The sequence below is a fragment of the Bacillus paramycoides genome (assembly GCF_001884235.1).
Lineage (GTDB): Bacteria > Bacillota > Bacilli > Bacillales > Bacillaceae_G > Bacillus_A > Bacillus_A paramycoides.
Window position 1 is genome coordinate 1 of sequence record NZ_MAOI01000071.1, and the last position, 57,671, is coordinate 57,671.

General features: G+C 35.2%; 47 protein-coding genes, 2 pseudogenes and 1 riboswitch (1 of these 50 running past the window's edge). Of the genes and pseudogenes, 43 read left to right on the forward strand and 6 right to left on the reverse strand.

Features of this window, described 5'->3' with window-relative positions:
• Together BAU28_RS14410 and BAU28_RS14415 are read right to left on the reverse strand one after the other, a co-directional pair.
• A partial coding sequence (locus tag BAU28_RS14410; protein ID WP_131801205.1) for a WXG100 family type VII secretion target occupies window positions 1-824 on the reverse strand: 824 nt, incomplete at its 3' end.
• Between the two features lie 144 nt (window positions 825-968).
• On the reverse strand, window positions 969-1,469 hold the full coding sequence (locus tag BAU28_RS14415) for a YxiF family protein (protein WP_071718958.1): 501 nt from the start codon (window positions 1,467-1,469) through the stop codon (window positions 969-971).
• Window positions 1,470-1,788: 319 nt separating this feature from the next.
• On the opposite strand from BAU28_RS14415, the gene BAU28_RS14425 reads away from it, so the two are divergent.
• The 35 genes and pseudogenes from BAU28_RS14425 (at window position 1,789) to mutL (ending at window position 42,174) form a co-directional block, all read left to right on the forward strand.
• Window positions 1,789-2,127 (forward strand): hypothetical protein, encoded by a 339-nt coding sequence (locus BAU28_RS14425; RefSeq protein ID WP_244158116.1) that lies wholly within the window; start codon window positions 1,789-1,791, stop codon window positions 2,125-2,127.
• Between the two features lie 162 nt (window positions 2,128-2,289).
• Window positions 2,290-2,607 carry a hypothetical protein gene (locus BAU28_RS14430; protein ID WP_071718912.1) on the forward strand — a complete coding sequence of 106 codons (318 nt, stop codon included), beginning with the start codon at window positions 2,290-2,292 and terminating at the stop codon, window positions 2,605-2,607.
• Between the two features lie 63 nt (window positions 2,608-2,670).
• A pseudogene (gene spoVFB, locus BAU28_RS14435) lies at window positions 2,671-2,865 on the forward strand (dipicolinate synthase subunit B); the annotation flags it as partial.
• A 149-nt stretch (window positions 2,866-3,014) separates the two neighbouring features.
• Window positions 3,015-4,061 (forward strand): aspartate-semialdehyde dehydrogenase, encoded by a 1,047-nt coding sequence (gene asd, locus BAU28_RS14440; RefSeq protein ID WP_002173075.1) that lies wholly within the window; start codon window positions 3,015-3,017, stop codon window positions 4,059-4,061.
• 23 nt (window positions 4,062-4,084) lie between these two features.
• Window positions 4,085-5,317, forward strand: coding sequence for an aspartate kinase (gene dapG, locus BAU28_RS14445; protein ID WP_071718913.1), 1,233 nt, complete (start codon window positions 4,085-4,087; stop codon window positions 5,315-5,317).
• Window positions 5,318-5,328: 11 nt separating this feature from the next.
• The gene (gene dapA / locus BAU28_RS14450) at window positions 5,329-6,207 is read left to right on the forward strand and encodes a 4-hydroxy-tetrahydrodipicolinate synthase (RefSeq protein WP_071718914.1); all 879 of its coding nucleotides are present in this window, start codon (window positions 5,329-5,331) and stop codon (window positions 6,205-6,207) included.
• Window positions 6,208-6,786: 579 nt separating this feature from the next.
• The gene (locus BAU28_RS14455; protein WP_071718915.1) at window positions 6,787-8,457 is read left to right on the forward strand and encodes a ribonuclease J; all 1,671 of its coding nucleotides are present in this window, start codon (window positions 6,787-6,789) and stop codon (window positions 8,455-8,457) included.
• 102 nt (window positions 8,458-8,559) lie between these two features.
• Complete coding sequence (gene tepA / locus BAU28_RS14460; protein ID WP_025148358.1) at window positions 8,560-9,297, forward strand: translocation-enhancing protein TepA; 738 nt, start codon at window positions 8,560-8,562, stop codon at window positions 9,295-9,297.
• On the forward strand, window positions 9,294-9,497 hold the full coding sequence (locus tag BAU28_RS14465; RefSeq protein WP_002173070.1) for a YlzJ-like family protein: 204 nt from the start codon (window positions 9,294-9,296) through the stop codon (window positions 9,495-9,497). Before tepA ends, BAU28_RS14465 begins: the two co-directional genes overlap by 4 nt.
• 213 nt (window positions 9,498-9,710) lie before the next feature.
• On the forward strand, window positions 9,711-12,104 hold the full coding sequence (locus tag BAU28_RS14470; protein WP_071718916.1) for a DNA translocase FtsK: 2,394 nt from the start codon (window positions 9,711-9,713) through the stop codon (window positions 12,102-12,104).
• A 203-nt stretch (window positions 12,105-12,307) separates the two neighbouring features.
• Window positions 12,308-12,409, forward strand: a riboswitch (purine riboswitch).
• 233 nt (window positions 12,410-12,642) lie between these two features.
• Window positions 12,643-13,368 (forward strand): GntR family transcriptional regulator, encoded by a 726-nt coding sequence (locus tag BAU28_RS14480; protein ID WP_002173068.1) that lies wholly within the window; start codon window positions 12,643-12,645, stop codon window positions 13,366-13,368.
• Window positions 13,369-13,457: 89 nt separating this feature from the next.
• The gene (locus BAU28_RS14485; RefSeq protein ID WP_071718918.1) at window positions 13,458-14,543 is read left to right on the forward strand and encodes a BMP family lipoprotein; all 1,086 of its coding nucleotides are present in this window, start codon (window positions 13,458-13,460) and stop codon (window positions 14,541-14,543) included.
• Window positions 14,544-14,651: 108 nt separating this feature from the next.
• Entirely contained in the window at window positions 14,652-16,184 is a 1,533-nt protein-coding gene (locus BAU28_RS14490; protein WP_002173066.1) for an ABC transporter ATP-binding protein, read from the forward strand.
• On the forward strand, window positions 16,177-17,235 hold the full coding sequence (locus BAU28_RS14495) for an ABC transporter permease (protein ID WP_002173065.1): 1,059 nt from the start codon (window positions 16,177-16,179) through the stop codon (window positions 17,233-17,235). Before BAU28_RS14490 ends, BAU28_RS14495 begins: the two co-directional genes overlap by 8 nt.
• On the forward strand, window positions 17,236-18,195 hold the full coding sequence (locus BAU28_RS14500; RefSeq protein ID WP_000008059.1) for an ABC transporter permease: 960 nt from the start codon (window positions 17,236-17,238) through the stop codon (window positions 18,193-18,195). It abuts the gene before it with no gap.
• 210 nt (window positions 18,196-18,405) lie between these two features.
• Window positions 18,406-19,680, forward strand: a complete 1,275-nt coding sequence (yfmF, locus tag BAU28_RS14505; RefSeq protein ID WP_071718919.1) for an EF-P 5-aminopentanol modification-associated protein YfmF — start codon at window positions 18,406-18,408, stop codon at window positions 19,678-19,680.
• The gene (yfmH, locus tag BAU28_RS14510; RefSeq protein WP_002173063.1) at window positions 19,681-20,967 is read left to right on the forward strand and encodes an EF-P 5-aminopentanol modification-associated protein YfmH; all 1,287 of its coding nucleotides are present in this window, start codon (window positions 19,681-19,683) and stop codon (window positions 20,965-20,967) included.
• Between the two features lie 116 nt (window positions 20,968-21,083).
• On the forward strand, window positions 21,084-21,797 hold the full coding sequence (ymfI, locus tag BAU28_RS14515; protein WP_002173062.1) for an elongation factor P 5-aminopentanone reductase: 714 nt from the start codon (window positions 21,084-21,086) through the stop codon (window positions 21,795-21,797).
• A 75-nt stretch (window positions 21,798-21,872) separates the two neighbouring features.
• Window positions 21,873-22,121: a DUF3243 domain-containing protein gene (locus BAU28_RS14520; protein ID WP_025148368.1), complete on the forward strand. Its 249-nt coding sequence runs from the start codon at window positions 21,873-21,875 to the stop codon at window positions 22,119-22,121.
• Between the two features lie 139 nt (window positions 22,122-22,260).
• Window positions 22,261-23,046: a DUF3388 domain-containing protein gene (locus BAU28_RS14525; protein WP_000574107.1), complete on the forward strand. Its 786-nt coding sequence runs from the start codon at window positions 22,261-22,263 to the stop codon at window positions 23,044-23,046.
• A gap of 21 nt (window positions 23,047-23,067) precedes the next feature.
• The gene (locus BAU28_RS14530) at window positions 23,068-23,979 is read left to right on the forward strand and encodes a helix-turn-helix domain-containing protein (protein WP_048371602.1); all 912 of its coding nucleotides are present in this window, start codon (window positions 23,068-23,070) and stop codon (window positions 23,977-23,979) included.
• A 63-nt stretch (window positions 23,980-24,042) separates the two neighbouring features.
• Window positions 24,043-24,621, forward strand: coding sequence for a CDP-diacylglycerol--glycerol-3-phosphate 3-phosphatidyltransferase (gene pgsA / locus BAU28_RS14535; protein WP_002173059.1), 579 nt, complete (start codon window positions 24,043-24,045; stop codon window positions 24,619-24,621).
• A gap of 20 nt (window positions 24,622-24,641) precedes the next feature.
• Window positions 24,642-25,880 (forward strand): competence/damage-inducible protein A, encoded by a 1,239-nt coding sequence (locus tag BAU28_RS14540; protein WP_071718920.1) that lies wholly within the window; start codon window positions 24,642-24,644, stop codon window positions 25,878-25,880.
• A 143-nt stretch (window positions 25,881-26,023) separates the two neighbouring features.
• A complete protein-coding gene (gene recA / locus BAU28_RS14545) occupies window positions 26,024-27,055 on the forward strand; it encodes a recombinase RecA (protein ID WP_001283855.1) in 1,032 nt (343 codons plus the stop codon).
• A 481-nt stretch (window positions 27,056-27,536) separates the two neighbouring features.
• Window positions 27,537-29,102 carry a ribonuclease Y gene (gene rny / locus BAU28_RS14550; RefSeq protein ID WP_025148373.1) on the forward strand — a complete coding sequence of 522 codons (1,566 nt, stop codon included), beginning with the start codon at window positions 27,537-27,539 and terminating at the stop codon, window positions 29,100-29,102.
• 179 nt (window positions 29,103-29,281) lie between these two features.
• The gene (locus BAU28_RS14555) at window positions 29,282-30,076 is read left to right on the forward strand and encodes a TIGR00282 family metallophosphoesterase (protein WP_002173056.1); all 795 of its coding nucleotides are present in this window, start codon (window positions 29,282-29,284) and stop codon (window positions 30,074-30,076) included.
• Window positions 30,077-30,225: 149 nt separating this feature from the next.
• Window positions 30,226-30,486, forward strand: a complete 261-nt coding sequence (spoVS, locus tag BAU28_RS14560; RefSeq protein ID WP_000404341.1) for a stage V sporulation protein SpoVS — start codon at window positions 30,226-30,228, stop codon at window positions 30,484-30,486.
• Between the two features lie 59 nt (window positions 30,487-30,545).
• Window positions 30,546-31,469: a dipeptidase gene (locus BAU28_RS14565; RefSeq protein WP_071718921.1), complete on the forward strand. Its 924-nt coding sequence runs from the start codon at window positions 30,546-30,548 to the stop codon at window positions 31,467-31,469.
• A gap of 227 nt (window positions 31,470-31,696) precedes the next feature.
• Window positions 31,697-33,454, forward strand: a complete 1,758-nt coding sequence (locus BAU28_RS14570; protein ID WP_071718922.1) for a 2-oxoacid:acceptor oxidoreductase subunit alpha — start codon at window positions 31,697-31,699, stop codon at window positions 33,452-33,454.
• The gene (locus BAU28_RS14575) at window positions 33,441-34,307 is read left to right on the forward strand and encodes a 2-oxoacid:ferredoxin oxidoreductase subunit beta (protein ID WP_002173053.1); all 867 of its coding nucleotides are present in this window, start codon (window positions 33,441-33,443) and stop codon (window positions 34,305-34,307) included. The genes BAU28_RS14570 and BAU28_RS14575 overlap by 14 nt, the downstream gene beginning before the upstream one ends.
• A 429-nt stretch (window positions 34,308-34,736) precedes the next feature.
• Window positions 34,737-36,266 (forward strand): tRNA (N6-isopentenyl adenosine(37)-C2)-methylthiotransferase MiaB, encoded by a 1,530-nt coding sequence (gene miaB / locus BAU28_RS14580; protein WP_071718923.1) that lies wholly within the window; start codon window positions 34,737-34,739, stop codon window positions 36,264-36,266.
• Window positions 36,267-36,269: 3 nt separating this feature from the next.
• Window positions 36,270-36,701: a YlbF/YmcA family competence regulator gene (locus BAU28_RS14585; protein WP_002033698.1), complete on the forward strand. Its 432-nt coding sequence runs from the start codon at window positions 36,270-36,272 to the stop codon at window positions 36,699-36,701.
• Between the two features lie 125 nt (window positions 36,702-36,826).
• Window positions 36,827-37,369, forward strand: a complete 543-nt coding sequence (gene cotE / locus BAU28_RS14590; RefSeq protein ID WP_002173051.1) for an outer spore coat protein CotE — start codon at window positions 36,827-36,829, stop codon at window positions 37,367-37,369.
• Window positions 37,370-37,549: 180 nt separating this feature from the next.
• Window positions 37,550-40,222, forward strand: coding sequence for a DNA mismatch repair protein MutS (mutS, locus tag BAU28_RS14595; protein ID WP_048371592.1), 2,673 nt, complete (start codon window positions 37,550-37,552; stop codon window positions 40,220-40,222).
• Between the two features lie 8 nt (window positions 40,223-40,230).
• On the forward strand, window positions 40,231-42,174 hold the full coding sequence (gene mutL / locus BAU28_RS14600) for a DNA mismatch repair endonuclease MutL (protein ID WP_071718924.1): 1,944 nt from the start codon (window positions 40,231-40,233) through the stop codon (window positions 42,172-42,174).
• Between the two features lie 325 nt (window positions 42,175-42,499).
• On the opposite strand, the gene BAU28_RS14605 is transcribed toward mutL, so the two are convergent.
• A complete protein-coding gene (locus BAU28_RS14605) occupies window positions 42,500-42,682 on the reverse strand; it encodes a hypothetical protein (protein ID WP_002173048.1) in 183 nt (60 codons plus the stop codon).
• A gap of 157 nt (window positions 42,683-42,839) precedes the next feature.
• On the opposite strand from BAU28_RS14605, the pseudogene BAU28_RS29840 reads away from it, so the two are divergent.
• Both BAU28_RS29840 and BAU28_RS14610 read left to right on the forward strand, forming a co-directional pair.
• Window positions 42,840-42,931 (forward strand): annotated as a pseudogene (locus BAU28_RS29840) (IS6 family transposase); the annotation flags it as partial.
• Window positions 42,932-43,264: 333 nt separating this feature from the next.
• Window positions 43,265-46,048 (forward strand): dynamin family protein, encoded by a 2,784-nt coding sequence (locus BAU28_RS14610; RefSeq protein WP_071718925.1) that lies wholly within the window; start codon window positions 43,265-43,267, stop codon window positions 46,046-46,048.
• A 164-nt stretch (window positions 46,049-46,212) separates the two neighbouring features.
• Here the strand turns inward: BAU28_RS14610 and BAU28_RS14615 are convergent, their stop codons facing one another.
• The 3 genes from BAU28_RS14615 to BAU28_RS14625 form a co-directional block, all read right to left on the reverse strand.
• Window positions 46,213-48,132 (reverse strand): LTA synthase family protein, encoded by a 1,920-nt coding sequence (locus BAU28_RS14615; protein ID WP_071718926.1) that lies wholly within the window; start codon window positions 48,130-48,132, stop codon window positions 46,213-46,215.
• A 549-nt stretch (window positions 48,133-48,681) separates the two neighbouring features.
• Complete coding sequence (locus tag BAU28_RS14620) at window positions 48,682-50,019, reverse strand: NAD(P)-binding protein (RefSeq protein WP_071718927.1); 1,338 nt, start codon at window positions 50,017-50,019, stop codon at window positions 48,682-48,684.
• Between the two features lie 297 nt (window positions 50,020-50,316).
• On the reverse strand, window positions 50,317-51,114 hold the full coding sequence (locus BAU28_RS14625; protein ID WP_071718928.1) for a cell wall hydrolase: 798 nt from the start codon (window positions 51,112-51,114) through the stop codon (window positions 50,317-50,319).
• 304 nt (window positions 51,115-51,418) lie between these two features.
• On the opposite strand from BAU28_RS14625, the gene BAU28_RS14630 reads away from it, so the two are divergent.
• The 6 genes from BAU28_RS14630 to pdxR form a co-directional block, all read left to right on the forward strand.
• Window positions 51,419-53,260 (forward strand): S8 family peptidase, encoded by a 1,842-nt coding sequence (locus tag BAU28_RS14630; RefSeq protein ID WP_071718929.1) that lies wholly within the window; start codon window positions 51,419-51,421, stop codon window positions 53,258-53,260.
• A gap of 183 nt (window positions 53,261-53,443) precedes the next feature.
• Window positions 53,444-54,433 (forward strand): phosphatidylinositol-specific phospholipase C, encoded by a 990-nt coding sequence (locus tag BAU28_RS14635; RefSeq protein ID WP_071718930.1) that lies wholly within the window; start codon window positions 53,444-53,446, stop codon window positions 54,431-54,433.
• Between the two features lie 204 nt (window positions 54,434-54,637).
• Window positions 54,638-56,047 (forward strand): glycoside hydrolase family 1 protein, encoded by a 1,410-nt coding sequence (locus BAU28_RS14640; RefSeq protein ID WP_071718931.1) that lies wholly within the window; start codon window positions 54,638-54,640, stop codon window positions 56,045-56,047.
• A gap of 30 nt (window positions 56,048-56,077) precedes the next feature.
• A complete protein-coding gene (locus BAU28_RS14645) occupies window positions 56,078-56,785 on the forward strand; it encodes a GntR family transcriptional regulator (protein WP_071718932.1) in 708 nt (235 codons plus the stop codon).
• 225 nt (window positions 56,786-57,010) lie between these two features.
• Window positions 57,011-57,205, forward strand: coding sequence for a hypothetical protein (locus tag BAU28_RS14650; protein ID WP_071718933.1), 195 nt, complete (start codon window positions 57,011-57,013; stop codon window positions 57,203-57,205).
• A 93-nt stretch (window positions 57,206-57,298) separates the two neighbouring features.
• On the forward strand, window positions 57,299-57,671 hold the 5' end (the start) of the coding sequence (gene pdxR / locus BAU28_RS14655) for a MocR-like pyridoxine biosynthesis transcription factor PdxR (protein ID WP_071718934.1). 1,058 nt of this gene lie beyond the right edge of the window; 373 of the gene's 1,431 nt are visible here — the first part of the coding sequence; its start codon is at window positions 57,299-57,301; its stop codon lies off the right edge, out of view.

Sequence of the window (57,671 nt, forward strand, 5' to 3'; positions counted from 1 at the left end):
CTTCTTCCACCAGTTTTGGAAAACATAAATGTATCACGGGCTTCTTGTAAAGCTTCAAAAGTTTTTATCTGAGTGCTTCCAAAGCCACTCGCACCTGCGAATGCAAATCGGTCTTTCAATGGTAAATTATTTGTAAAATGCGAAATACCTTCTGAGAATTTTGCTACACTCGCACCCTTTTCGAGTGTAGTGACTTTGCTTATTCCTTTACCCCCAACTCCGCCTAACCCAAGTTCCATAAAAATATTTGTTCCCCATCTTGTACGACTCTCTGCATCACCATGCCAAACATCATTCATAAATGAATCCGAAAAAGTATTCCACGCAGTAGAGGCTGTCTCTAGGGGATGGCCTATAGCATACTTAATGTTTTCTTTTGTTACTGTATCGTCTAGTGATTTGAATCCTTCTACTACACCTCCAACGAATTGCCCAGAACCAACGTATATACCGTCCCAAATTTTTTCTAGTATAGATTTTTCAGATACCCCACCATCTATTGACTCTTCTTCGACATTATCATCAGATAAGTTTCCATTAACAATACTTCCGTCATATGAAGCATCTGCGGTACGGAATTTCTCAGCAATTCGTTTTAATTCTTCTTCTACATTTGCAATTGCATTGATAGAGGTAAATGCTTTTGGTCTTGCATCATTGAACATTTGTACGAAATTTTGATTAGAAGCACCTATCCATTGATAACATAAATAATCAATTTGATTACATAAATCTTTATGTATCGATTCTAGCACATATTTCGTATCACTTGCCCGTTTTGCAACTTCTTCTAGCATTTCGGGTGTTACCTTAATTTGAACCATTTTCTTCCTCCTTTCCCAATTAAAATTATGAGGTGAAAAGAAAAAAATGTAAATATCTAATATGGGGATAAATGTAGCCTATGTATATGTGAAATAGTAGACAAAACCACCTATCAAAAAGGTGGTTTTGATTATTTTCATAATTTAGATTTTCGTTATTCCCCACATACTGAATTCATAATGATATTCAGTTCTCTCTATACATACGCCGAATTCTAAATCATCACCAACTAATACAAAATCCGCATACCCAGTTAGAAACCTTGATATGGTTGATAACTCTTCTAAATTATCAAATACTTCAGCAATATTCAGCTTAACTGCTTCAAATTTACCACCCTTAGAGAAAAAGAGTCTCCCTTGATTAACTGGAAATTTAATAGTTTTAGTTGTTTCTTTTAACAATGCTATTGATAGTCTTCCATTTTCTTTATAATCAGTGCTACCAAAATTTTTTATGTTTGAATTTTGTTCTAGCGTATTAAATAATTCTTTACAAAATAAATCATTAGATTCTGCATCCATAAATGAGTCCATAGAAATCGTAACAATATTAGAAAGTTCGTCTAAAAGTTCTTTTCTACTAGCGTTTCTTTTTACTTTCATTTTTAGAATTTCGATTCGGCTTTTATTCATATTACTCAAAATTTTTCCCACCCTTAAGGTTCTATCAGTTTGTCCTCCTACATATCCTGATCCTTTTTTGAGGACGGTCTAATATTATTCATTATTGTTTAATATATTCTGAAGAGATTGTTCTAACTTATACATTTCACCTAATATAGGATTATTATAATCACTGCAAGAGTCGAGATATGCTCTAACTCCACCAAAAATCTTGAAATCTAATCTAAACAGTGAAGAAATTTCTTTAGTTTCCAAAACGGTTACGGCTGCTTTGTAACGTTCAATAATTTTATTTATTTGTTAATATAAGTATAATAACAAAGGAAGAGGGAACTCAATGAAAAAATCACTGAAAATTATAATGATTATCGGAATTATTCTTATTGGTATGGTCTCTTGTACAGTTATAAAATTCATAGATGCACTGGATCCCGTATGGACGATGTCGTCTCAAGAACAACAAGAAACTAAAGATAAAGCTAAAAAGGCTACAATTGAATATTTTAAGAAAGAAAAAAATGTTGATGTTACTATAACAAATGCTGAATTTTCAGGTGAAATGGGAGGTTTAAAGGTTTTTGTTGATGGATACATCTCTAATGATAAAAATAAGGGTTTTTCTGTTAAGGTATCTTCTACCAATGATTACGAAGTAAGAGAACTTTCCTCACCATAAAAAAAGATACCTAGATTTAATACACTCCCCTTATAGCAGACAGTAAAAAGAAATCACCTTGATCTGTTTCTATGAAAAAAAGAAACCTATGTGATTTCAGATAGCCACCTAAACAAGGATGTCCAAGCTTCAAAACCGAATGAAAAATAGAGGTGGTAAGAAATGAAAAAAATCCTTTTAATAACATTATTAGTGGTTTTAGGTTTAGGTTCGTGCACTATTTATCAAATTTATAAAGCTACACACCCCTATAGTGAAAAAGAAGAGAAAGAGATAAAAGAAAAAGCATCGAAAGCAGCTATTGAATACTTTAAGGAAAGGAAGAATTTAGATATCGTAGTGACAAGAGTGGAATTTTCTAACGATATCTCTGGAAGCTGGATTGATGTTGACGGTTATGTATCTGAAGATAAAAAGAAAGAGGTGTCTGCAAGCGTAGACTATAAAAATGATTATAAAGTTACAAGTCTTAGTTATTAAACGTTCTAACGTTGTACGTATATAATAGAAGTAAATAAAAAATATTTCTTTTTTTGTCGTCATCTTGTTGGTGTCAACCTCATGCGCCTAATGGCCACAAAAAACATATACTTCGTCCCGTTCGGCCAAGATGCACCAGAGAAAAAACCGAACTCAATGGTAGCTCGTATGGAGTTACTTGAAGATACAGTATTAGAGGCGTTACAAGGAAAGCAATTGCAACCTGTTGTTGTAGAAAAATTCAGATATATGAATTAAAAAACGAAAAAAAACGGACAATTTTTGATGAAACCATCATTCTTACTGTAGAATATGATAAAATTAACGTTATTAAGATTAGAAGGGGCATCGTAGCTCCTTCTAATTCTAAGTTATAGAAGGATTGGTATCTAGAAAGGGGCATAGTGATGGAAAAGCAAAAAACTTTTCATGTCGCTGTAGTTGGAGCAACCGGCGCAGTTGGTGAACAAATGTTAAATACTTTAGAGAAACGAGAATTTCCAATTGGGAAGTTAACGTTACTTTCATCTAAACGATCTGCAGGTAAGAAACTTGTATTTAAAGGCGAAGAATTTACAGTTCAAGAGGCAACTCCTGAAAGTTTTGAAGGAGTAGATATTGCACTATTTAGTGCTGGAGGATCTGTATCGAAACAATTAGCGCCTGAAGCAGCAAAGCGCGGTGCAATTGTTGTTGATAATACAAGTGCATTCCGTATGACAGAAAACGTGCCACTTGTTGTACCTGAAGTAAATGAAAATGATTTAAAAGAACATAATGGTATTATTGCAAATCCAAACTGTTCTACAATTCAAATGGTAGTAGCTCTTGAGCCAGTTCGTCAGCAATATGGTTTAACACGAGTAATCGTTTCCACATACCAAGCTGTATCGGGTGCTGGTGCGGCAGCTATTGAAGAACTTCATGAACAATCACAAGCAATCTTAAATGGAGAAGAAGTAAAGGCGAATGTTTTACCTGTATCAGGTGACGAAAAGCATTTCCAAATCGCTTTTAACGCTATTCCACAGATTGATAAATTCCAAGATAATGGATTTACATTTGAAGAAATGAAAATGATTAATGAAACGAAAAAAATTATGCATATGCCTGAATTAGAAGTAGCTGCGACATGTGTACGTTTACCAGTTGTATCAGGTCATTCTGAGTCTGTGTACATTGAAGTGGATAAAGAAGGCGTAACAGTAGAAGAAATGAAAAACTTACTTGCAAATGCAGAAGGTATTGTACTGCAAGATAATCCAGCAGAGCAGTTATATCCAATGCCTGCTACTGCAGTAGGTAAAAACGAAGTATTCGTTGGAAGAATCCGTAAAGATTTAAATAATGATAAAGGGTTCCATCTTTGGGTCGTATCTGATAACTTATTAAAAGGCGCTGCATGGAATTCTGTTCAAATCGCAGAGCGCTTAGTAAAATTACAATTAGTGTAAACGGCTAAGAGAAGGTGCAAAATATGAAAATTATTGTTCAAAAATTTGGTGGTACATCAGTACGTGATGACAATGGGCGTAAGCATGCGCTTCACCATATAAAAAAATCGTTAGCTGCTGGTTATAAAGTAGTTACTGTCGTATCAGCAATGGGCCGTAAAGGTGAACCGTATGCAACTGATACGTTATTAAGTCTTGTAAATCAAGAGGAATCTAATATTTCTAAACGTGAGCAAGATTTATTATTATCATGTGGAGAATTAATCTCAGCAATTGTTTTCTCTAATATGTTAAATGAGAATGGCATAAAAGCAGCAGCGCTAAATGGTGCACAAGCTGGTTTTGTAACGAATGCGGATTTTACTAATGCGAAAATAGTTGAAATGAATTGCGATCGTATACATGAAGAGTTACAAAATGTAGATGTTATTGTCGTTACTGGATTCCAAGGTCAAACGAAAAATGGAGATACGACAACACTTGGACGCGGAGGTAGTGATACTTCAGCTTCAGCATTAGGTGTTGCGCTTCATGCTGAATATATTGATATCTTCACAGATGTAGAAGGTGTTATGACTGCGGATCCTCGTATCGTTAAAGATGCACGTCATCTTCAAACTGTAACGTATAACGAGATTTGTAACATGGCTTACCAAGGTGCGAAAGTTGTTCATCCGCGTGCGGTTGAAATTGCGATGCATGCAAAAGTACCACTTCGTGTACGCTCTACGTATTCTGATAGTGAAGGTACTCTTATTGCGGCATACGATGGTGCTACAAAAGGGCAGGATGTAGAAGAACGTCCTGTTACAGGTATTGCTCACGTATCAAGCGTAACGCAAATTAAAGTACTTGCAAAAGAAACTGCATATGATTTGCAACAACAAGTGTTTAAAGAGATGGCAAACGAAGGCATTAGTGTTGACTTAATTAACATTTCTCCTACTGGCGTAGCTTATACAGTAAATGATAGTGTATCAGCTCGTGCTGTTGAAGTCTTAAAACAACTTGGATATGAGCCAATTGTGACAGAACATTGTGCGAAAGTATCTATTGTTGGAGCTGGAATGGCAGGATACCCAGGGGTTACTGCGAAAATTGTTACAGCTTTAGCGGAAAAAGGTATTCAAATTTTGCAATCGGCAGATAGTCATACAACGATTTGGGTTCTTGTAAAAGAAATCGATTTAGTGGAGGCTGTAAATGCATTACATAGTGCGTTTGAGCTTTCAAAAGAAAAGCAACTGGAACAATAAGGAGTGAGACCATGATAGATTTTGGGACAATTGCAACCGCGATGGTAACACCGTTTGATATAAACGGTAATATCGATTTTGCAAAGACAACGAAATTGGTAAATTATTTAATTGATAACGGTACAACAGCAATCGTGGTAGGAGGAACGACAGGTGAATCTCCTACATTAACTTCAGAAGAAAAAGTAGCGTTATATCGCCATGTCGTATCTGTTGTCGATAAAAGGGTGCCCGTAATCGCTGGAACAGGTAGCAATAATACACATGCTTCGGTTGATTTAACTAAAAAGGCAACAGAAGTTGGTGTCGATGCAGTTATGCTAGTGGCGCCGTATTATAACAAACCGAGTCAAGAAGGGATGTATCAGCATTTTAAAATAATCGCTGAAAGCACTCCGCTTCCGGTTATGCTATATAATGTTCCGGGACGATCTATTGTACAAATCTCCGTTGATACAGTTGTTCGTTTATCAGAAATAGAAAACATTGTTGCGATTAAAGATGCAGGCGGCGATGTGTTAACAATGACAGAAATCATTGAAAAAACAGCGGACGACTTTGCGGTATACAGCGGTGATGATGGTTTAACGTTACCAGCTATGGCAATTGGAGCAAAAGGTATTGTTTCTGTAGCATCTCATGTTATCGGGAATGAAATGCAAGAAATGATTGCTGCATTCCAAGCTGGAGAGTTCAAAAAAGCGCAGAAATTACATCAATTACTAGTAAAAGTAACGGATGCACTATTTATGGCGCCAAGCCCAACACCAGTAAAAACAGCATTACAAATGGTTGGATTAGATGTAGGTTCGGTACGTTTGCCGCTTCTTCCATTAACAGAAGAAGAAAGAGTAACGTTACAATCTGTAATGCAATCTATTCCTCGTTAATAAAAATGGCCTAGTGAAAAACTAGGTCATTTTTATTTTGATTAAATATATGTGAGTGGTAAAAATCAGCAGGGGATGGCATAATATTGGTTAGAAACTGCTTACAGAGATAAGATGTTTTAGTAAAAATCGCTTCATGTTTATGTAAAGAACTTACATGTATATTTTTCCATTAAACTCCTATCTAAGTAGGAAAAATAGTGGGTACGATATGAAAAATTTCCTCGTAAATTACAACCTCACTTTAGCTTCTTCTCTAGTCTTTCGCATAATTTAACTTGTGTTCTATTTCTTGTATCAGGTATAATATGGCTAAGTAGCTTAGTACGGGTATGCTTAGCAAAATTGGGAAAAATTATGATTTAATGAAATTTTCATATCATATCGAATAAGATATTTGATTTATATAATGAAAGAGAGGTGAAACCTGGTTTAAAAAATAAACAAGGACATGATATCGCATAACGGTAAGGACATTCGTCTTGGACGGTGAATATATGGTGGTTGTAGAGTTTCCCCTGGTGTCTCTGCAATTTTAGTGAAATCAGTGTTTGCAAGATTTTTAAACCAGGCAACAACATGAAGAGAAAAGAGAATGAGTCTGTTAAAGTATTTGCTCTTGGCGGAGTAGGTGAAATCGGAAAAAACATGTACTGTGTTGAAATTGATTCTGAAATCTTTATTGTAGATGCAGGATTGATGTTCCCGGGAGATGAAATGTTTGGGATTGATATTGTTATTCCTGATATTACATATTTAGTAGAAAATCAAGAGCGAGTAAAAGGACTATTTATAACTCACGGTCATGAAGATCATATCGGTGGAATTGTTTATGTACTTCGTAAATTATCTATTCCAGTATATGCGACGAAATTAACGGTAGGACTTATACAAGAAAAGCTTGGCGAAGCAGGAATGTTAGGCCGTGTAGATTTAAAAACAATTGACTCGAATTCAACTGTTGAGTTTAATTCAACAAATGTGTCATTCTTTGGAACGACACATAGTATTCCGGATTCTGTTGGTGTTTGTTTCCATACATCAAAAGGTGCTGTAGTGTATACAGGAGATTTTAAATTTGATCAAACTCCAATCGGAAATAGTGGAGCGGATCTTGGGAAAATGGCTCAAATCGGAAATGAAGGCGTACTGTGCTTATTATCTGATAGTACAAATGCTGAACGTCCTGGCTATACTGGTTCGGAAAAAGAAGTTGGTATAGAGATTTCAAAAGTGTTCTATAGTGCAGAAGGTCGCCTTATTGTTGCTTCATTTGCATCGAATGTACATCGCATCCAACAAGTATTTGATGCAGCTGCCGAAACAGGACGAAAAGTAGCGGTAGTAGGACGTAGCATGGTAAAAGTGGTAGACATTGCAAGACGTCTTGGTTATTTAGATGTTCCTGAAGGTATGATTATTTCATTACAAGAAGTAGACAATTTCCCGGAGAAAAAGGTAGCTATTTTAACGACAGGTAGTCAAGGTGAGCCGATGGCAGCCCTTTCTAGAATGGCAAAGCAAGCTCATAAACAAATTTCAATTCGTAAAGGTGATACGGTTATTATTGCAGCTTCTCCAATTCCAGGAAATGAAATATCTGTATCGAAAATCATTGATTTGTTATTTAGAGCTGGAGCTGAAGTTGTTTACTACGGTGAAAGAAAAGTTCACGTTTCAGGTCACGGTAGCCAAGAAGAATTAAAACTGATGTTAAACTTAATGAAGCCGAAGTATTTTGTACCCGTACATGGTGAGTTCCGTATGCAAAAAGCACATGCATATTTAGCGGAAGATGTAGGTATTGCGAGAGAGAATATCTTTATCGTAGAAAAAGGTGATGTAATTGCTTTTGGCGACGACGAAGCAAACTTAGTCGGTAAAGTGCAAGCTGGCAATGTTTTAATTGATGGATTAGGTGTGGGTGACGTTGGTAACATTGTTCTTCGAGATAGAAAGATGTTATCTCAAGATGGAATTTTAGTTGTCGTTGTGACACTTGGTAAAGATGAAAAGAAAATCATCTCTGGTCCAGAAATTATTTCACGTGGTTTCGTATACGTTCGTGAATCAGAAGCATTAATCGAACGATCTACAGATATTGTACGTATGATTGTTGAACAATCAATTAAAGAGTATACAATTGAATGGTCTATGTTGAAACAAAATATTCGTGAATTATTAGGGCAGTTCTTGTACGAAGAAACGAAGAGAAAGCCAATGATTTTACCGATTATTATGGAAGTATAAAGAAGGTCACCTTTACAGGTGATCTTTTTCTTTTTTAACCCTATCGAATGAAATTTATAACTTAAGAAATAATAGTTATATACGAGTGAAAGGGGATGCGATATGACAGAACGTGATCGTTATACAAATGAAGAAAAGGAAGCTGAGCCGAAAGAAGCTTCTATAGTGGAGAAAATTCAACAGCTTGGACAAACGAATGTACCGCAAATGAATGAAGCACGTATTCATTGTTTAACAATCGTTGGACAGGTGGAAGGTCATGTTCAGTTGCCGCCGCAAAATAAAACAACAAAATATGAGCACATCATTCCGCAAATTGTCGCGATTGAACAAAATCCGAAAATTGAAGGCTTGCTCTTAATATTAAATACAGTTGGAGGTGACGTTGAAGCTGGGCTAGCAATTTCTGAAATGGTGGCTTCACTTTCGAAACCAACTGTATCTCTTGTTTTAGGAGGAGGGCATTCAATTGGTGTACCGATTGCTGTCTCGACTGACTATTCATTTATTGCCGAAACAGCTACGATGACAATTCATCCAATTCGTTTAACAGGTCTTGTTATAGGTGTGCCGCAAACATTTGAGTATTTGGATAAAATGCAAGAAAGAGTCATTCGATTTGTGACAAAGCATTCGAAAGTAACAGAAGATCGCTTTAAAGAACTTATGTTTGCGAAAGGGAATTTGACACGAGATATTGGGACAAATGTAATTGGTGGAGATGCAGTGAAGTATGGTCTTATAGATGATGTCGGTGGTATTGGGAGTGCACTTCGAAAATTAAACGAATTAATTGATGCGCGCATGGACGATCATACAGAAGGGACAATGCTACAATGATCTTATATACAATTATGCCAGAACAACTTGTATATCCGGCCGATTATTCACAGTGCGAAAGCCAAAAAGTTGTAAATATAAACGGTGTAGAATTAATGGTCTCTGAAGAGGATCATCAATGTTATTCTATTGTACGGGTGTTAAGTACGAATCCATCTCACTACTTAGAATTTGAGCCTGGGCAGAAAATAACCTTTTAGTAAAAAGAAGGATTTTGTTTAGAAGCTATGGTATAATATAAAAAACAAGACGGTTGAGCAGCCATGAGTAGGCTGCTTTCTTCTGTTTATTTAACATTTTACAAGAAGTGTAAAAATAGAAGATATAAAGACCTGAAAAATAGAGAGAAAGACATATAAGTAGAGCTTTTTTATAAGGAAGTTGTACTTAATTTTAGAACATGAGGTGAAGAAATGGCAAAACAAAAGCAAAGAGGGACGAAGGCAAAGGCAAGACGTACGATAAAGCCAACTTTGTATTATGAAATCGTCGGTTTGACTCTTTTTGCACTTTCGATTATTACGATTTTACAGCTAGGTGTTGTAGGGAAATCGTTTGTGTTGTTTTTTCGCTTCTTCTTTGGTGAGTGGTACATAATTGGTGTGTTAGGTGTAATAGCTTTATCAGTTGCGTTCGTCATAAAGCGTGGGTGGCCGAACCTTTTAAATAAACGGCTAATTGGTGTTTATTTAATTGTATTAGCGATATTAATGTTTAGTCATATTACATTATTTAATCTTCTTACAAAAGATGGAGCGGTGCAAAATACATCTGTTATTGTTAGTACAAAAGATAACTTCTTTCTTGAAATGAAAAAGGGTCCAGATAGCGTTCATTTAGGCGGTGGTATGTTTGGTGCGCTTATGTTTGCAACATGCTACTTCTTATTTGATGAAGTAGGAGCATATATCATTGGAATTATTTTAGTTATCCTCGGAATACTTTGTATAACAAATAAGCATATTGGAGAAGTGCTTGCTCCAGTAGGAAGAATACTTAGAAGTCAATTTCAAGTGATGCAAGGGGATTATAAAGATTGGAGATCTAAAAGGGTCGCCGAGCAAACTGAAAAGAAAAAAACAACAAGAAGCACGCGCCGTGAACGTGTTGCCGAACAAGAAGAAGCTATTGAGCCGGTAGAAGAAATAGAAATTGGACCACCAATTATTTCGAACTTTACTGAGAATTATCCAATAAGTGAAGAGACGGAAAAGCGTATTGAAGAAGAGAACGAAAATGATTCAATTACATCTCCGTTTATTGAAGAAGCAGTTCCGCCTACGCCAGTAGAGCAATCGCAAAAGAAACGAGGAGAAAAAATCGTTGAATCGCTAGAAAGTGAAACGAAAGCGCCACCTATGCAATTTTCTAATGTGGAAAATAAAGATTATAAGCTTCCTGCTCTTGATATATTGAAATTTCCAAAGAATAAACAACTTACAAATGAAAATGCGGAAATTTATGAGAATGCTCGTAAATTGGAACGTACATTCCAAAGTTTTGGTGTGAAAGCGAAAGTAACAAAAGTACATAGAGGTCCTGCAGTTACGAAGTATGAAGTGTACCCTGATATGGGAGTAAAGGTAAGTAAAATTGTTAGTTTAAGTGATGATTTAGCACTTGCTTTAGCTGCGAAAGATATTCGTATTGAAGCACCTATTCCCGGGAAATCGGCTGTAGGGATTGAGGTTCCGAATTCAGAAGTTTCTATGGTAACGCTTAGAGAAGTTCTAGATTCAAAGGCGAATAACCATCCAGAAGAGAAGTTATTAATCGGTCTTGGACGTGATATTACCGGTGAAGCTGTGTTGGCACGTTTGAATAAAATGCCTCATTTACTAGTGGCTGGTGCAACTGGTAGCGGAAAGAGTGTATGTATTAATGGAATTATCGTTAGTATTTTAATGCGTGCGAAACCGCATGAAGTAAAATTAATGATGATTGACCCGAAAATGGTAGAGTTAAATGTATATAACGGGGTTCCGCACTTATTAACACCAGTTGTAACTGATCCGAAAAAAGCGTCACAGGCGTTGAAAAAAGTTGTGAGTGAAATGGAGCGTCGCTATGAATTGTTCGCGCATAGTGGAACGCGTAATATTGAAGGATATAACGATCATATTAAAGAACATAATAGCCAATCAGAAGCGAAACAACCTGAATTGCCATATATTGTAGTAATTGTGGACGAGTTAGCTGATTTAATGATGGTTGCTTCTTCTGATGTAGAAGATGCAATTATGCGTTTAGCACAAATGGCACGTGCTGCTGGTATTCATTTAATTATTGCGACACAACGTCCGTCAGTTGACGTTATTACGGGTGTTATTAAGGCGAATATTCCATCACGTATTGCATTTGCTGTATCTTCCCAAACAGATTCTCGAACGATTCTTGATGGTGGTGGTGCTGAGAAATTGCTAGGTCGTGGAGATATGTTGTTCATACCAATTGGTGCATCGAAACCTGTTCGTGTACAAGGGGCATTTTTATCTGATGATGAAGTTGAGAGAGTCGTAGAATATGTTGTTGCACAACAAAAAGCGCAATATCAAGAGGATATGATTCCACAAGATGTTCCTGAAACAAGACAGGAAGTAGAAGATGAATTATACGATGAAGCGGTTCAGCTTGTAGTAGAAATGCAAACAGCATCTGTTTCTATGTTGCAACGTAGATTTAGAGTAGGATATACACGAGCAGCTCGCTTAATTGATGCAATGGAAATGAATGGTGTAGTAGGTCCTTACGAAGGTAGTAAACCGAGAGAAGTACTCATTAAAGATGTACAAGAAAAAAGTTCTTAAAAAAAGCCTAATTGTTTTTACAATTAGGCTTTTTCATATACTGTTTTTGTTATATACTATAGTCAACAATGAAGAAAGGGCTTACATTACGAGGTGCTCTTTAGAATACGAATGCTTTTCGTTTTGTTTTTTAAAACGTTCGATATTTAATGTAGAAAAGTGTTGAATTATGTTGACACATATGGGAGCAAGTGGTAAGATTACTTCGAAAAGAATCACTGCCTCATATAATCTTGGAGATAAGGTCCATAAGTTTCTACCTGGCAACCATGAATTGCTAGACTATGAGGGGAAAAGTGTGTAACAAAGGATGTAAGGGATCTTTGTGCCGAACTTTTTCTCGATATGAGGAATGTTTATGGTGCAAAGTTTTTTTTATGGAATAAAGAGTGAAAATTTCATCTTGAAAAATTATTAATATTTGTTCGACAATTATGCTTATTTTTAGTATGTAGTAATTTATACTATGTTGTAAGTTGAAAAAAGAGAAAAGAAGTCTTACATCAGAGGTCGAATAATTGAAATGCGGGGGAGTCTTATGTCAGTAAAATCCGATAGTCGTCACCTATATTTGCGGGTGATTGATCACATTAAAGAAAAAATTAAAGATGGGGCTTACAAAGAAAAACAAAAGTTACCTTCAGAGTTTGATCTAGCGAAAGAACTAGGTGTAAGTAGGGCAACTTTAAGGGAAGCACTGCGTATTTTAGAAGAAGAAAATGTTGTTATTCGTAGACATGGTGTAGGGACATTTGTAAATGCAAAGCCGCTATTTTCTTCTGGAATAGAGCAACTTTCTAGTATTACAGATATGATTTCTAGTGTGGGGAAAACACCAGGAACAATCTTTTTATCATCATCTACAACAACTTTAACAGAAGAAGAAAAAGAGAAATTCAATTGTGAAGATGGTTTTAGCGCAGTAATGATTGAGCGTGTTCGTACAGCGGATGGGGAACCAGTTGTATATTGCATTGATAAACTGGCAAAAGAGATATTACCAGATTTATCGGGATACAATGAGGAATCGCTGCTTACAGTCATACATAATAACACGCACAAGCGAATCACATACGCAGTTGCTCACATTGAGCCAATAGGTTATCATCCGAAAATTTCACCGATTTTAGAATGTGAACCTGAGACAGCATTGCTAGTTTTAAAACAAATGCACTATGATCAAAATGATGAGCCAATCTTATATTCTATTAATTACTTTAGAGCTGACAAGTTTAGCTTCCACGTATTAAGAAAACGTATGTAGGTAAGTTCCTTTTTAGGGAGGTGACAGCAAGAAGTAAGGGACAGCAGCGTATAAAAAATAGACATATCATTTCAGGAGGGGTTTCTAGTATGAAGAAAAAAGCAGGTCTTTTATTATCGTTAACGTTAGCAGCAAGTACAGTGTTAGGTGCATGTGGTAATTCGGATAAAGCAGATAAAGCAGGTAGCGACAAAAAAGGTGATAAAGAGTTCAAAGTTGGTATGGTTACAGATGTTGGGGGCGTTGATGATAAATCATTCAACCAATCAGCTTGGGAAGGTTTAACGAAATTTGGTAAAGACAATAATTTAAAGAAAAATGAAGGATACCGTTATCTTCAATCAAGTAAAGATGCAGACTATATCCCGAATTTAACGAAATTTGCGAAAGACAATTATAACACAACATTTGGTATCGGATACCTAATGGAAAAATCTGTAATAAAGGTAGCTGAACAGTATCCGAAAGAACAATTTGCAATTGTAGATACAGTTGTGGATAAGCCAAATGTAACAAGTATTACATTTAAAGATCATGAAGGTTCATTCCTAGTTGGGGTTGTAGCAGCAATGACAACGAAATCAAATAAAGTTGGTTTTGTTGGTGGTGTAAAGAGCCCGTTAATCACAAAGTTCGAATCGGGTTTTAAAGCTGGAGCGAAAGCAGTAAATCCAAACATCGAGATTGTAGCGCAATATGCAGATGCATTTGATAAACCAGAAAAAGGATCTGTATTAGCATCAGCAATGTACGGTCAAGGGGTTGACGTAATTTACCATGCTTCAGGTGCAACTGGTAACGGTGTATTCACAGAAGCAAAAAATCGTAAGAAAAAAGGTGAAAACGTTTGGGTAATCGGTGTTGACCGTGACCAAAACCAAGAAGGTATGCCTGAAAACGTAACTTTAACTTCAATGGTAAAACGTGTTGATATTGCGGTTGCAAAAGTGGCGCAAGAAGCGAAAGATGGTAAGTTAAAAGGCGGTAAAATAGAAGAGTTTGGCTTAAAAGATGAGGGTGTCGGTATTGCGAAAACAACTGACAATGTGAAAAAAGTAAACCCAGAAATTTTAACAAAAGTAGAAGAGTTTGAGAAGAAAATCACTGCTGGCGAAATTAAAGTACCTGCGACTGATGATGAATATAAAACATACGAAGCTTCTCTAAAGAAATAATAATAGAGAAATAGCAAAGGTTAGTTCTTAGAACTAACCTTTGTATATATAAAATTACTTTTAATAGAGTGTAATTGGGGAGTGTTCCCTGCTAGAAGGAGGAACAAAATGGAATACGTAATTGAGATGAACAATATTACGAAAGTATTCCCAGGCATTGTAGCGAATGATGATATTACGCTGCAAGTAAAACAGGGAGAAATACATGCTTTACTTGGAGAAAATGGTGCAGGGAAATCAACGCTGATGAATGTACTATTCGGTTTGTATCAACCAGAACAGGGTGAGATTAAAATTAAAGGAAAACCTGTAAAAATTACAAATCCGAATATAGCAAATGACCTTGGCATTGGGATGGTCCATCAGCATTTTATGCTTGTTCATAATTTTACAGTTACAGAGAATATCATTCTTGGAAATGAGCCGAAGAAAAAAGGGAAAATCGCTGTTGAAGAGGCTGCAAAAGAAATTAAACAATTATCTGAACAATATGGTTTAGCTGTTGATCCATATGCAAAGATAGAAGATATTTCGGTTGGGATGCAGCAAAGGGTTGAAATATTAAAGACACTTTATCGTGGCGCGGAAATCTTAATATTTGATGAACCTACTGCGGTGTTAACTCCTCAAGAAATTAATGAATTGATTCAAATTATGAAAAAACTTGTGCAAGAAGGGAAATCTATCGTTCTTATTACACATAAGTTGAAAGAAATTATGGAAGTTTGCGATCGTTGTACAATTATTCGTAAAGGTAAAGGGATTGGTACAGTTGACGTTGCGAAAATGGATGAACATAAACTTGCAGAATTAATGGTCGGACGTCAAGTGAATTTTAAAACAGAAAAAATAGAGGCCAAACCGAAAGAAGAGGTTCTGTCTGTTGCGAATCTTGTCGTTCATGATGCACGTCAATTACCTGCTGTAAAAGGCCTTGACTTAACTGTTCGTGCAGGAGAAATTGTTGGTATTGCAGGGATTGATGGAAATGGACAAAGTGAATTAATAGAGGCGATTACTGGTTTACGAAAAGTTGAGTCAGGTTCTATTGCAATTAAAGGAAAAGAAATAACGAATTGGCCTGTTCGAAGAATTACAGAAGAAGGAATTGGTCATATTCCAGAAGACCGTCATAAACACGGGCTTGTGCTTGATTTTTCTGTTAGAGATAATATAGTTTTGCAAACATACTATAAAAATCCATTCTCAAAGAAAGGGATTTTAAACTTTAGCAAAATCACAGAAAAAGCAAAGGCGCTTATTGAACAGTTTGATGTACGTACACCTAGCGAACAAACATTAGCGCGTGCTCTATCAGGTGGAAATCAGCAGAAAGCTATCATTGCACGTGAAGTAGATCGTGATCCAGATTTATTAATTGCAGCACAACCAACACGTGGTTTAGATGTAGGTGCGATTGAATTTATTCATAAGAAGTTAATCGAGCAGAGAGATAAGGGGAAAGCGGTATTACTTTTATCGTTAGAACTGGATGAAATTTTAAATGTTAGCGATCGAGTTGCTGTTATATATGAAGGGAAAATTGTAGCGATTGTCGATGCAAAAGAAACAAATGAACAACAGCTTGGTTTGTTGATGGCTGGCGGAACGGAGAAAGAGAAGGTGAATACAAATGGCTAAAAAATTTTTAACGGAGCGAACAATTAATATTTTAGTTCCCGTATTATCCGTTATTTTTGGTTTACTTGTTGGTGCCATTGTAATGTTAGTTAGTGGATATGATCCAATTGTTGGGTATGCAGCGCTTTGGGAAGGAATGGTTGGGAATCCGCAAGCAATTGGTGAAACATTACGTACGATGATTCCGCTTGTGTTAGCAGGACTTTCCGTGGCTTTTGCATTCCGTACCGGCCTTTTTAACATTGGGGTAGAGGGGCAATTATTAGTTGGATGGCTTGCCGCTGTATGGTTTGGATACGCAGTATCTTTACCAGCATTTTTGCATATACCGTTATCTATTTTAGTAGCAGCAATTGTTGGGGGTTTATGGGGATTTATACCTGGGTATCTGAAAGGAAAGTTTAAAGTAAATGAAGTAATTGTCACAATTATGATGAACTACATTGCGCTTTATGTTACGTATGATCTTATTAAACGTTTTATACATGAAGGTAACGAGAAATCTTATGATGTACAAGCGAGTGCTTCATTAGCTTCTGATTGGCTATCTTCATTGACAGATGGATCTCGTCTGCACTGGGGAATTGTTGTAGCTATTATAATTGCTATTGTAATGTGGTTCTTGTTAGATAGAACTACGTTAGGATATGAATTGAAATCGGTTGGTTTTAACCAAAATGCATCGCAATATGCAGGGATGAAAGTCTCTCGTAATGTTGTATTATCAATGACAATTGCTGGCGCTTTTGCCGGGATTGGTGGGGCTATGGAAGGTCTAGGAACATTCCAAAGTATGACGGCAATGACGTCGTTTACTGGTATTGGATTTGATGGGATTGCGGTAGCTCTTCTTGGAGGGAATAATCCGTTTGGTATACTACTATCTGCGTTACTGTTCGGTGGTTTGAAAAGTGCAGCCCCACAAATGAATTTTGAAGCAGATGTACCTTCTGAGTTAATTAATGTTATTATTGCATGTATTATTTTCTTTGTTGCTTGCAGTTATGTTTTACGCTGGGCACTTACACGCATGAGCAAGGAGGGGAAATAAATGAGCTTTATAGATATTTTAGCCATTCTTGTGACTGGTACGTTATATACGGCGGCGCCACTTATTTTTACGGCGTTAGGTGGGGTGTTCAGTGAACGTTCTGGAGTTGTAAATATAGCGTTAGAAGGTTTAATGTTATTTGGTGCATTTACTGGTATCGTTACAACTTTATTAATGGGTGATACGTGGGGAGCGATGACTCCTTGGATTGCACTTTTATTTGCAGCAATTGGTAGTGGGTTATTTGCACTTCTTCACGCGGTAGCATCTATTACATTCCGCGCGGATCAAGTAGTAAGTGGAGTAGCAATTAACTTTTTGGCTCTCGGTTTAACAGTATTTGCGATTAAGAAAATCTTTGGTAAAGGACAAACTGATTTTATTCAATACCGTATTGAAAAAATCGATGTTCCAGGACTTTCGGATATTCCGGTAATCGGGAAAATCTTTTTCTCAAATGTACCGTTAACATCGTATATTGCTATTATTTTAGCGTTTGTTGTTTGGTATATTATTTATAAAACACCGTTTGGTCTTCGTCTTCGTGCTGTTGGTGAACATCCAATGGCAGCAGATACGATGGGGATTAATGTATATAAAATGCGTTATATTGCCGTTTGTATATCGGGAATGTTTGCAGGGGTTGGTGGCGCGGTCTTCGCAATGTCGATTTCTGGTAACTTCTCAGGTGCTACAATTACAGGACAAGGTTTCTTAGCGCTAGCGGCTATGATCTTCGGTAAATGGAATCCACTAGGTGCCCTTGGAGCAGCTCTGTTCTTCGGATTTGCTCAATCACTTGGGATAACAGGTGGTACAATTCCTGTATTAAAAGAAATTCCAAGTGTATTCTTAACGATATTACCGTATGTATTTACAATATTAGCACTTGTTGGTTTTGTAGGTCGATCTGAAGCCCCGAAAGCATTAGGAACGCCTTATGAAAAAGGAAAACGATGAGTCTTTAGAAAGTATAAGAAAAGCTCGCACATTAGTGCGGGCTTTTTTACATAGAATATATTTAATACGGGATTTTAATATGTTCCTTACATATTAAAGTTTTTAGAATGAGTCATATGTAAAGATAATAAGGAAGAAAAGTTGATTTTTCATTTCTAAAAACTGTATATTGAAGAGGAATATTCCTACATACGTAAAGGAGGGCTATAAATGAAACTAATGGAACAGCAAATGCATGAATTAGGTGGCTTGCGAGTACATATTATTCCGACTGACAAATATAAAACAAATACCTTTGTATTTCGTTTCAAAGCACCTTTAAATGAGGAGACGGTGACAGAGCGCGCCCTATTGCCATACGTGTTACAAAGTGCGACGGAAAAGCTGCCTTCTGTAATTCGCCTTCGTCAATATTTAGAAGAATTGTACGGATCTTCTTTAGCAGTAGATGTAAGTAAAAAAGGGGAAGATCATATCATTTCTATTTATGTAGACATCGCAAATGAAACATACTTACGCGATGCACCGCCGCTATTTGAAAAAGCGCTTTCTATGTTATCTGATATTGTTTTACATCCAGCAACAGAAGGGAACGGTTTTTTACCTTCTATAGTAGAAAGTGAGAAACGAGCACTTTTGCAACGTATTGAAGCAACTTATGATGATAAAATGCGTTATGCAAATGAACGATTAGTAGAAGAAATGTGCAAAGTAGAGCCGTATCGTTTAAGTGCAAATGGGAAAAAAGAGAGTGTTGCTCCCATTACAAGTGAAAGTTTGTATCAATTTTATCAAAGAGTGTTAGCTGAAGATGAACTGGATCTATATATCATTGGTGACATTTCAGAAGATGCTGTTGAACTTGTAAGTAAATATTTCTCTATTTCCCCTCGTACTGTGAAAGAGCGGAATGTACTTCTTCATAAACGAAATAATGAAGAAAAGGAAATTGTTGAAAAACAAGAATTAAAGCAAAGTAAATTAAATATCGGCTATCGCACATTCGTTACGTATAAAGATGAAGATTATTTTGCATTACAATTGTTTAACGGATTATTTGGAGGGTTTTCTCATTCGAAGTTATTCGTAAATGTCCGTGAAAAAAATAGTTTAGCGTACTATGCAGCATCGAGATTTGAAAGTCATAAAGGTTTGCTCTTTGTTATGTCTGGAATTGAAGCGAAGAACTTTGAAAAAGCAGTTGAAATTATTAAAGAACAGATGAAAGCAATGCAAAACGGTGATTTTTCAGAAGAAGAGATTCAACAAACGAAAAGTGTAATTCAAAATCAAATATTAGAGGCAATTGATACACCACGTGGTTTTGTGGAAATGCTTTATCACGGCGTTATTTCAGAGCGTACGCGTCCAGTTGAAGAATGGCTAACGGGCATAGAAAACGTGACGAAAGAAGAAATTGTGAAAGTTGCTAATAATATTGAACTAGATACAATTTACTTTTTACATGGAACGGAGGGAGAATAAATGGAGAAGATTGAGTATGAGCAATTAAAAGAGACGCTATATTATGAAAAACTTCCGAATGGATTAGATGTATACATTTTACCGAAACAAGGCTTCAACAAAACATTTGCAACATTTACGACGAAGTACGGTTCCGTTGATAATACATTTGTTCCGCTTGGAAAAGAAGAAATGACCCGTGTACCAGATGGAATTGCTCATTTCCTTGAACATAAATTGTTTGAAAAAGAGGACCATGACGCGTTCCAATTATTTAGTAAACAAGGAGCATCGGCAAATGCTTTTACATCCTTTACGAGAACTGCTTACCTCTTTTCCTGTACATCAAATGTAGAGCAAAATTTAAATACGTTGTTAAATTTTGTCCAAGAACCGTATTTCTCTGAAAAAACGGTTGAAAAAGAAAAAGGTATTATCGGCCAAGAAATTCAAATGTACCAAGACAATCCAGACTGGCGTTTATATTTTGGATTAATCGATAGTTTGTTTGTTAAACATCCAATTAAAATTGATATTGCAGGGACAATTGAGTCGATTAGTAAAATTACAAAAGACCTTTTGTATGAATGTTATGAAACATTTTATCATCCGAGCAATATGTTAATGTTTGTTGTTGGAGCAATTGACCCTGAAAAAACAATGGATTTAGTACGAGAAAACCAAGCGAAAAAAGATTATGAAAACCAACCGGAAATTGTGCGTTCTTTTGAAGAGGAACCAGAAGAAGTAAATGAAAAGAAAAAGATTATTTCAATGCCTGTTCAAACTCCGAAATGTCTAGTTGGTATTAAGGCGACAAATTTAAAAGAAAAAGGGAAAGCCCTTTTAAAACAAGAAATTGCGCTTACATTACTTTTAGATTATTTATTTGGGAAAGGGTCAGTTCATTACGAAGCTCTATATAACGAAGGTCTTATTGATGATTCGTTCTCGTATGACTATACAGAAGAAAATAACTTCGGTTTTGCAATGGTGGGCGGCGATACGAAGCAGCCTGATGAATTGGCAGATCGATTAAAAGGGATTTTACTACAAACAAATTATGATCAGCTAGATGAGGCGGCATTGGAACGAGTGAAGAAAAAGAAAATTGGTGGCTTCTTACGCTCATTGAATTCACCTGAGTACATTGCAAATCAGTTTACACGTTATGCGTTTAATGAATCTAGTTTATTTGATGCTCTTACAGTGTTGGAAGGATTAACTGTTCAAGACTTACAACAGGCAGCGAAAACATTATTAATTGAAGAGAAAATGAGTGTTTGCCAAGTGTTGCCAAAAAAATAAAGTGATATTTGAATAAAAAACGCAGTATCTAAATCCCTCATCTAACGTTTGGTTATTGCCAAATGGTAAGATGAGGGTATTATTTATTTATACGTAAAAGATAAGAGAGGGAATTTATGAAAAAGTATGCATTAGTAACTGGAGGGAGCGGAGGGATTGGCTCTGCTATTTCGAAGCAGTTAATCGAAGATGGTTATACAGTTTATATTCATTACAATAAAAGCGAAGAGAAGGTAAGGGAGTTACAGAAGAAATTTGGTGAAGTAATTCCTGTTCAAGCGAATTTAGCTTCTAAAGATGGCGCTGAGGAATTATGGGGACAAATCGAACATCCGATTGATGTTATCGTATACGCAGCTGGAAAGAGTATCTTTGGATTAGTAACAGATGTTACGAATGAAGAATTAGATTATATGGTGGAGCTTCAAGTGAAGAGTGTATATAGACTTCTATCGATGGCACTTCCACCGATGATCGGGCGGAGAAGTGGTAATGTTGTCATTATTTCATCTATTTGGGGGCAAATAGGAGCATCTTGTGAGGTACTGTACTCAATGGTAAAAGGGGCACAAAATTCATATGTGAAAGCTTTAGCAAAAGAAGTTTCTTTAAGTGGATTGCGTGTTAATGCGGTAGCGCCAGGGGCAATCGAGACAGAGATGTTAAGTGTATTTTCAGAAGAGGATAAAACTGAAATTGCTGAAGATATTCCATTAGGTAGATTAGGGTTGCCAGAAGAGGTAGCTAAAACAGTCTCCTTCCTCGTTTCACCAGGAGCTTCTTATATTACGGGGCAAATTATCGGAGTGAATGGCGGTTGGCATTGCTAAAAAATTCTTACATAAAAAACAAGAAATTGTACAAATTAAGCATGATTCTATTACTCAATAGTGAGGTGCTTAAACATGACAGTGTTAGAAAACTTTGATCAGTGGAAGAGCTTTTTAGGAGAACGTTTAGAACAAGCGGAAGGAAAAGGGCTTGATGGTGGTGCAGTATCAGATATGGCATTTCGCGTTGGAGATTATCTAGCTAATGAAGTGGAAGCGCGCAATGACCAAGAAAAATTGTTAGCTGAACTTTGGAAAGTTGCTGATGAACAAGAGCAACATACAATTGCAAATTTAATGGTGAAATTTGTACAACATAAGTAAAAGTAGAGAGGAGAAGCTCCTCTCTACTTTTTTTGTATAATAATTACACGGAATAGATTATACATTTAGCTTCCCTATTAAGGTGAAATCATATAATATAGTACGTAGGTGTAAAGTAAGCGTGGGGGAGTGATCTTGGATGATTGAATGGTATTTTGAATATGAAATACATAAGAACCGACCTGGCTTGCTTGGTGACGTTTCTTCGTTAATCGGTATGCTTGGCATCAATATTGTCACAATTAATGGTGTAGATAATGCACGACGTGGGCTTTTGCTTATGTGTGATAATCAAGAGCAAATCTCTAGACTTGAATCAATTTTAAATACTATGGATAATATAACGGTAACGAAATATCGTCCGCCAAAGCTTAGAGATAAGCTAGCGGTTAGACATGGTAGGTACATACAACGAGATGCAGATGATAAGAAGACATTTCGATTTGTGCGTGATGAATTAGGATTACTTGTAGACTTTATGGCGGAGATAATGAAAAAAGAAGGTCATAAACTAATTGGAATACGAGGAATGCCTCGTGTTGGAAAAACAGAATCCATTGTTGCCGCAAGTGTTTGTGCAAATAAGAGGTGGTTATTTGTATCATCTACTCTTATTAAGCAAACTGTTCGTAGTCAATTGATTGAAGATGAGTATAGCGACGATAATATTTTCATACTAGATGGAATCGTGTCAACAAAGCGTGCAAATGAAAGGCATTGGCAGCTCGTTCGTGAAATAATGAGATTGCCTGCAACGAAAGTTGTGGAACATCCGGATGTATTTGTGAGTCAGTCAGAATACACGTTGGATGATTTTGATTATATTATCGAATTGCGTAACGATTATGATGAAGAAATTCAATATAATTTAGTAGATGAAATTGAGCAAGGTACGCAAAATAATTTCTCTATGTTCGACTTTTAAAGAAATATTGAGGTGTTAGTAGTGACGGAATTAGGACAAAAGCTGAAAGAAGCAAGAGAAGCAAAAGGCTTGTCTATGGATCAGCTGCATGAGATTACAAAAATTCAAAAACGCCATTTAGTAGCGATTGAAGAAGGCAATTACGATGTGTTGCCAGGAGCTTTTTATGCGCGTGCATTCATTAAACAATATGCAGATGCTGTTGGATTAAATGGAGAGGAACTGCTTGTAGAATATCAGAGCACAATACCACAATCTGAAAATCGTGAAGTTCCACAAGTATCAACTGGACAAAAAACACAAGAAACAATGCAGAAATCTTCATCATGGCCAATTGCAGATCATATGCCAAAGATTTTAATTGCGTTATTAGTAATCGTATTTGGAGTAGTAGTTTGGTTTGTGATTCAAATGTTAACTGGAAAAGATGACGGACAAGTTCCAAATGCTCAAAGTGAGAAAATTGAAGTTCAAAAAGCAAAAGATTCTCCGCTAGATACGAAGAAAGATGAAGTAAAAGCGGAAGAGCCAAAAAAAGAAGAACCAAAAAAAGAAGAACCAAAGAAAGAGGAGCAACCAGCGCAACCAACTGGACAACAAGAAGTGAAAGTAGTTGGAACAACTGGTAAGGTATCTACTTTGGAAATTCATAATAATAAAACATTAGAACTGGAAATCTCAGCAAAGGGTGCAAGTTATGTAGATGTTAAAGATGATGCGGGTAACGAAATTCTAAACACTACAGTACAAAGTGGTCAAACAGAAAAACGTGATTTATCAACAGCAAAAGAAGTGCGACTTAATATTGGAAGTGCACCGAATGTTGAAATTAAACTGAATGGCCAAGTGGTTACCTTCCCATTAGATCCAGAAAAAGAATATCACCAAAGATTGGTGATAAAAAACCAAGGGATAGGGCAACCTGCACAATAACAGTCATCGCTTCGATGACTTTTTTCAATGAACAAATGTTTTTGACATGATGGAGGAATAGCTGTGAATTTACCAAATAAAATTACAATATCTAGAATCTGCTTAATTCCAATTTTTATGGTAATTATGCTAGCGCCGTTTGATTGGGGCTCATTTACAATTGGTGATGTTGATTTACCAATTCAACATTTAGCAGGGGCACTTATCTTTATTATTGCTTCAGCTACAGATTGGATTGATGGATATTATGCAAGAAAGTATAATCTTGTAACGAATTTAGGGAAATTCCTTGATCCGTTAGCAGATAAATTACTTGTTTCGGCAGCACTTATCACATTAGTAGAAATGCAATATGTACCTGCTTGGATCGTTATTGTAATTATAAGCCGTGAGTTTGCAGTAACAGGTTTGCGCCTTGTACTTGCTGGAACAGGGGAAGTAGTTGCAGCAAATCAGTTGGGGAAAATTAAGACGTGGACTCAAATTATTGCGATTGCAGCATATTTATTACACGATGTACCGTTAAATTTAATCCATATCCCAGTTGCAGATATTTTCATATGGATTGCATTAATCTTTACCGTTATTTCAGGATGGGATTATTTCTGGAAAAATAGAACTGCTTTTGTAAACTCAAAATAGAAGTTTATGGGGGAATTGGGATGAATGCTGAAGTTATTGCGGTTGGAACTGAATTATTACTTGGACAAATTGCAAATACAAATGCCCAGTTTTTATCTGAAAAGTTAGCTTCAATCGGAATTAATGTGTACTACCATACTGTGGTTGGGGATAATAACAAGCGATTACAGAAGGCAATTGAAGTTGCTGAAGAACGCGCTGATATGCTCATTTTTACAGGTGGATTAGGACCGACAAAAGATGATTTAACGAAAGAAACAATAGCGTCTAGTTTAAATGAAGAGCTTGTGTATGATGAAAAGGCATTAATATCGATAAGCGATTATTTTAAGCGTACAGGCCGTGAATTTACGGAGAATAATAAAAAGCAGGCGCTCGTTTTAAATGGATCGACAGTATTTGCGAATGATCACGGTATGGCGCCAGGTATGGGGTTAAATAAGAACGGGAAAGTTTATATTTTATTACCGGGACCACCGAAAGAAATGAAGCCGATGTATGTAAGTTACGTAGAGCCTTTTTTACGTAATTTTACAACGGGTGAAAATATTTATTCTCGTGTTCTTCGCTTTTTTGGTATTGGGGAATCTCAATTAGAGGTGAAAGTCCAAGATTTAATTGATGAACAAACGAATCCGACAATTGCACCACTTGCAAATGATGGAGAAGTGACATTACGTTTGACTGCCAAACATCATGATGCTGATGAGGTGGAGAAACTAATTCAACATGTGGAAGATTTGATTTTAGAAAGAGTAGGAGAATTTTTCTACGGATATGACCAAGATTTCCTTCATTACAAGGTAGTAGAGTTATTGAAGGAAAAAGGGTTAACTTTAGCATGTGCAGAAAGTTTAACAGGTGGTCTCTTTGGAAATCAAGTAACAGAAAATGCTGGTGTTTCGTCTGTATTTAAAGGCGGTGTCATTTGTTATCAAAATGATGTGAAGCAACAAATTTTACATGTACCTGAAGAAGTGTTGCGTACTGATGGTGCGGTTAGTAAACAGTGTGCTCGTTATCTTGCTGAAAATGTAAAGAAACTGTTAAAAGCGGATATCGGAATTAGTTTTACTGGGGTGGCAGGACCGGATGCTTCAGAACATAAAGAACCAGGCACAGTATTTGTTGGATTGGCGATTAAAGATGAACCAGCTGTAGTCTTCCCACTTAATTTGAGTGGAAGTCGTCAACAAATTAGAGAACGCTCTGCAAAATATGGATTTTATCATTTATATAAAAAGCTAGAAGAGATATAAATTTCTTCTAGTTTTTTTTGTGGGTAAATCGAGTTTTATTTGATGGAAAATAAAAAAATCGAATAAATGTTCGATTTTTGTTGGCAAATTGAATTGAAAATAGGTATAATAAGATTAGCAATTCAGCTAAGGAGGAATTTTGAATGAGTGATCGTCAAGCGGCATTAGATATGGCGTTAAAACAAATAGAGAAGCAATTCGGTAAAGGTTCAATTATGAAATTGGGAGAACAAGCGGAACGTAGAATTTCTACAATTTCAAGTGGTTCTTTAGCACTTGATGTGGCACTAGGGGTAGGCGGATACCCACGTGGCCGTATTATTGAAATTTATGGACCTGAAAGTTCAGGTAAAACAACAGTTTCATTACACGCAATCGCGGAAGTACAGCGTCAAGGTGGACAAGCAGCGTTCATTGATGCGGAGCATGCGATGGATCCTGTATATGCACAAAAATTAGGTGTTAACATCGATGAATTACTATTATCGCAGCCTGATACAGGGGAGCAAGGACTAGAAATCGCAGAAGCACTTGTACGAAGTGGCGCGGTTGACATTATCGTAATTGACTCTGTAGCAGCTCTTGTACCGAAAGCTGAGATCGAAGGGGATATGGGTGACTCACACGTTGGTTTACAGGCACGTTTAATGTCACAAGCACTTCGTAAACTTTCAGGTGCAATTAATAAATCAAAAACAATCGCAATCTTTATCAACCAAATTCGTGAAAAAGTTGGGGTTATGTTCGGAAACCCAGAAACAACTCCAGGTGGTCGTGCGTTGAAATTCTATTCAACTGTTCGTCTTGAAGTACGTCGTGCTGAGCAATTAAAGCAAGGTAACGACATCGTTGGTAATAAAACGAAAGTAAAAGTAGTTAAAAATAAAGTAGCACCACCATTCCGTGTTGCTGAAGTTGATATTATGTACGGAGAAGGTATTTCAAGAGAAGGTGAAATCTTAGATATGGCTTCTGAACTTGATATCGTTCAAAAGAGTGGTGCTTGGTACTCTTATAATGAAGAACGCTTAGGACAAGGTCGTGAAAATTCGAAGCAATTCTTAAAAGAGAATACGGATTTAAGAGAGGAAATTGCCTTCTTTGTTCGTGAACATCACGGAATTGGTGAAGACTCTGGTGTTGAAGACACGGAAGATTCAACTCTTCAAGATTAAAAATAAAAGACACGGGACCGTGTCTTTTATTTTTAATTCGCTATGAAAGCGCTGTATGTAGCTGGAGATAAAATATTTATTCTAACCAAAAAGCTATGTGTAAAGGGGAATATTTATATATTTTAAGTAAATGAATTGGGATTCACTAAGGTTTTCCAGGATAATATGCTATTTACTTTTCGAATTCAGATAAGATTCAGGGCTGAAGGTAAAGAAAGTAAAAGTAGACAACGCTTGACAATGAAAATTGCGATAGATACAATGAGAATGTATATTTTTTCTTATATACGATACACTCTTCTCAAGAAGAGAAGTAATATTCGGAGTAAGACTTAAATCTTGCCGAAATAATAATATGACATTTTAATTGTGAAATGAAGAAAGTCCCTTAAAAAAGCGGGACGACGGTCTTTGCTGTACGTTGTAATTCAATGTACATGTCGACAGTCTTTTTTCATTCATAGCAAGGGGAGGTGAAATCATGACGAGTAGTACAGTTTGGATACTCATCTCCATTTTGCTTGCAACAGTCGGTGCAGTTGTTGGCTTTTTTGTTCGAAAGTCTATTGCTGAAGCGAAGATCAACGGTGCAGCTAATGAAGCGAAACGTATTCTAGACGAAGCGAATCGCGATGCTGAAGCACTTAAGAAAGAAGCGCTTTTAGAAGCAAAGGATGAAATTCATACACTTCGTACAGAAGCTGAATTAGAAATTCGTGACCGTAGAAGCGAATTACAAAAACAAGAAAATCGTTTAATGCAAAAAGAAGAGAACCTTGATCGTAAAGACGAAACGCTCGATAAGCGCGAGCAACAGTTAGAAAAGAAAGAGGAATCTCTTGTAGCGAAACAACAACAGATTGAAGAGTTGGAAAGCAAAGTGGGAGAGTTAGTTCAAAAGCAACAAACGGAATTAGAGCGCATTTCCAATCTGACACGCGAACAAGCGAAAGCAATTATTCTTGGTAAAGTGGAAAGTGAAGTTTCTCATGAAATTGCCGTTATGGTAAAAGAAAGTGAAGTTCGCGCGAAAGAAGAAGCGGATAAGAAGGCAAAAGAGATTTTATCTCTTGCAATGCAAAGATGTGCAGCTGATCATGTTGCTGAAACAACCGTTTCGGTTGTAAATCTTCCAAACGACGAAATGAAGGGGCGTATTATCGGACGTGAGGGTCGTAATATTCGTACGCTAGAAACGTTGACAGGTATTGACCTTATTATCGATGATACACCAGAAGCGGTAATCCTATCAGGATTCGATCCAATTCGTCGTGAAACAGCTCGTATCGCTCTTGATAAACTAGTACAGGACGGACGTATTCATCCAGCGCGTATTGAAGAGATGGTTGAAAAATCAAGACGTGAAGTGGACGAGTATATTCGCGAAGTCGGAGAGCAAACAACGTTTGAAGTGGGTGTTCATGGTTTACACCCAGATTTAATTAAGATTTTAGGTCGTTTGAAATACCGTACAAGCTATGGGCAAAACGTCTTAAAACATTCTATGGAAGTAGCGTATTTAACTGGACTTATGGCAGCGGAACTTGGCGAGGATGAAAAACTAGCAAGACGTGCGGGTCTATTACATGATATCGGAAAAGCGATTGATCATGAAGTAGAAGGTAGCCACGTTGAAATTGGTGTTGAACTTGCAACGAAATATAAAGAGCATCCTGTTGTTATAAACAGTATCGCATCTCACCATGGTGACACGGAACCAACTTCTATCATTGCAGTTCTAGTTGCAGCAGCAGATGCATTATCAGCTGCAAGACCAGGAGCTCGTAGTGAAACGCTTGAAAACTACATTCGTCGTCTTGAAAAGTTAGAAGAGATTTCAGAGTCTTATGAAGGCGTAGAAAAATCTTTCGCAATTCAAGCAGGACGTGAAGTTCGTATTCTGGTAAAACCAGATACAATTGATGATTTAGAAGCTCATCGTTTAGCTCGTGATATTCGAAAACGTATTGAAAATGAACTGGATTATCCAGGACATATTAAAGTAACTGTTATTCGTGAAACGCGTGCAGTGGAATACGCAAAATAAAGTGGTGAAACACCACTTTATTTTTTTGTGTTGGAATTGGGTAAAATAAAGAAAATTAATTATGAGTTGCATGCAAGTGAAAGAAACTTATAATAGATAAATTGTTACTATTGTAAGGGGAATCGCTTCAAGTTATAGCATGGTAGTAAAAAATGTAGTACATAGAAAGGGTAAGACATATGAGAATATTATTCGTTGGGGATGTAGTAGGATCTCCTGGTAGAGACATGATTCAACAGTACGTACCGGCATTAAAGAAAAAATATACACCTACAGTAACAATCATTAATGGAGAAAATGCTGCGGGTGGACGTGGAATTACGGAAAAAATATATCGAAACTTTTTAGAGTGCGGGGCACAAGCGGTTACACTTGGAAACCATGCTTGGGATAACCGTGAAGTATTTGAATTTATTGATGATGCAAAATATCTTGCAAGACCAGCTAACTTCCCAGAGGGGACGCCAGGAAAAGGGCTGATCTTTGTAAATTGTAACGGAACAGAAGTTGCAGTTATTAACTTACAAGGACGTACTTTCCTTCCTCCAATTGATTGTCCATTCCGTAAAGTGGATGAGCTAATCAACATTGCAAAAAAACGTACAAACATTATCTTTATTGATTTTCATGCTGAAACGACAAGCGAGAAGCAGGCGTTAGGTTGGTACGTAGATGGTCGCGCTACAGCGGTAGTAGGTACACATACACACGTTCCTACAGCTGATAATCGTATTTTACCAAGCGGAACAGCTTATATTACAGATGTTGGTATGACAGGCCCGTATGATGGGATTTTAGGTATGGATCGCGAAGCGGTATTGAAGAAGTTTTTAACGAACTTACCAGTACGTTTTGAAGTAACGAATGGTAGAACACAATTAAGTGCAGTGTTAATTGATGTGGATCCTAATACAGGGAAAGCGAAGAAAATTGAGCGCATTTTAATTAATGATGACCAGCCGTTTTTTGAGTGATTTTTAACGAAAAGTTAGAGAAGTCATTATATTTTAATTTTTTAGAAAAATTACGGAAATTTAGCAGGAATACGTGCCATTCCTCGTGAATATAAGTTAAAGTGAAATAATTGCTATTACTTTTTATAGAAACGAGGAGGAAACGCGGAATGGAAATATTAAAAGTTAAAGCAACGTCGGTCCCTAATTCTGTAGCTGGTGCACTTGCAGGTGTTATTCGCGAACGCGGAACAGCAGAAATTCAAGCTATTGGTGCAGGTGCATTGAACCAAGCGGTAAAGGCAGTAGCAATTGCAAGAGGATTTGTAGCGCCTAGCGGTTTGGACTTGATTTGTATCCCAGCGTTTACAGATATTATGATTGATGGTGAAGAGCGTACAGCGATAAAATTAATTGTAGAACCTCGTTAAGTTTAAACAACCTGTTTGCATGTATGCAAACAGGTTGTTTTTATAATGGAGGAATGAAAATGAAAATTTTTGATGCTCATTGTGATGTGCTCTTTCAGTTATGGAGTGCAAAGGGAAAGAAAGATTTTCAGAATGATTCACAATTACATATTACATTTGAACAATTAAAACAAAGAAAAGGAAGTATACAATGTTTTGCTATATATGTACCAGAAACAGTAGCGTATGAAAATCGCTTTGAAGTTGCGCTACAAATGATAGATATTTTTCATAGTGAAATTCTATCGCTACCAGGAATGAAGTTTATTCAGGCAAAAGATGATATTAACATGCTAAAACAGGACGAGATTGGAGCGCTATTAACATTAGAAGGATGCGAAGCTATTGGAAAAGATGCGATGAAATTACGTCTGTTTTATCGCTTAGGTGTACGTTCTTTTGGATTAACATGGAACTATGCCAATTTATTAGCTGATGGGGCATTAGAGACACGTGGTGCAGGCTTAACTAGCTTTGGTAGACAAGTTGTACAAGAGCTTAATACGTTACATGTATGGACCGATCTGTCGCATCTGAATGAAAGAAGCTTTTGGGATGTTATAGAAATTGCTGAAAATCCAATTGTATCTCACTCAAACTGTCATCAACTTTGTCAACATCCACGCAATTTAAACGATGAACAAATAAGAGCTCTCATAAAGAAAAATAGCATTATTGGTGTCACTTTCGTACCACAATTTTTAACGAATGAAAGACAAGCGAATATAACAGATATATTAAGGCATGTGGAATATATTTGTTCATTGGGTGGAGAAAAAAATACAGGGTTTGGTTCTGATTTTGATGGGATTATAGAAACTATTGTAGGTGTAGAAGCGTATAGAGATTATGAAAATATAATTAATCAATTGTGTAAAAAGTATAGTGAATCAATTGTAGAACGATTTTTGTATAAAAATTTTATTGACCGTGTTACTTTCTAAGTATTGATTTTTAAAAATTCAGAAAAATTAAAATAAATTCACTTGAATTTATTGATTTTTTTAAGACCTAATACTAGAATGGTAAACGAAATAGCATTATACTAAAGATTCAGGGAAATCAGAAGAGGCATAATTTGCGTCCATTGTAGTTTATTTGTATAAAAAATGCTAAACTATTACTGTAAAAAAATACACTACAATGAATGCAGCCAAAAGGGGTGTAGGAGATGATTAGTCAACTTTCATGGAAAGTTGGAGGCCAACAAGGTGAAGGAATTGAAAGTACAGGAGAAATCTTCTGTATTGCATTAAACCGATTAGGATATTACCTATACGGTTACCGCCACTTCTCATCACGTATTAAAGGCGGCCATACAAATAATAAAATTCGTGTAAGTACAACAGAAGTACGCGCGATCTCAGATGATTTAGATATTTTAATTGCTTTTGATCAAGAAACAATTGATTTTAACTTCCACGAACTACGTCCAGGTGGAATTGTAGTTGCGGATGCGAAATTTAATCCGACAATACCTGATAATACAGATGTAAATCTATATGTGATACCGTTTACAGATATCGCTTCAGAATTAGGTACATCTTTAATGAAAAACATGGTTGCTGTTGGGGCATCTAGTGCGGTATTAGGGTTAGACGAGACAGCTTATTTAGAGGTTGTTGAAGAAATCTTTGGCCGTAAAGGAGAGCAAGTCGTTAAAAAGAATATGGAAGCAATTAAACGCGGCTCTCAATATATGAAAGAATTGCTTGGTGAGAAAGTAAACATGATGCAGCTTGAAAAAGCTGACGGTCAGAAACGCATGTTTATGATTGGAAACGACGCAATCGCATTTGGTGCGGTAGCTGGTGGTGCACGTTTTATGTCTGCATATCCAATCACACCTGCATCTGAAATCATGGAATATTTAATTAAAAAATTACCGAAAGTTGGCGGAACAGTAATCCAAACTGAGGATGAAATCGCAGCTTGTACAATGGCGATCGGTGCAAACTATGCTGGTGTTCGTACATTAACTGCATCTGCTGGTCCTGGGCTTTCTTTAATGATGGAAGCAATTGGCTTAGCAGGTATTACTGAAACACCGCTAGTTATTGTTGATACACAACGTGGTGGTCCAAGTACGGGCTTACCAACAAAACAAGAGCAGTCAGACTTAATGGCGATGATTTACGGAACGCATGGTGAAATTCCAAAGATCGTAATGGCGCCAAGTACAGTTGAAGAAGCTTTCTATGATATTGTAGAAGCATTCAACTTAGCGGAAGAATATCAAGTGCCTGTTATCTTCTTAACAGATCTACAGCTTTCTTTAGGAAAGCAAACAGTAGAACCACTTAAGTTAGATAAAGTTGAAATTCGTCGCGGTAAGCTTGACTTAGAAGTGGAATTACCAGAACGTGAAAATAAAGCATACTTCAAGCGTTATGAAGTAACAGAAGATGGAGTTTCACCACGTGTTTTACCTGGTATGAAAAATGGTATTCACCATGTTACAGGTGTAGAACACGATGAAACGGGTAAACCATCTGAATCAGCGTTAAATCGTAAAGATCAAATGGACAAACGTTTCCGTAAAATGGCGAACTTGCAGTTCAATACCCCTGTTTATAAAAATGCTAAGCATGATGACGCAGACGTATTGCTTGTTGGATTTAACTCAACTCGTGGTGCGATCGAAGAGGCGATGGCGCGTTTAGAGCAAGAAGGAATGAAAGTAAACCACGCACAAATACGTTTAATTCATCCATTCCCAACGGCTGAAATCGATCCACTTGTGAAAAAGGCGAAGCGTGTTGTAGTCGTAGAAAACAATGCAACCGGTCAGCTTGCTAACATTATGAAAATGAATCTTGGTAATGGTGAGAAAATTTCTAGTCTTTTAAAATATGATGGAAACCCATTCTTGCCAAAAGAGATTTACAACGAATGCAAAAAAGGGGTTGTATTAAATGGCAACATTTAAGGACTTTCGTAACAGTGTAAAACCAAACTGGTGCCCAGGTTGCGGAGACTTCTCAGTGCAAGCTGCAATTCAACGTGCGGCAGCTAACGTTGGTTTAAATCCAGATGAGCTAGCTGTTATTTCTGGTATCGGCTGTTCAGGTCGTATTTCAGGTTATATTAATTCATATGGTTTGCATAGTATTCACGGACGTGCTCTTCCAATCGCACAAGGTGTGAAAATGGCAAATCGTGATTTAACAGTTATCGCATCAGGCGGTGACGGTGATGGTTTTGCGATTGGTATGGGACATACAATCCATTCTATTCGTCGTAACATTGACATTACGTACATCGTAATGGATAACCAAATTTATGGATTAACAAAAGGTCAAACTTCACCACGTAGTGAAGCTGGATTTAAAACGAAAAGTACACCACAAGGTTCAATTGAACCATCGCTAAATGTTATGGAAATGGCCTTAACAGCTGGTGCGACATTTGTGGCGCAAAGCTTTTCAAGTGATTTAAAAGAATTAACACAAATTATTGAAGCTGGTATTAATCATAAAGGATTTTCATTAATTAATGTATTTAGTCCATGTGTTACTTACAATAAAGTAAATACTTATGATTGGTTTAAAGAGAATTTAACGAAGCTAAGTACAGTAGAAGGATATGATCCATCTAATCGCATGATGGCTATGCAAACATTAATGGAGAATAACGGGTTAGTAACAGGTTTAATTTATCAAAATACAGAGCAGCCTTCGTACCAAGAACTTGTAAAAGACTATAGTGAAAAGCCTTTAGTGCAAGCTGATTTAAATATGGATCAGAAAATGTTTGATGAGCTTGTTGCTGAATTTATGTAATGATAGAAGAGAAGGTTGCCGCTTGGCAACCTTTTTTTGAGTGAATAAAAATAATTAATAGACTTGTTTACTTGGAAAATTCAGAATGATAAAATAATATATAAATCGTTGTATAAAAATAGCATGTTCATTAAGTGTGAAATGTAATATAGGATAAACCTTCTTCTTTGTTAAAGTTGGCTAAAGGCTCTATACTATGATAATGTGTATAGGGATAAAGCAATATGCTTTTCAATAGGACAAGATGAAATAATAAAAGGGAATGTCTATTGGTGTGGGGAAGACTTCATTCTTACGGATGATTAGATCGATTAATCAAGTTTCAAAGGACAAGTTATCTCTCAAGCTATCTAACATTATTGAGATGGGTCTAAGCGCATTATAATGGACTACAAATTGTGTATAGTTAAGGTTGAAAGGAGATTACCGATGAACGAGCAACAACGATTAGCAAGTCAACAAGCAAATTCCTCTGCGAAAAAAGAAGAGAAAGATTATAGTAAATACTTTGAAAGTGTATACCAACCACCTTCCTTGAAAGATGCGAAAAAGCGTGGGAAAGAAGAAGTTAAAATTGAACGAGATTTTGGCTTACCTGAAGAGTTCCGCAATTTTGGCGCAGGAAGAAAGTTTTACATTCGTACATATGGCTGTCAAATGAATGAGCATGATACAGAAGTAATGGCTGGGATTTTTACAACACTTGGATATGAGCCAACCTTCTCAACGGAAGAGGCAGATGTAATTTTATTAAATACTTGTGCGATTCGTGAAAATGCTGAAAATAAAGTGTTCGGTGAACTTGGTCATTTAAAATCATTAAAGCGAAGAAATCCGGATCTTTTAATTGGTGTATGTGGTTGTATGTCTCAAGAGGAATCTGTTGTAAATAAAATTATGCAAAAAAATCAGCATGTAGATATGGTGTTTGGTACACATAATATTCATAGATTGCCGTATATCTTAAAGGACGCAATGTTCTCAAAAGAGACGGTAGTTGAAGTCTGGTCAAAAGAAGGGGATGTAATTGAAAACCTTCCGAAAGTACGTCGTGGTGATATTAAAGCTTGGGTAAATATTATGTATGGCTGTGATAAGTTCTGTACATATTGTATTGTACCTTATACACGCGGAAAAGAGCGCAGTAGACGTCCGGAAGATATTATTCAAGAAATTCGCCATTTAGCTGCAAACGGTTATAAAGAGATTACATTACTTGGACAAAACGTAAATGCATACGGTAAAGACTTTGAAGATATACAATATGGTCTTGGTGATTTAATGGATGAACTTCGTAAAGTCGATATCGCACGTATTCGTTTTACAACAAGCCATCCACGCGATTTTGATGATCATTTAATTGATGTTCTTGGAAAAGGTGGTAACCTAGTAGAACATATTCACTTACCAGTTCAATCTGGTAGTACAGATATGCTTAAAATTATGGCGCGTAAATATTCACGGGAGCACTATTTAGAGCTTGTACGAAAAATTAAAGAAACGATTCCGAATGCAGTACTAACGACTGATATTATTGTTGGTTTCCCAAATGAAACGGATGAGCAATTTGAAGAAACGATGTCGCTATATCGTGAAGTAGGATTTGATACGGCATTTACATTTATTTATTCCCCGCGTGAAGGTACACCGGCTGCAAAAATGCAAGATAATGTGCCGATGGAAGTGAAGAAAGAACGATTGCAACGCTTAAATACATTAGTAAATGAATATGCAATTAATAAGAATAAGCATCATATAGGGCAAATTGTAGAAGTATTAGTTGATGGAGAAAGTAAAAATAACCCTGAAGTACTCGCGGGATATACACGTACGAATAAACTTGTAAACTTTGTTGCTTCAAAATCTTTAATTGGTCAGCTTGTGAAAGTAAAAGTAACGGAAGCAAAAACTTGGTCACTTAACGGGGAATTGGTTAAGGAGCCGATTGAGGTGAAATAATAGATGAAAGTATATACGAAAGATGAAATTGTTGAGCAAGCGAAAGAATTAGCGAAAATGATCTCTGAAACAGAAGAAGTTGATTTCTTTAAGCGAGCAGAAGCACAAATTCATAAAAATGAAAATGTAAAGCGAGCAATTGATGAAATTAAAGCTTTGCAAAAACAAGCAGTAAACTTGCAACATTATGGGAAATGGGAAGCTTTGAAAAAAGTAGAAGCTGAAATTGATGCGCTTCAAGATAAGTTAGATAATATCCCGGTTGTGCAGGAATTTAAATCTTCACAAACATATGTAAATGACTTACTACAGCTTGTTGCTAGTACCATTTCTAACAATGTAACAGATGAAATATTAGTTTCAACTGGCGGCGATGTGTTGAAGGGTGAAACTGGTGCAGCAGTTGAAAGTAAAAAAGGAAATTGTGGTTGTTAAAGAGATGTCTTATTGACATCTCTTTTTTAATGGGCTATAACGTAAATTCTTCTCAAAAAAAGAATGACACATTCCGCTATTGTCACGCATATGATTAAGTGAATAGTGATTGAGGAGGGTTACGAATGTCCGAATTTAGAGAGATTATTACAAAAGCAGTGGTTGGAAAAGGACGTAAGTATACAAAGTCAACGCATACATGTGAATCGAATAATGAGCCAACAAGTATTTTAGGGTGCTGGGTAATTAACCACTCGTACGAAGCGAGAAAGGATGGAAAGCACGTAGAAATTGAAGGTTTCTATGATGTGAACACTTGGTATTCATTTGATGGAAACACAAAGACTGAAGTTGTAACAGAACGTGTTAACTACACTGATGAAGTAAGCATTGGGTATCGTGATAAAAATTTCTCTGGTGACGATTTAGAAATTATCGCTCGTGTAATTCAGCCGCCAAATTGTTTAGAAGCTCTTGTATCACCAAATGGTAATAAAATTGTTGTGACGGTAGAACGTGAATTTGTAACAGAAGTAGTCGGGGAAACGAAAATTTGTGTAAGTGTAAATCCTGAAGGTTGCGTAGAATCAGATGAGGATTTCCAAGTTGATGACGATGAGTTTGAAGAATTAGATCCGAACTTTATTGTCGATGCAGAAGAAGAGTAATAGAAAGCTAGGGAGAAATTCTTCCTAGCTTTTTACATTACATAAGTGGTGCTGAATGAACATGATTCCTTATGAAATGTGCTATAATGAGGAAAGACTCCTAAAATAGGAGATATGGGTGTCCGTGAAGTGTGACATATATGAATATAGATTATTATGTAAGAATTATGGAGGAAAGACATGACGCAATATACCCCTATGATACAGCAATACTTAAAGGTCAAGGCAGACTATCAAGATGCCTTTTTATTTTTCCGCTTAGGTGATTTTTATGAAATGTTTTTTGAGGATGCGGTTAAAGCAGCTCATGAACTTGAAATTACATTAACGAGCCGAGATGGTGGTAGTAGTGAACGTATACCGATGTGCGGTGTACCGTATCATGCAGCTAAAAATTATATTGAACAACTTGTTGAAAAAGGATATAAAGTAGCAGTTTGTGAGCAAGTGGAAGATCCAAAAACAGCTAAAGGTGTAGTACGTCGTGAAGTAGTACAATTAATTACGCCAGGAACGATGATGGAAGGGCGTACAATAGACGAGAAAGAGAATAACTTCTTAGCAGCATTAACACATTTTGAAGATGGATCTTATGCGCTAGCTTGTAATGATTTAACGACTGGACAAAATACAGTGACGTTATTAACAGGTTCAGTAGAAGATATTTTATTAGAAGTGTATGCAACTGGTTCAAAAGAAATTGTTGTAGATTCTACATTTTCAAAAGATGAATTAAATAAATTAACTGAAACATTAAAAATGACGATTTCGTATGAAGATGCAACAACTATTCCTGAAGGGTTAGAACACCTTGTGAAAAATGTTTCACAAGCAAAGTTAATTAAAGCAATTGGACGCTTATTTAACTATGTAATCAGAACTCAAAAACGCTCACTAGATCATTTGCAGCCAGTAGAAATTTATTACACGAACCAATTTATGAAAATTGACGTGCATTCAAAACGCAATTTAGAGCTAACAGAGACTCTTCGTACGAAGGAAAAGACAGGCTCATTATTATGGCTATTAGATAAAACAAAAACGGCTATGGGTGGACGTATGTTAAAACAGTGGATGGAACGTCCACTTATCCAAAAAGAAAAAGTGGAAGAGCGTTTAGAAATGGTTGAAACATTTGTAAATGATTACTTCTTACGTGAAGATTTAAAAGAAAAATTAAAAGAAGTATATGATTTAGAACGTTTAGCAGGGAAAGTTGCATTTGGTAATGTAAATGCACGGGACTTATTACAGTTAAGACGCTCTTTACTTCAAGTACCAGCTATTTTAGAAGCGATAAGTCTGTTAGATAATGCTTATGCATCAAGATTAATTCAAGGCGCGGATCCATGTGAGAGCTTAACTGAATTACTAGGAAGAAGTATTCAAGAAAACCCACCGCTTTCTATTAAAGATGGAGATATTATTAAAGATGGTTATAATGACAAGCTTGATCAATATCGCTACGTTAGTAAAAACGGAAAAACGTGGATTGCTGAGCTTGAAAAACGAGAGCGTGATATTACAGGGATTAAATCGTTGAAAATTGGGTACAACCGTATTTTCGGCTACTACATTGAAGTGACGAAAGCGAATCTTGCAGCACTTCCAGAAGGACGCTATGAGCGTAAACAAACACTTGCAAATGCAGAGCGTTTCATTACAGATGAACTGAAAGAAAAAGAAACGTTAATTTTAGAAGCAGAAGAAAAAATTGTACAATTAGAATACGATTTATTTACAGCACTTCGTGAAGAAGTAAAAGTATTCATTCCGAAATTACAACATTTAGCGAAAGTCATTAGTGAATTAGACGTACTACAAAGTTTTGCGACAGTTAGTGAAGAGGAGCAGTTTGTAAAACCTGTGTTAACAACTAAGCGCGAAATCTTTATTAAAGATGGTCGTCATCCTGTCGTTGAAAAAGTATTGAACGGGAAATTGTATGTACCAAATGATTGTATTATGCCGGAGAAGATGGATGTCTTTTTAATTACAGGACCGAACATGTCTGGTAAAAGTACGTATATGAGACAATTAGCACTAGTAACTGTTATGTCGCAAATCGGTTGTTTCGTACCAGCGACAGAAGCAGTATTACCTGTCTTCGATCAAATCTTTACGAGAATTGGTGCAGCGGATGATTTAATCTCGGGTCAAAGTACATTTATGGTCGAAATGTTAGAAGCGAAAAATGCAATTGCAAACGCATCAGAAAGAAGTTTAATTTTATTCGATGAAATTGGACGCGGTACATCTACGTATGATGGTATGGCACTTGCACAAGCAATTATTGAACATATTCATGACCAAATTGGTGCGAAAACATTATTCTCTACACATTATCATGAATTAACAGTGTTAGAAGAAAGTTTAGACCAACTAAAAAACGTACACGTTTCAGCTATTGAAGAGAATGGAAAAGTAGTTTTCCTTCATAAAATTCAAGATGGAGCGGCTGATAAAAGTTACGGAATTCACGTTGCTCAACTTGCTGAGCTTCCAGATAGCTTAATTGCTCGTGCGAAAGAAGTGTTAGCACAGCTAGAAGGACAGGAAGAAATTATTATTCCGAAACGAGTAGAAGTGAAGGTACAAGAAGTTGCCTCAGAACCAGTAGTTGTAGAAGAAGAACCAGCAGAAATACAAGAAAAGAAAGAAGAGACTGAAGAAGAGTCACAACTATCTTTCTTTGGAGGAGAACAATCTTCGAAAAAACAAGACAAGCCTGTGCTAGATCAAAAAGAAACGGCAGTACTTGCACAAATTAAAAAGATTGATTTACTTGATATGACGCCTTTAGAAGCGATGAATGAACTGTATCGTTTACAGAAAAAGTTAAAGAAAGGATGAGTAAGTAGATGGGGAAAATTCGCAAACTCGATGATCAACTCTCTAATTTAATTGCGGCAGGGGAAGTAGTAGAGCGCCCTGCCTCAGTTGTAAAAGAACTCGTGGAAAATTCCATCGATGCGAATAGTACATCTATTGAAATCCACTTAGAAGAAGCTGGGTTATCGAAAATTCGCATCATTGATAATGGGGATGGCATTGCAGAAGAAGATTGTATCGTTGCATTTGAACGCCACGCGACGAGCAAAATTAAAGATGAAAATGATCTGTTTCGTATAAGAACGCTGGGTTTCCGCGGGGAGGCCCTGCCGAGTATTGCCTCTGTAAGTGAATTAGAATTAATCACAAGCACAGGTGATGCGCCTGGTACACACCTTATCATTAAAGGTGGAGACATTATAAAACAAGAGAAAACGGCAAGCCGAAAAGGAACAGATATTACAGTACAAAACTTATTCTTTAATACACCAGCGCGTCTTAAATATATGAAAACTATTCATACAGAGCTTGGGAATATTACAGATATTGTGTATCGTATTGCGATGTCGCATCCTGAAGTATCGTTAAAGCTGTTTCATAATGAAAAGAAATTGCTTCATACATCAGGGAACGGTGATGTAAGACAAGTACTTGCAGCGATTTATAGCATTCAAGTTGCGAAGAAGCTTATTCCAATTGAAGCTGAATCTTTAGATTTCACAATTAAAGGGTATGTAACATTGCCAGAAGTAACGCGAGCGTCTCGTAACTATATGTCAACGATTGTAAATGGCCGTTACGTTCGAAATTTCGTATTAATGAAAGCCATTCAGCAAGGGTACCATACATTACTGCCAGTTGGACGATATCCAATCGGTTTCTTATCGATTGAAATGGATCCAATGCTAGTTGATGTTAACGTACATCCAGCGAAATTAGAAGTTCGTTTTAGTAAAGAACAAGAATTGCTAAAGCTTATCGAAGAAACACTGCAAGCTGCATTCAAAAAAATACAGCTCATTCCAGATGCAGGTGTAACAACGAAGAAAAAAGAAAAAGATGAAAGTGTACAAGGGCAGTTCCAGTTTGAGCATGCAAAGCCGAAAGAACCAACAATGCCAAACATTGTTTTACCGACTGGAATGGATGAAAAACAAGAAGAAACAACGACTGTGAAACAACCAGCACAACTTTGGCAACCGCCGAAACAAGAATGGCAACCACCACAGTCGCTTGTAAGAGAAGAAGAAAGTTGGCAACCATCCTATAAACCAGTAGTAGAAGAAACGGTTCAAGAGGAAAAAGAATGGACTAGCAATGAAGAGGACTTTGAATTAGAGGAATTGGAAGAAGAAGTTCGAGAAATAGAAGAGATTGAAATGAACGGTAATGATTTACCGCCACTTTATCCAATTGGACAAATGCACGGAACCTATATATTCGCTCAAAATGATAAAGGGTTATATATGATTGATCAGCATGCAGCACAAGAGCGCATTAATTATGAATATTTCCGTGATAAAGTGGGACGAGTTACGCAAGAAGTGCAAGAATTACTTGTACCGTATCGCATCGATTTATCTCTTACCGAATTTTTACGTGTTGAAGAACAGTTAGAAGAACTAAAAAAAGTCGGACTATTTCTAGAGCAATTCGGCCATCAATCCTTTATAGTCCGCTCGCACCCAACGTGGTTCCCGAAAGGACAAGAAACAGAAATCATCGATGAAATGATGGAACAAGTCGTCAAGCTAAAAAAAGTAGACATAAAAAAACTACGAGAAGAAGCTGCCATCATGATGAGCTGTAAAGCATCGATTAAAGCAAATCAATATTTAACGAACGATCAAATATTCGCTTTACTCGAAGAACTTCGTACGACGACGAACCCATACACATGTCCGCATGGAAGACCGATTCTTGTGCATCATTCTACTTATGAATTGGAGAAGATGTTTAAGAGGGTTATGTAGGGTTTATAAAATTAGATGTAAGAGGGGAGCAACATATTAATGTTGCTCCCCTCTTACTATGTACACTTGTAATTGTTAAATGAGAATGGGATGGAGTATTATTGCTGTTTATTTAAATTTAAGCTCATCATAATTCATGTTATAAGTAATTCATTTCTTGGCTAGTGCGGCCTTAATTTATCTATGTATAAAAAAGCGCTGTATACCAGCACTTTTTAAAAGGTACGTGAATTGTATAATAAAGATTTATACATTGCTAAAAACGTAACTATGCATGGCCAAATATTGATTCTTATTTGGTTAATTATTATAAGGATCTATACAATTATTTATTTTTATTATTAATTTTTTCAGTGTATAGAACTTGCTCTTTGTAATGCTTCTTAATTGGGAAAGTATGTGTACCTGTGCCATTTTTGAATTTTTTATCAATGGGGTTTTTTAGAGGGATTGTTGTAGTTTCGGTAAATTCATATGGGTAATTTATTTTAGATTTATCTTCAAACATGAAAATGCCTCCTTTTTAGGGTTTCCTAAATTCTTTACTATAACATGATATGCATATATGTTTTTTTGGACTAGTTATTTATATAGGTTAATGGAATTTAATAACATAACTACTGAAATATTTTAAAGGAAAACAATTCGAGAAAGATATTGTATGAATAGCAGTTGACTACTATTGTTATTTTTAAGTTATCGTGATGTATTTGAAATTTTGAAGAGACGTGGCATATCGGTTCATCTAACAACCATTAGTGATGGGTTCTTTTATTTATCAGCGAAGTAAATAATGCATATATATTCGTTATAGATTGTTTTTATAATGTGATTTATATGGGTTTTTCCTGATAATATAATGTGAAATATTATATTATTATTAGGTTATTAGGAACACTTAATGTTGTTTCACAACTGAAAGCGAATTGAAAAAGAACTGAAACTTTTCTCATAAAAATTCAATCTTACTTGAAAAATGAAAGGAAAATGAAATTTTCTAAAAGAAATTCTTTGTTAAGATAAAAAGCATACATAAAAAAAGTATTGACATATCTTAAAAATGTGTTTTCAAGATATAGTGGGGGAAAAGATGAGAATAGAAAAACAATTAATAAAAAAGATGTATTATGAAACATTCCTAATGGAGAATGAAACAAAACCACCTCTTGACGTACTTGGGGAAGTTTATGTAAACGAAGAAAAAAATGAGATTTCCGATGGGTCTTATATTCGTTTTGCACAAGGTGAATTTTATTATCACCATCAAGATTTTGAAGCAGCTATTTTCAAATGGGAGAAAGTTGGCAATGAACTAGCGCCATGGGCACAAAAAAACATTGCGGATGCTTACTTTGAACTGAACCGATTATCAGTTGCTGAAGAGGTTTATACTTCTATTACTACTGATAACAAAATATTGATGACTGAAATTGGACTACAATTACTTTCTCTTTACATCGAGCAAAATAATTTTGACTCAGCTTTCGCTGTTATTAAAGAAGCAGTTTCTTTAAATCCCGATTATCCAAACGTCACAATAATTGCCCGTTCCTTTTATGAGGAACAACAAGATTTTGATAGTGCAGTAGAGCTTGCTGTGAATGAGTTAATTCGAACAGAATCTTATCCGTGGTTTGAGGTTCTAAAAGGATATATCGATAAAGGATTTACTAAAAATATTTCACCAGATTATTTTTATGAAGTATTAGTTACATTAAATAATGTAGATCAAGTGCAATTTACGCAAATTGTTTCAGCACTTTGGAACAGTTATAAAAATGAACAAAATTACTTATTATGGCTTAACACAATAAATGAGTTTTTCTTACATATCGAAATACATTCGTCCGATATATGGGACAAAATTTCTTCTCTTTACGAAGAAACGTACTTTGAATTAATTCAAGGTCAATACATGCTTAGACAATTACATGATATCATTCCAAATCTGTTAACAAATTGGTTAAAGGTAGTCAATCCGTCTCATGCGGTATTTCCATCAGCAGCTGTATTGGCATGGGATGAGATTTTCCCTTCCAAAATAGATTCAGCAAATATAAAACATGCGGAAAACCTACTGTTATATTCTATTAATCATGTGGATGGCTTAGAGTATAGTTTACATCTTTTTGAATCTATTACACAGTGGGCACAAAAGCATGAAATAGAAATGGGTCACCGATTTAGATGGTTAGTTGGCGAGCTTGCAGATTTAAGAACAAATCGTATTTTAGTAACGGGAACGTCAGGAAACGGAAAAACTGCATTTATTAACTCCATATTAGGAGAAAATATATTAGAAAACTCAATCTCGAATGTAGTGGTTTTAAAAAATGATGCTCATACAGAAATTAACGCTATAACAGATGCAGCCATTACGACAACTGAGAATTTCTCTGATTACCATAATATGATGTCTCTACACCATCAAACATATAGAGATAGAGCATGTGTTGAATTTAAATTACCATGCAGATTTTTAAGCAAAAATAAACTTACATTCGTAGTTACACCTGGCTTTAATAGGAATAACGACACTAGAGATGAGATATTTGAATATCTAAATTCTGTAGACGAATTATTGTTCGTATTGAATGCGGATTCACCTTTTACTGATAAAGAACGTGACATTCTGTTAAGCATTCAAGAACATACACCAAATCTACAAATTCATTTCTTATTAAATAAAATAGATAACATTTACAGTGAAGCAGAAATAAAAAGAGTATTACATGATACGCAAGCGAGAATAAACGCATATTTCCCGCATGCGAGACTTTTCCCTTACTCTTCGTTATATACAAGTAGTCAACAACTAAATGATTTAACTGAGTTTATTCGTTTTAACTTTAACTATAAAAATATCGATGCAGAACGTACTGAAAAGCTATTGTTTTTCATTCGAAAAACAATTACATATCTTTTGGATAAACGAGTTGAGAAGGAAAACAATCTAGTGGATGTTATTAATTGGAATGAAGATATGTTAGTTAAACTAAATGGTTGTATTAATAACCTTACTGCTTTTGAGAAGGAAAAAATTCATTTAATTACAGAATCATATCGTGCAATGAAAACTGAAATTACTAATGATCTTACTGAACGTATTCCGAAGCTATTGCAGAGTTGTTCTGATTTAATTAGTGAAGAAAGCGATTTCGGGCACATTGATATTGAACTAAATACAGCGATGAACAAAAGAGTACACAAATATTTAGAACAAACTGTATTACCTAATTTTGCTCGTTCTATGCAAAATTGGATTGAAACTTCTAATAATGAGTTCCTTCAAAGTCAATCGCACTTAGAAGAACTCAGTGAAGGACTTAATTCTTTATTTGGAGAAAATCGAATACAGTTAGAATGTGACTTTAAAGTGCTTGATGACTGGCGCAGAGATACTGATAGAATGACGACTAGAATACAAATGGAAGAAGTAAATATTTTACGCCGATTTACGCCAGCACAATTTTTACTGAAAAGTGCCGGTAAATTATTTGGGGTTCTTCCTAAAAATAAAGCTATGCTATATAACAAATACAAACAGTATTTAGAAAATGAAGATTATACCGAGGTAACGGCTTCTATTATGAAGAAATTTTTCTTGCAATTTGAGCTGTTTGAAAACACACAAGAGCGGGATATTAATATGTTCTTTAGGAATCCATTTAACTCCTTGAAACAAGCTGTAGAAAATACTCATTTAGAAATACAAGAAAAACAAGAGATATTACATAAAATGAAATCAAATCCTGAAGTTTATCATGATTCTATAACGCTCTTTGAATTGAGATTACGTCAATGTGAAGTAATCTTAAATATAGGTGAGGATAATGCCTATACAGATTTAACTTTAGAAACAACTATAGAATAAACGTAAAACAACTCCAAAATACACAATAAAAGTGGATTTTGGAGTTGTTTTTTGCTTACATCCGTATAATATGTCAGGTCTTTTTTTATATTAAATTGCATCATATGTTATAAGAAAGTAAAAAGGGAGCAACCGTAATTAGTTGCTCCCTTCGCATATATAGATTATTTTTCAGTTTCTTTAATTTTAGTTTTTACTTCTCCAGTTTTAATTTTATTACTTTCTGAGAAACGTAATAGATCGCCTTCAATAATTTTGTCAGACATTCGTAATTCATTTTGTGCACGGTTAATCATTTCTTGAGCTTCTTTTTTTGGTAAATCTACAATCTCACCTGTTTCTCGATTATAAAAAGTATGATTTGTATATGCATACTTGTCAGTAACGAAGCTACCATCACGGAAAACAACAAATCCGGTATATTCATCTGAAAACATATCATGGCCAAAACGGATATCGTTAGTAGTATCAACCCCTAATAAATTTAGAATAGTAGGTTTCATATCGATTTGTCCTGTAGGCTTTGAAATGGTTTGACCTTCTTTTTGTCCAGGGACATGAATATATAAAGGTGTACGTTGTAAATTTAAAGTATCAAATTCTGTTATTTGATCTTTTTCTAAAAACTGCGCCATTGCGCGATTATGTTTTTCGGAAATGCCATAATGATCGCCGTATAACACAATAATAGAATCATCATAAAGCCCCTCAGCTTTTAAACGCTCAATAAAGTTTTTAATTGATTCGTCTAAGTAACGAGCTGTTACGATGTAACGATCAAATACGCCATTACCAGAGTTATATGGTTCAATGAATTTTGTATCTTCATCATACGTAAATGGATAATGGTTTGTTAAAGTAAGGAAACGAGCATAAAATGGTTGATCAATCGTTTTTAAGATGTCTACTGATTGATCAAAGTATTCGATATCTTTTAATCCCCAATTTAAATTTGTTTCTGGCGTAATTTTGTAATCAAGTTCATTATAGTAACGATCATAACCAAGAGCAGAGTACATGATATTACGATTCCAAAATGTTGCGTTATTCGCATGAAATACGGTAGTGAAATAACCTTGTTGACGTAAAATTTCTGGAGTCGCAGTATAGTCATTGTTACCGTGTGTAAAGAATACAGCTCCTCGATTTAATGGATACAACGATGTATCTATTAGAAATTCAGAATCTGATGTTTTTCCTTGACCAGTTTGGTGGAAAAAGTTATCAAAGTAATAGCTTTCATTTATGAATTCATTCAAGAACGGTGTAACTTCTTGACCATTGACGGATGCACCTATTAAAAAGGTTTGCAAGGATTCAAGGGTGACGACAATTACGTTTTTTCCTTTTGCTGAGCCAAACATAGTAGGGTTCGGCTCACTTTGGTTTGCTTTTACGTAGTTTTCTGTTTCTTGTAATTTACTACTATCAGCAAGTGCCTTTTGTGATCCTGCTTTTACTTGCAGTGTCAAATCATATACTTGATGAGTGTATAGTCCTAAATTTTTAACAAGCATTACTCGGTCGAAGGATCTCGTTAATAATTCAGGTCGCTCTTTTTCTGCAAGATGTAGATTCGCAAAAAATACAGCAATCGTTAAAAGAAAATATAACAAGCGTGCAGAATGAGTTACACGTCCTGTTTTAAAGACTATTGATTTCTTCTTTAACAAAATAAAGAAGAAAATAATGTCTACGAATGCGAGTATAATTTTGTAGTTAAATATTTCTTTAATACTACCGCCTAATTGTGTAAAGTTTGATGTTTGTCCAAGTACTGGTAACGTAACGAAATCACTATAAAAATCATAGAACATTACATTCCCAACAAGTACGATTGTTAATAAAAAATTAATACATAGCGCTATATAATTTCGCTTTTCACCATTTGCAAATAATGCTAATCCGACAAAAGCTAAGGATGCAGCTAGAGGGCTAATAAACAAAATAAGCTCTTGTGTAGAAGACTCAATTTTTAAATCAAAACTGAATCGCGTAATAAGATATGTTTTTAACCATACTGCTAAAGCAATTATTATAACAAAGCTTATATTTTGCATTTGTAAATTTATTTTATTCTTCATTTTTACACCTTCTTTATATGAATTATTTAACTAATGTTATATATTATATTTTCATAACTATTAGAGTGTAATGAACCATTTAGATTATGTTTTTCTAAAGGTAATAATTTGAAGTATTCATATACATACAATGGGGGATTTTAAAGCGAAGTAACATAAATCTAATTTTTTTAGAAACGGAGCAGAAAAAGTCATAGTTGTAGTGAAATTGACTTATAGACATCCTAACATATTAAACACTATGATGATGTTACAAAATATCGAACAAATGAAAGTGAAAATGAATAGACGCTTTTTAAACTATTGACATTATATTAGTTAGAATTTTTAAAAAGTTTTTTAAGAGTAAACAATTATATTAATTAGTAGAAAACTACATTCTACATAGAATGTAGTTTTTCATGTGTTTTTAATATATCCCGTAAAATCCTGATTCTTTGTGGGATAATCATTAGCGGGGAGGGATAATAATTTCGTTAAAGCTATTATTAGATAAGTAAAGTGTTGGTGAAACTTAAAACATTTTGACTGGCATCTTAATTAAAGGGTCTAAATACCTGATAAATATTTTCCAACATACAGACCACTTGCAGCTGCTTGAGATAATGAATGAGTGACGCCTGAACAATCTCCAATTAAAAATAACCCATTTATACTTGTTTCAAAATGGTTATTGATTTTTATTGTAGGAGCATAGAACTTTCCATCAATTCCATATAGTAAAGTATCTTGATCGATAGGTTCTTGGGTAAAGTGTTCTAAGCGTAATAAAAATTCTTTGAGTCCGTCAATATATAATGGAGGAATTTCTTTATTCAAATCTCCATAATCTCCGTGTAGTGTAGGGTGTATACGATTATGTTTCATATCTTTTTCCGCAGTAGGTCGTTTCTTTATTAAGTCCTCTAAGCGCTGAATAACAATTCGATCTCGTCCTTGGTTAATGCCTTTAATAATTGAATTTGCATATACATTCGCTTCTTTGAGAGTTGGAAAATAGCGCGGAATAAATAAAGTGAAATTTAAATTAGGAGTGCCAGTTCCTTGCTCTCGAAAATTTTGACCGTCAGGCATAACTAAACCTTCCTCATACTTCCGAATAATGCGTCCTTTTGGATTCATACAGTAAGTAGTTGCTGTGAAATGATCATGTTGATAAGAAAGTTTTGTTTCAAACGTATCTTTTAATATAGAACGTAATTGGTTTTCTTTCATCTCTACTCTAATACCTAAATCTACACGGGTTTGCTCCTGTGCAATTTCAAGGGAAGAGCACATTTCTTTTAACCAATCCGTCCCAGAACGCCCAGTTGCAAATACTAATTTCTTAGAATAGACAGTTTCTTGATTTGTATATATTTTAAAATGGTCTTTCTGCTTAACGATATGTAGTACATCTATATGAAATCGGATATCTATTTTGTTACGTAAAAATTCATAGAGTTGCTGAAAAATGTTACTTGAAAGTGTAGTACCTAGGTGCCTTACTTCTGTTGTTAGCATTTGTAAACCACACGCTTCAGCTCTCTTAGTGAGATTTAGATTTTCTGTAGAATATTTTGAAACTGAACTTCCGCCAAACTGACATAGAATTTCATCTACTTCAGCCATTAGTTGCATAAAACCTTCTTTACCTACTTTTTGCTCAAGTTCTCCTCCAAATCCATTTGTATAATTAAATTTCCCTTCAGATTTTCCTAAGCCACCAAAACCGAAATATTTATCACATGTATTACAGTTACACGTTTTCCCTTGGTCTAAAGGACAATTCCGATGTTCTAGCGGTTTTCCTTTATCAAGAATTAAAACTCTTTTGTTACTTTTAGCTAATACATAAGCCGTAAAAATGGCACTAACTCCAGCGCCGATAATTGTAACATCATACATATTTTTTCACCTGCCAACGAATAGTTTGTTTGCTATTTTCCTAGTGTATAACAATTTTACAAAGTTAAGAAATAGCTTGTATTAATAAAGTTATAGTTGTGGATTTTTTGCTCACTCAATTACTCTGAATGGTGAATTAGATACAACAGTTTTTTATTTGAAAAGAGAGATAGTTTTAAACAATCATTTTATCATATGGTTAATAAAAGCTTAGATATTAAAATAAAAAAGAACAGACCTTTTAAGTAAAGAGGTCTGTTAATAATTTGAAATTAATTATAGTTTTATTACGTATTTTTATTTAGCAAAGACATGGTTACCGATTACTGCTACTGTTTGTCGTGTAGTAATCCATTTGCTTGTTGAAGTTTTTGGATTATAGAAATAAAGCCAATCAGAATTTGTTCCGTTTGTAGAGATAGCCTCTTCTACAGCCATTTTGGCTTCTGCGCTTGCAGGTTGATTAATTCTTCCATCTGTAACAGGAGTAAATGCATATCCGTGTTTAATAGGTTCATAAATAACCCCTGTAATTGTATTTGGAAATCCTTTTGCATTTACACGATTCAAGATCACTTTCGCTACTGCTACTTTTCCTTTATATGATTCGCCACCTGCTTCTGCAGTGACTAAGCGTGCCATTAAGTCCTTTTCTTTTTCCGAAATACTTGAATTAATTTTTAAGTGTTGTCCTGTATAAAGCTTGTTTCCGATTGTGTTGTTGATTTGTTTTATAGATTGAACGGTTACATTATAACGCTTTGCTATAGTTTCAAATGAATCTCCTGGCTGTACTTGATAAATAATTTGTCCAGAAATGTTCGCAGGTTTGGCGTTTTGATGAACAGTGACCTCATTTGATTTCATGGATCCCGGAATATGTAACTGTTCGCCAATGAAAGTTTGATCATTTCCTTTATGATTCGCTTGTTTAATGGATTGTATTGGAACTCCATATTGTTTACTAATGTTCCAAAGTGTATCATTCTTTTTTACTGTATGAATAGTAGAAGCATCGGCTATGCTTTGATTACATACGAATGTAATTGCTGCTGCAGATAAAGGAATTATATGTTTTATTTTTAATAATTTCATTGTAAATCCTCCTAATAAATAATTAATTTATAGCAGTTGAGTAATGTGGTTCAGAAGATATATGATGTATATTTAATATTCTAATGTAAGTATATTAGCACATATAAAATAAATAATCATTATAAGTTTTTTATTTATGTAATTTAGGGCCCGAATATGAAATATTGCATATGAAAACACATTGAAGTTCATGTTGTTGATTACTATAATTTATCTAGTAGAAAGGTACCTTAATATGATTTGGAATTGGAATTTATATAATTTAATATATTGTTTAATCGTTATCGAATAGAGGAGTGATATAATGAAACTTTTTAAAAGAGTATTTGTTCCAGTTGTAATAATTTCAACATTTATAGGAATAGGAGGGGGTTTCAATATTATAAAGGCTGATTCTATAGAACAACATAGTAAATCAGAGGTTGAAAGAGAAAAAGATAAGCAAATCATTGTGAAATTCAAAGCGGATTTGAAATTACCATATGAAGATGGTATTGAAAAACAGATACAAGCTCAAAAGAGTGATAAAGTACTAGAAGATCTTTTGGCAGAATATCCAGATTTAACATTTACTCGTTTATTCACATCTGTAAGTCCAGAAGAAATACAAGACCTTGAAGTGAAAGCACCTAATAATGTATCTACAAGCCTATTAAACTACTATATTCTTCAAACTCAAAATGGTGAGCATGAAGAAGCACTAGTAGATAAGTTAAAAGCATCTTCTTTAATAGAAGATGTGTATATTAAGAAACAAGAAAAAATAACGCCGCCTGAAGTGCAACCATCAGGTGTATCTCTTACTCCTAATAGTAATCCTAGATTTAAAAAACAAGGTTATCTTGAATCAGCACCATACGGTATTAATGCGCCTTTCGCTTGGGGAGTTCAAGGCGGTAATGGAAATGGGATAACTTTTGTTGATATGGAATATGGATGGCTATTAAATCATGAGGATTTAGTACATCAAAATATTGAATTGATGTCTGGAAGGAATATAGATCAGCATGTCGGTCATGGGACGTCTGTATTAGGAATTGTTTCATCTGAAGATAATGAAGTGGGGAATATTGGTATTGCGCCAAAAGCTAAAGCAAAAGTAATTTCTCAAATAAGAGATAATGGACAGTATAATACAGCTGATGCAATACTAAGTGCTGTAAATCATTTAGAAGCTGGGGATATTTTATTATTAGAGGCACAAGCATCCTTTGATGGATATGGTGATAAATATTTACCTGTTGAAGTACAACCAGAGATCTTTGATGCAATTCGTGCTGGTACAGATAAGGGTGTTGTAATTATAGAGGCTGGAGCAAATGGTTGGAATGATTTAGATCAATTTAAAGATAGAAATGGTAAACAAGTTTTAAATCGTAATAGTAAAGATTTTAAAGATTCGGGTGCAATTATAGTAGGAGCGGGCTCTTCATCTTTCCCTCATGAACGTATGTGGTTTTCGAATTATGGAAGCCGTATTGATGTGTATGGCTGGGGAGAAAACGTAGATACAACTACAGCTGAGCAAAGTAGAAGGGCTGTAAATCTTTATATATCCAGCTTTAGTGGCACGTCGAGTGCTTCGCCTATTATTGCCGGAGCAGCGACTTTAGTACAAAGTATTGCTAAAAAACATTTAGGACAACCATATAGACCAAGTGAACTAAGAACGATATTAAGTAACCATAACACTGGAACGAAATCTAAAAATCCATATTCAGATAAAATTGGTGTTTTACCAGATTTGAAGTCTATACTAGTAAACTTAGGGTATGAACGAAGAGAACCGAACGGTGGGAATGAGTTACAAGTAACAGAAAATGAACCAAATAATGAACCTAGACAGGCAAATAAAGTTAACTTTAATACACCAATGAAAGGAACACTACATAATAGTGATAACGTAGATGTATTTACTTTTCAAATTGACTCACTAGAAAATATTAATATTTCTCTACTAAATGAACAAAATATTGGAATGACATGGGTACTTCATCATGAATCAGATTTAAATAACTATGTAGCATATGGTGAAAATGAAGGGAATGTAGTTAAAGGAACCTATAATGCAAAGCCAGGTAAATATTATTTATATGTCTATAAGTACGAGAATAAAGATGGTTCGTATGTATTGAACATAAAATAAACAAAAGGAACTTCTGCTGAAGTTCCTTTAAATTTTTCTCATGTATTGAGAATATGTGAATGATTTTTTAATTTTACTTCTATGCAATATTTCATATTTATGAAATGTTATTTATTTTTTATTAAGTAGCTTATATCATATTCAATAAGTTTGATATAAAAACAGAAAAAGAGAGGAATAATAATGAGCAATAAGAAGTTTATTTTGAAATTATTCATATGTAGTACTATATTTAGCACATTTGTATTTGCTTTACATGATAAGCAAGTAGTTGCAGCTAGCTCTGTTAATGAGCTTGAAAATTGGTCAAAATGGATGCAACCTATACCTGATAACGTACCGTTAGCACGAATTTCAATGCCAGGAACACATGATAGTGGTACGTTCAAGTTGCAAAATCCGATAAAGCAAGTATGGGGAATGACGCAAGAATATGATTTTCGTTATCAAATGGATCATGGAGCTAGAATTTTTGATATAAGAGGACGTTTAACAGATGATAATACTATAGTTCTTCATCATGGACCACTATATCTTTATGTAACATTGCGCCAATTTATAAATGAAGCGAAACAATTTTTGAAAGATAATCCGAGTGAAACGATTATAATGTCTTTAAAAAAAGAGTACGAGGATATGAAAGGAGCAGAAGGTTCATTTAGTAGTACTTTCGAAGAAAATTACTTTCTTGATCCGATCTTTTTAAAAACGGAAGGGAATATAAGTCTTGGAGATGCTCGTGGGAAAATTGTATTATTAAAAAGATATAGTGGCAGTAATGAATCTGGAGGGTATAATAATTTTCCATGGCCAGATAATCAAACATTCACCGCAACTTTAAATCAAAATATAAACATAACGGTACAAGATAAATATAAAGTAAGTTATGATGAAAAATTAGAGTCTATTAAAGATACGATAAATGAAACGAATAACAATAGTGAAGATTTTAATCATCTGTATATTAATTTTACAAGCTTGTCTTCCGGTGGTACAGCATGGAATAGTCCATATTATTATGCCTCTTATATAAATCCTGAAATTGCAAACTATATGAAACAAAAGAATCCTACAAGAGTCGGATGGATGATTCAAGATTATATAAATGAAAAATGGTCACCGATACTTTATCAAGAAGTTATAAGAACGAATAAGTCACTTATAAAAGAATAAAGATTGTGATAGTAAGAAGCGATAAAATATGTCGCTTCTTTTTTGTTTTCTAAAAATTAACATCAGGTATAGTTTTAGATATCGTACTTTCATGATAGAAAAAAATCAAAACTTACGCTATAATTACACATATAAAATTTGTACCTATAAATTTTATATGTGGTAATGAATTTGATTTATTGCAATGAAATGGAGGTATATGCTATGAAGTTTTCACATGATTTTTTATTCGGGGCTGCTTCAGCTTCTTATCAAGTAGAAGGTGCATGGAATGAAGATGGAAAAGGTGTTACGAATTGGGATGAGTTTTCAAAAATTCCTGGCAAAACATACAAGGGGACAAATGGTGATGTAGCTGTTGATCATTATCATCGATATAAGGAAGATGTCCGCTTAATGGCTGAGATGGGATTAGAATCGTATCGTTTTTCTATTTCTTGGGCGAGAATTTTGCCGACTGGAGATGGAGAGGTAAATGAAAAAGGAATAGAATTTTATAACAACTTAATTGATGAATGTTTAAAATACGGGATTGTACCGTTTGTAACTTTATATCATTGGGATCTACCATTAACTTTAGAAAATGACGGTGGATGGACGAATAAACGAACAGCAGAAGCTTTTGTAAAGTACGCAGAGATTTGCTTTAAGGCATTTGGTGATAGAGTTAAACATTGGATTACTTTTAATGAAACAGTAATGTTTTGTGGATTAGGGTATTTAAAAGGTGCACATCCACCAGGGATACAAAATGATGTTCCAAAGTACTTTCAAGCGACTCATTATGTATTTTATGCGCATGCGAAAACAGTTGCAGTGTACAAGCAGTTAAAACAATATGGTGAAATTGGTATTACGCATGTTTTCTTGCCTGCTTATAGTGTGGATAATCAAAAAGAAAATATACTAGCAGCAAATCATGCGAATGAATATGAAACGTATTGGTACTATGATCCAGTTTTAAAAGGTGAGTATCCATCTTATGTTGTGCAACAATTAAAGGAAAAAGGATGGACTCCTAATTGGACGGTTGAAGAATTAGAAATCATTAAACAAAATGCCGGGAAAAATGATTTTATTGGCTTGAATTATTATCAACCAATTCGAGTGGAAAGATACGATATGGATATAAAGAATGAGGAACATTCTCGAGAAAACTCAACACTTGCTCCAGGTAACCCTTCCTTTGATGGATTTTATCGAACGGTTAAAATGGATGATAAAACATATACAAAATGGGGATGGGAAATATCTCCCGAAGGTTTCTTAGACGGCTTGCATATGTTGAAAGGGCGTTACGGTGATATAAAGATGTATGTGACAGAAAACGGACTTGGTGACGAAGATCCAATTATTGACGGAGAAATTGTAGATGTTCCGAGAATTAAATTTATTGAAGAACATTTAAAAGTAATTAAGCGTGCGATTCAAGAAGGGATTCATTTAAAAGGGTATTATGCATGGTCAGTTATTGATTTGTTAAGTTGGCTAAATGGATATAAAAAGCAATATGGCTTTATTTTTGTCGATCATAATGATAACTTAAAACGTAAGAAGAAACTTTCGTTTCATTGGTATAAGCATATTATCGAAACGAGAGGAGAAGAGTTATAAAAGATAAAAGAGTATTTTAGGAGAAAGTGTATGAGTGCAAAGTATAAACAAATTGCAGATATTTTAGAGCAAAACATTCGAGATGGACTTTTTAATGAAACGAAAAAATTACCTACAGAAGAAGCATTGATGAACCGGTTTGAGGTAAGTCGTAATACGATACGTAAAGTAATTAGTCAGCTTGTTAATAGAGGTTATATTTTTCAAGTACAAGGTAGTGGCATGTTTTTACGTGAAACTTCTGTAACAGATTACATTAATTTAGGCAGTTTACGTGGATTAACGAAAAACCTCGTTTCACAAAATATTGAAACGAAAGTGTTAGAGCTTGAAATAATAGATGCGAATGAAGAAATAGCAGAACGGATGCAATGTGACGCTGGAACTAGGTTGTATTTTTTGAAACGTTTAAGAATTGTAGACGGTAAACCCTTTTCTATTGAAATTAGTTATTTCAAAAAGGATATAATTCCATATTTGAATGAAGAAATAGCATTAAGCTCTGTATACAGTTATTTCATTGAAGATTTGCGACTAAATATTGGTTTTGCCGATAAAGTTATTAGTTGCGAAAAAGTAAATAAAGAAAACGCACAGCTTCTAGAAATAAATAAAGGTGATCCGGCACTTCTTATTGAAAATACAGTGCATCTTGTAAATGGAACCATTTTTGAGTTATCTCAATCGATGTTTCATTATGAAAAGACCAAACTTTTAAATCGGATTAATTTTAAGTGAAAATGAATATAAATAACTCTGTGAAAAAAGCAACTGATAAGAAAGATCAGTTGCTTTTTATTTTTAAAGTGGATGAGCAAAAAAACCTGAAAGTGGTTGGTCCGTTTTTTGCAAACTTCTATTATGATAAGAGAAGAAAGGTAGTACTGTATTGATGCTTTAAGGAGGACGCTTTTATATATCTCATTTGTTTAAATAGACTGGCCTTAGAGAGGTGAAAAGACAATGAGTTTTGCAATTTCACTAGTTGTAATTATTGTAATTGTATCGCTGTTTGGGACCGTACTAGTCGCACGAAATGTGGAGGAGAATTACGATAAGTCTACAAAGAGGAATGTGAAGAACTTATCCGCTATCTATATCATCCTTCTTTTAGGGTTACTTGTAGGAGTTACGTGGTATGCGGTCGTTATTTTATAGAGTTTGTATATGATGAAGGTGATTAATACTATTATTACAGTGAATACTGTTATTAGTGAATGAGGGACGGTAGTTTTGAAAGGGGGGAACTAGATGGAATGGAAACCGAATCGTGCAGATAAGACTCCTGTTTATAAACAAATCGCTGATTATATTGAAAGAGGCATTTCTTCAGGCGAATTTCTTTCTAATAGTAAGTTACCTTCTGAACGTAAGTTAGCAAAGGAATTACAAGTAAACCGGAGTACGATAGTAGCTGCGTATGAAGAATTGAAATCACTTGGGGTAGTAGAACGGCAAAAAGGAAGCGGAACGCGGGTAAATACAGACATATGGGGTGTGTCACATAAACGTATACCAAATTGGGGGAGATACGTAGAGGATGGATCGTTTTTACCTAATTTACCACTTGTTCAACAAATTCGAACGGAAACACAAAAAGATGATTTAATCAATTTAGCGAGTG

Excerpts from the sequence above, each read along its gene's own strand:
- yfmF (WP_071718919.1), top strand. The coding sequence starts at position 18,406 with ATGAAACTAATGGAACAGCAAATGCATGAATTAGGTGGCTTGCGAGTA.
- BAU28_RS14620 (WP_071718927.1), bottom strand. The coding sequence starts at position 50,019 with ATGTATGATGTTACAATTATCGGCGCTGGAGTTAGTGCCATTTTTACG.
- BAU28_RS14645 (WP_071718932.1), top strand. The coding sequence starts at position 56,078 with ATGAGTGCAAAGTATAAACAAATTGCAGATATTTTAGAGCAAAACATT.
- miaB (WP_071718923.1), top strand. The coding sequence starts at position 34,737 with ATGAACGAGCAACAACGATTAGCAAGTCAACAAGCAAATTCCTCTGCG.
- tepA (WP_025148358.1), top strand. The coding sequence starts at position 8,560 with ATGACAGAACGTGATCGTTATACAAATGAAGAAAAGGAAGCTGAGCCG.
- BAU28_RS14625 (WP_071718928.1), bottom strand. The coding sequence starts at position 51,114 with ATGAAATTATTAAAAATAAAACATATAATTCCTTTATCTGCAGCAGCA.
- BAU28_RS14490 (WP_002173066.1), top strand. The coding sequence starts at position 14,652 with ATGGAATACGTAATTGAGATGAACAATATTACGAAAGTATTCCCAGGC.
- BAU28_RS14640 (WP_071718931.1), top strand. The coding sequence starts at position 54,638 with ATGAAGTTTTCACATGATTTTTTATTCGGGGCTGCTTCAGCTTCTTAT.
- BAU28_RS14455 (WP_071718915.1), top strand. The coding sequence starts at position 6,787 with ATGAAGAGAAAAGAGAATGAGTCTGTTAAAGTATTTGCTCTTGGCGGA.
- BAU28_RS14570 (WP_071718922.1), top strand. The coding sequence starts at position 31,697 with ATGATTAGTCAACTTTCATGGAAAGTTGGAGGCCAACAAGGTGAAGGA.
- BAU28_RS14650 (WP_071718933.1), top strand. The coding sequence starts at position 57,011 with ATGAGTTTTGCAATTTCACTAGTTGTAATTATTGTAATTGTATCGCTG.
- BAU28_RS14470 (WP_071718916.1), top strand. The coding sequence starts at position 9,711 with ATGGCAAAACAAAAGCAAAGAGGGACGAAGGCAAAGGCAAGACGTACG.
- dapG (WP_071718913.1), top strand. The coding sequence starts at position 4,085 with ATGAAAATTATTGTTCAAAAATTTGGTGGTACATCAGTACGTGATGAC.
- BAU28_RS14555 (WP_002173056.1), top strand. The coding sequence starts at position 29,282 with ATGAGAATATTATTCGTTGGGGATGTAGTAGGATCTCCTGGTAGAGAC.
- dapA (WP_071718914.1), top strand. The coding sequence starts at position 5,329 with ATGATAGATTTTGGGACAATTGCAACCGCGATGGTAACACCGTTTGAT.
- BAU28_RS14540 (WP_071718920.1), top strand. The coding sequence starts at position 24,642 with ATGAATGCTGAAGTTATTGCGGTTGGAACTGAATTATTACTTGGACAA.
- BAU28_RS14575 (WP_002173053.1), top strand. The coding sequence starts at position 33,441 with ATGGCAACATTTAAGGACTTTCGTAACAGTGTAAAACCAAACTGGTGC.
- BAU28_RS14480 (WP_002173068.1), top strand. The coding sequence starts at position 12,643 with ATGTCAGTAAAATCCGATAGTCGTCACCTATATTTGCGGGTGATTGAT.
- BAU28_RS14430 (WP_071718912.1), top strand. The coding sequence starts at position 2,290 with ATGAAAAAAATCCTTTTAATAACATTATTAGTGGTTTTAGGTTTAGGT.
- BAU28_RS14495 (WP_002173065.1), top strand. The coding sequence starts at position 16,177 with ATGGCTAAAAAATTTTTAACGGAGCGAACAATTAATATTTTAGTTCCC.
- BAU28_RS14525 (WP_000574107.1), top strand. The coding sequence starts at position 22,261 with ATGATTGAATGGTATTTTGAATATGAAATACATAAGAACCGACCTGGC.
- BAU28_RS14425 (WP_244158116.1), top strand. The coding sequence starts at position 1,789 with ATGAAAAAATCACTGAAAATTATAATGATTATCGGAATTATTCTTATT.
- mutL (WP_071718924.1), top strand. The coding sequence starts at position 40,231 with ATGGGGAAAATTCGCAAACTCGATGATCAACTCTCTAATTTAATTGCG.
- BAU28_RS14635 (WP_071718930.1), top strand. The coding sequence starts at position 53,444 with ATGAGCAATAAGAAGTTTATTTTGAAATTATTCATATGTAGTACTATA.
- BAU28_RS14615 (WP_071718926.1), bottom strand. The coding sequence starts at position 48,132 with ATGAAGAATAAAATAAATTTACAAATGCAAAATATAAGCTTTGTTATA.
- BAU28_RS14465 (WP_002173070.1), top strand. The coding sequence starts at position 9,294 with ATGATCTTATATACAATTATGCCAGAACAACTTGTATATCCGGCCGAT.
- BAU28_RS14585 (WP_002033698.1), top strand. The coding sequence starts at position 36,270 with ATGAAAGTATATACGAAAGATGAAATTGTTGAGCAAGCGAAAGAATTA.
- ymfI (WP_002173062.1), top strand. The coding sequence starts at position 21,084 with ATGAAAAAGTATGCATTAGTAACTGGAGGGAGCGGAGGGATTGGCTCT.
- BAU28_RS14485 (WP_071718918.1), top strand. The coding sequence starts at position 13,458 with ATGAAGAAAAAAGCAGGTCTTTTATTATCGTTAACGTTAGCAGCAAGT.
- BAU28_RS14565 (WP_071718921.1), top strand. The coding sequence starts at position 30,546 with ATGAAAATTTTTGATGCTCATTGTGATGTGCTCTTTCAGTTATGGAGT.
- mutS (WP_048371592.1), top strand. The coding sequence starts at position 37,550 with ATGACGCAATATACCCCTATGATACAGCAATACTTAAAGGTCAAGGCA.
- BAU28_RS14520 (WP_025148368.1), top strand. The coding sequence starts at position 21,873 with ATGACAGTGTTAGAAAACTTTGATCAGTGGAAGAGCTTTTTAGGAGAA.
- BAU28_RS14610 (WP_071718925.1), top strand. The coding sequence starts at position 43,265 with ATGAGAATAGAAAAACAATTAATAAAAAAGATGTATTATGAAACATTC.
- BAU28_RS14630 (WP_071718929.1), top strand. The coding sequence starts at position 51,419 with ATGAAACTTTTTAAAAGAGTATTTGTTCCAGTTGTAATAATTTCAACA.
- yfmH (WP_002173063.1), top strand. The coding sequence starts at position 19,681 with ATGGAGAAGATTGAGTATGAGCAATTAAAAGAGACGCTATATTATGAA.
- cotE (WP_002173051.1), top strand. The coding sequence starts at position 36,827 with ATGTCCGAATTTAGAGAGATTATTACAAAAGCAGTGGTTGGAAAAGGA.
- recA (WP_001283855.1), top strand. The coding sequence starts at position 26,024 with ATGAGTGATCGTCAAGCGGCATTAGATATGGCGTTAAAACAAATAGAG.
- asd (WP_002173075.1), top strand. The coding sequence starts at position 3,015 with ATGGAAAAGCAAAAAACTTTTCATGTCGCTGTAGTTGGAGCAACCGGC.
- rny (WP_025148373.1), top strand. The coding sequence starts at position 27,537 with ATGACGAGTAGTACAGTTTGGATACTCATCTCCATTTTGCTTGCAACA.
- spoVS (WP_000404341.1), top strand. The coding sequence starts at position 30,226 with ATGGAAATATTAAAAGTTAAAGCAACGTCGGTCCCTAATTCTGTAGCT.
- BAU28_RS14605 (WP_002173048.1), bottom strand. The coding sequence starts at position 42,682 with ATGTTTGAAGATAAATCTAAAATAAATTACCCATATGAATTTACCGAA.
- BAU28_RS14500 (WP_000008059.1), top strand. The coding sequence starts at position 17,236 with ATGAGCTTTATAGATATTTTAGCCATTCTTGTGACTGGTACGTTATAT.